The sequence below is a fragment of the Bradyrhizobium jicamae genome (genome assembly GCF_018130215.1).
Taxonomy (GTDB): Bacteria; Pseudomonadota; Alphaproteobacteria; order Rhizobiales; family Xanthobacteraceae; genus Bradyrhizobium; species Bradyrhizobium jicamae_A.
The window spans coordinates 1-56,721 of record NZ_JAFCKQ010000035.1; the positions used below are offsets into that span (position 1 = coordinate 1).

The 56,721-nt window shown below is 64.3% G+C and carries 51 protein-coding genes, 1 tRNA gene and 2 riboswitches (1 of these 54 only partly in view); of the genes, 26 read left to right on the forward strand and 26 right to left on the reverse strand.

What is annotated here, in order from left to right:
- Positions 1 to 552: 552 nt before the first annotated feature.
- On the reverse strand, positions 553 to 774 hold the full coding sequence (locus JQ586_RS28635) for a dodecin (protein WP_212397976.1): 222 nt from the start codon (positions 772 to 774) through the stop codon (positions 553 to 555).
- Between the two features lie 256 nt (positions 775 to 1,030).
- Between JQ586_RS28635 and JQ586_RS28640 the strand changes: the two genes are divergently transcribed.
- From JQ586_RS28640 to JQ586_RS28650, 3 genes are all read left to right on the forward strand, one after another.
- Positions 1,031 to 1,603 carry an HdeD family acid-resistance protein gene (locus JQ586_RS28640; protein WP_212398042.1) on the forward strand — a complete coding sequence of 191 codons (573 nt, stop codon included), beginning with the start codon at positions 1,031 to 1,033 and terminating at the stop codon, positions 1,601 to 1,603.
- A 174-nt stretch (positions 1,604 to 1,777) separates the two neighbouring features.
- Entirely contained in the window at positions 1,778 to 2,122 is a 345-nt protein-coding gene (locus JQ586_RS28645) for a hypothetical protein (RefSeq protein WP_212398049.1), read from the forward strand.
- Positions 2,123 to 2,287: 165 nt separating this feature from the next.
- A complete protein-coding gene (locus JQ586_RS28650) occupies positions 2,288 to 3,232 on the forward strand; it encodes an ornithine cyclodeaminase family protein (RefSeq protein WP_212397977.1) in 945 nt (314 codons plus the stop codon).
- Between the two features lie 21 nt (positions 3,233 to 3,253).
- Here the strand turns inward: JQ586_RS28650 and JQ586_RS28655 are convergent, their stop codons facing one another.
- The 3 genes from JQ586_RS28655 to JQ586_RS28665 are packed head-to-tail and all read right to left on the reverse strand — an operon-like array spanning position 3,254 to position 6,868.
- The gene (locus tag JQ586_RS28655) at positions 3,254 to 5,512 is read right to left on the reverse strand and encodes a xanthine dehydrogenase family protein molybdopterin-binding subunit (protein WP_212397978.1); all 2,259 of its coding nucleotides are present in this window, start codon (positions 5,510 to 5,512) and stop codon (positions 3,254 to 3,256) included.
- Complete coding sequence (locus JQ586_RS28660) at positions 5,509 to 6,003, reverse strand: (2Fe-2S)-binding protein (protein ID WP_212397979.1); 495 nt, start codon at positions 6,001 to 6,003, stop codon at positions 5,509 to 5,511. Before JQ586_RS28660 ends, JQ586_RS28655 begins: the two co-directional genes overlap by 4 nt.
- Before the next feature lie 4 nt (positions 6,004 to 6,007).
- The gene (locus tag JQ586_RS28665; protein WP_212398043.1) at positions 6,008 to 6,868 is read right to left on the reverse strand and encodes a xanthine dehydrogenase family protein subunit M; all 861 of its coding nucleotides are present in this window, start codon (positions 6,866 to 6,868) and stop codon (positions 6,008 to 6,010) included.
- Between the two features lie 377 nt (positions 6,869 to 7,245).
- Here JQ586_RS28665 and JQ586_RS28670 point away from each other — a divergent pair, with 377 nt between their 5' ends.
- A complete protein-coding gene (locus tag JQ586_RS28670) occupies positions 7,246 to 8,853 on the forward strand; it encodes an ABC transporter substrate-binding protein (RefSeq protein ID WP_212397980.1) in 1,608 nt (535 codons plus the stop codon).
- A gap of 72 nt (positions 8,854 to 8,925) precedes the next feature.
- On the opposite strand, the gene JQ586_RS28675 is transcribed toward JQ586_RS28670, so the two are convergent.
- Positions 8,926 to 10,935, reverse strand: coding sequence for an SPFH domain-containing protein (locus JQ586_RS28675; protein WP_212397981.1), 2,010 nt, complete (start codon positions 10,933 to 10,935; stop codon positions 8,926 to 8,928).
- Positions 10,936 to 11,626: 691 nt separating this feature from the next.
- Between JQ586_RS28675 and JQ586_RS40670 the strand changes: the two genes are divergently transcribed.
- Complete coding sequence (locus JQ586_RS40670; protein WP_249148270.1) at positions 11,627 to 11,923, forward strand: hypothetical protein; 297 nt, start codon at positions 11,627 to 11,629, stop codon at positions 11,921 to 11,923.
- A gap of 1,001 nt (positions 11,924 to 12,924) precedes the next feature.
- Here the strand turns inward: JQ586_RS40670 and JQ586_RS28685 are convergent.
- Positions 12,925 to 13,506: a VOC family protein gene (locus JQ586_RS28685; RefSeq protein WP_212397984.1), complete on the reverse strand. Its 582-nt coding sequence runs from the start codon at positions 13,504 to 13,506 to the stop codon at positions 12,925 to 12,927.
- Between the two features lie 153 nt (positions 13,507 to 13,659).
- On the opposite strand from JQ586_RS28685, the gene JQ586_RS28690 reads away from it, so the two are divergent.
- Both JQ586_RS28690 and JQ586_RS28695 read left to right on the forward strand, forming a co-directional pair.
- Complete coding sequence (locus tag JQ586_RS28690) at positions 13,660 to 14,640, forward strand: AraC family transcriptional regulator (RefSeq protein WP_212397986.1); 981 nt, start codon at positions 13,660 to 13,662, stop codon at positions 14,638 to 14,640.
- Between the two features lie 160 nt (positions 14,641 to 14,800).
- Positions 14,801 to 15,655, forward strand: coding sequence for a transglutaminase-like domain-containing protein (locus JQ586_RS28695; protein ID WP_212397987.1), 855 nt, complete (start codon positions 14,801 to 14,803; stop codon positions 15,653 to 15,655).
- Positions 15,656 to 15,677: 22 nt separating this feature from the next.
- Here the strand turns inward: JQ586_RS28695 and JQ586_RS28700 are convergent, their stop codons facing one another.
- From JQ586_RS28700 to JQ586_RS28715, 4 genes are all read right to left on the reverse strand, one after another.
- A complete protein-coding gene (locus tag JQ586_RS28700; RefSeq protein ID WP_212397988.1) occupies positions 15,678 to 16,817 on the reverse strand; it encodes an amidohydrolase/deacetylase family metallohydrolase in 1,140 nt (379 codons plus the stop codon).
- Between the two features lie 105 nt (positions 16,818 to 16,922).
- Positions 16,923 to 18,845 (reverse strand): patatin-like phospholipase family protein, encoded by a 1,923-nt coding sequence (locus tag JQ586_RS28705; protein ID WP_212397989.1) that lies wholly within the window; start codon positions 18,843 to 18,845, stop codon positions 16,923 to 16,925.
- 92 nt (positions 18,846 to 18,937) lie between these two features.
- Complete coding sequence (locus JQ586_RS28710; protein ID WP_212397990.1) at positions 18,938 to 20,089, reverse strand: zinc-binding dehydrogenase; 1,152 nt, start codon at positions 20,087 to 20,089, stop codon at positions 18,938 to 18,940.
- A 38-nt stretch (positions 20,090 to 20,127) separates the two neighbouring features.
- Positions 20,128 to 21,108: an MBL fold metallo-hydrolase gene (locus JQ586_RS28715; RefSeq protein WP_249148272.1), complete on the reverse strand. Its 981-nt coding sequence runs from the start codon at positions 21,106 to 21,108 to the stop codon at positions 20,128 to 20,130.
- 255 nt (positions 21,109 to 21,363) lie between these two features.
- Between JQ586_RS28715 and JQ586_RS28720 the strand changes: the two genes are divergently transcribed.
- The 3 genes from JQ586_RS28720 to JQ586_RS28730 all read left to right on the forward strand — a co-directional run bounded on the left by JQ586_RS28720 (position 21,364) and on the right by JQ586_RS28730 (position 23,594).
- Complete coding sequence (locus JQ586_RS28720; RefSeq protein WP_212397991.1) at positions 21,364 to 21,981, forward strand: PilZ domain-containing protein; 618 nt, start codon at positions 21,364 to 21,366, stop codon at positions 21,979 to 21,981.
- A gap of 334 nt (positions 21,982 to 22,315) precedes the next feature.
- Entirely contained in the window at positions 22,316 to 22,930 is a 615-nt protein-coding gene (locus JQ586_RS28725; RefSeq protein WP_212397992.1) for a transglutaminase-like cysteine peptidase, read from the forward strand.
- A 202-nt stretch (positions 22,931 to 23,132) separates the two neighbouring features.
- Positions 23,133 to 23,594 (forward strand): GNAT family N-acetyltransferase, encoded by a 462-nt coding sequence (locus tag JQ586_RS28730; protein ID WP_212397993.1) that lies wholly within the window; start codon positions 23,133 to 23,135, stop codon positions 23,592 to 23,594.
- A 781-nt stretch (positions 23,595 to 24,375) separates the two neighbouring features.
- On the opposite strand, the gene JQ586_RS41355 is transcribed toward JQ586_RS28730, so the two are convergent.
- Positions 24,376 to 25,779, reverse strand: a complete 1,404-nt coding sequence (locus JQ586_RS41355) for an adenylate/guanylate cyclase domain-containing protein (RefSeq protein ID WP_212397994.1) — start codon at positions 25,777 to 25,779, stop codon at positions 24,376 to 24,378.
- 236 nt (positions 25,780 to 26,015) lie between these two features.
- Between JQ586_RS41355 and JQ586_RS28740 the strand changes: the two genes are divergently transcribed.
- Positions 26,016 to 26,693, forward strand: a complete 678-nt coding sequence (locus JQ586_RS28740) for a hypothetical protein (RefSeq protein ID WP_212397995.1) — start codon at positions 26,016 to 26,018, stop codon at positions 26,691 to 26,693.
- A 107-nt stretch (positions 26,694 to 26,800) separates the two neighbouring features.
- On the opposite strand, the gene JQ586_RS28745 is transcribed toward JQ586_RS28740, so the two are convergent.
- Entirely contained in the window at positions 26,801 to 29,995 is a 3,195-nt protein-coding gene (locus JQ586_RS28745; RefSeq protein WP_212397996.1) for an efflux RND transporter permease subunit, read from the reverse strand.
- 383 nt (positions 29,996 to 30,378) lie between these two features.
- Entirely contained in the window at positions 30,379 to 30,789 is a 411-nt protein-coding gene (locus JQ586_RS28750; RefSeq protein ID WP_212397997.1) for a hypothetical protein, read from the reverse strand.
- A 234-nt stretch (positions 30,790 to 31,023) separates the two neighbouring features.
- Here JQ586_RS28750 and JQ586_RS28755 point away from each other — a divergent pair, with 234 nt between their 5' ends.
- Together JQ586_RS28755 and JQ586_RS28760 are read left to right on the forward strand one after the other, a co-directional pair.
- Positions 31,024 to 31,515, forward strand: a complete 492-nt coding sequence (locus JQ586_RS28755; protein ID WP_212398045.1) for a hypothetical protein — start codon at positions 31,024 to 31,026, stop codon at positions 31,513 to 31,515.
- 442 nt (positions 31,516 to 31,957) lie between these two features.
- Positions 31,958 to 32,752: a dienelactone hydrolase family protein gene (locus JQ586_RS28760; RefSeq protein ID WP_249148274.1), complete on the forward strand. Its 795-nt coding sequence runs from the start codon at positions 31,958 to 31,960 to the stop codon at positions 32,750 to 32,752.
- Between the two features lie 150 nt (positions 32,753 to 32,902).
- Here JQ586_RS28760 and JQ586_RS28765 read toward each other — a convergent pair whose 3' ends face one another.
- Together JQ586_RS28765 and JQ586_RS28770 are read right to left on the reverse strand one after the other, a co-directional pair.
- A complete protein-coding gene (locus tag JQ586_RS28765) occupies positions 32,903 to 33,409 on the reverse strand; it encodes a hypothetical protein (protein ID WP_212397998.1) in 507 nt (168 codons plus the stop codon).
- Between the two features lie 142 nt (positions 33,410 to 33,551).
- Complete coding sequence (locus JQ586_RS28770; protein WP_212398050.1) at positions 33,552 to 33,857, reverse strand: hypothetical protein; 306 nt, start codon at positions 33,855 to 33,857, stop codon at positions 33,552 to 33,554.
- Here JQ586_RS28770 and JQ586_RS28775 point away from each other — a divergent pair.
- The gene (locus tag JQ586_RS28775; protein ID WP_409411025.1) at positions 33,850 to 34,164 is read left to right on the forward strand and encodes a hypothetical protein; all 315 of its coding nucleotides are present in this window, start codon (positions 33,850 to 33,852) and stop codon (positions 34,162 to 34,164) included. The two genes, JQ586_RS28770 and JQ586_RS28775, sit on opposite strands and share 8 nt — an antisense overlap.
- A gap of 6 nt (positions 34,165 to 34,170) precedes the next feature.
- Here the strand turns inward: JQ586_RS28775 and JQ586_RS28780 are convergent, their stop codons facing one another.
- Complete coding sequence (locus JQ586_RS28780; RefSeq protein ID WP_212397999.1) at positions 34,171 to 34,701, reverse strand: gamma carbonic anhydrase family protein; 531 nt, start codon at positions 34,699 to 34,701, stop codon at positions 34,171 to 34,173.
- Positions 34,702 to 34,772: 71 nt separating this feature from the next.
- On the reverse strand, positions 34,773 to 35,102 hold the full coding sequence (locus JQ586_RS28785; protein WP_212398000.1) for a DUF6949 family protein: 330 nt from the start codon (positions 35,100 to 35,102) through the stop codon (positions 34,773 to 34,775).
- Positions 35,103 to 35,319: 217 nt separating this feature from the next.
- Between JQ586_RS28785 and JQ586_RS28790 the strand changes: the two genes are divergently transcribed.
- Entirely contained in the window at positions 35,320 to 36,030 is a 711-nt protein-coding gene (locus JQ586_RS28790) for a hypothetical protein (protein ID WP_212398001.1), read from the forward strand.
- Positions 36,031 to 36,062: 32 nt separating this feature from the next.
- On the opposite strand, the gene JQ586_RS28795 is transcribed toward JQ586_RS28790, so the two are convergent.
- Positions 36,063 to 36,275, reverse strand: a complete 213-nt coding sequence (locus JQ586_RS28795) for a DUF3126 family protein (protein WP_212398002.1) — start codon at positions 36,273 to 36,275, stop codon at positions 36,063 to 36,065.
- A 130-nt stretch (positions 36,276 to 36,405) separates the two neighbouring features.
- The gene (gene cysE, locus JQ586_RS28800; RefSeq protein ID WP_212398003.1) at positions 36,406 to 37,233 is read right to left on the reverse strand and encodes a serine O-acetyltransferase; all 828 of its coding nucleotides are present in this window, start codon (positions 37,231 to 37,233) and stop codon (positions 36,406 to 36,408) included.
- Between the two features lie 223 nt (positions 37,234 to 37,456).
- On the opposite strand from cysE, the gene JQ586_RS28805 reads away from it, so the two are divergent.
- Positions 37,457 to 38,824, forward strand: a complete 1,368-nt coding sequence (locus JQ586_RS28805; protein WP_409411026.1) for a hypothetical protein — start codon at positions 37,457 to 37,459, stop codon at positions 38,822 to 38,824.
- On the opposite strand, the gene JQ586_RS28810 is transcribed toward JQ586_RS28805, so the two are convergent.
- Together JQ586_RS28810 and JQ586_RS28815 are read right to left on the reverse strand one after the other, a co-directional pair.
- On the reverse strand, positions 38,810 to 39,562 hold the full coding sequence (locus JQ586_RS28810) for an alpha/beta fold hydrolase (RefSeq protein WP_212398004.1): 753 nt from the start codon (positions 39,560 to 39,562) through the stop codon (positions 38,810 to 38,812). The genes JQ586_RS28805 and JQ586_RS28810 overlap by 15 nt on opposite strands.
- 59 nt (positions 39,563 to 39,621) lie before the next feature.
- Positions 39,622 to 40,755, reverse strand: coding sequence for a hypothetical protein (locus JQ586_RS28815; protein WP_212398005.1), 1,134 nt, complete (start codon positions 40,753 to 40,755; stop codon positions 39,622 to 39,624).
- Between the two features lie 248 nt (positions 40,756 to 41,003).
- On the opposite strand from JQ586_RS28815, the gene JQ586_RS28820 reads away from it, so the two are divergent.
- Positions 41,004 to 41,249, forward strand: coding sequence for a zinc-finger domain-containing protein (locus JQ586_RS28820; RefSeq protein ID WP_212398006.1), 246 nt, complete (start codon positions 41,004 to 41,006; stop codon positions 41,247 to 41,249).
- 7 nt (positions 41,250 to 41,256) lie between these two features.
- Positions 41,257 to 42,459 (forward strand): FAD-dependent monooxygenase, encoded by a 1,203-nt coding sequence (locus JQ586_RS28825; protein WP_212398007.1) that lies wholly within the window; start codon positions 41,257 to 41,259, stop codon positions 42,457 to 42,459.
- Positions 42,460 to 42,515: 56 nt separating this feature from the next.
- Here the strand turns inward: JQ586_RS28825 and JQ586_RS28830 are convergent, their stop codons facing one another.
- Positions 42,516 to 42,950 (reverse strand): twin-arginine translocation pathway signal, encoded by a 435-nt coding sequence (locus JQ586_RS28830; protein ID WP_212398008.1) that lies wholly within the window; start codon positions 42,948 to 42,950, stop codon positions 42,516 to 42,518.
- A 226-nt stretch (positions 42,951 to 43,176) separates the two neighbouring features.
- On the opposite strand from JQ586_RS28830, the gene JQ586_RS28835 reads away from it, so the two are divergent.
- Positions 43,177 to 43,263, forward strand: a tRNA-Leu gene (locus tag JQ586_RS28835).
- A gap of 75 nt (positions 43,264 to 43,338) precedes the next feature.
- Here JQ586_RS28835 and JQ586_RS28840 read toward each other — a convergent pair.
- The 3 genes from JQ586_RS28840 to JQ586_RS28850 all read right to left on the reverse strand — a co-directional run bounded on the left by JQ586_RS28840 (position 43,339) and on the right by JQ586_RS28850 (position 47,215).
- A complete protein-coding gene (locus JQ586_RS28840; RefSeq protein WP_212398009.1) occupies positions 43,339 to 45,213 on the reverse strand; it encodes a phospholipase D-like domain-containing protein in 1,875 nt (624 codons plus the stop codon).
- A 249-nt stretch (positions 45,214 to 45,462) separates the two neighbouring features.
- Complete coding sequence (locus JQ586_RS28845) at positions 45,463 to 46,689, reverse strand: metallophosphoesterase (RefSeq protein WP_212398010.1); 1,227 nt, start codon at positions 46,687 to 46,689, stop codon at positions 45,463 to 45,465.
- 241 nt (positions 46,690 to 46,930) lie between these two features.
- On the reverse strand, positions 46,931 to 47,215 hold the full coding sequence (locus tag JQ586_RS28850) for a PilZ domain-containing protein (protein WP_212398011.1): 285 nt from the start codon (positions 47,213 to 47,215) through the stop codon (positions 46,931 to 46,933).
- A gap of 312 nt (positions 47,216 to 47,527) precedes the next feature.
- Here JQ586_RS28850 and JQ586_RS28855 point away from each other — a divergent pair, with 312 nt between their 5' ends.
- Together JQ586_RS28855 and JQ586_RS28860 are read left to right on the forward strand one after the other, a co-directional pair.
- Positions 47,528 to 47,701, forward strand: coding sequence for a hypothetical protein (locus JQ586_RS28855; protein ID WP_212398012.1), 174 nt, complete (start codon positions 47,528 to 47,530; stop codon positions 47,699 to 47,701).
- A gap of 29 nt (positions 47,702 to 47,730) precedes the next feature.
- The gene (locus JQ586_RS28860) at positions 47,731 to 47,991 is read left to right on the forward strand and encodes a hypothetical protein (RefSeq protein WP_212398013.1); all 261 of its coding nucleotides are present in this window, start codon (positions 47,731 to 47,733) and stop codon (positions 47,989 to 47,991) included.
- Positions 47,992 to 48,108: 117 nt separating this feature from the next.
- Here JQ586_RS28860 and JQ586_RS28865 read toward each other — a convergent pair whose 3' ends face one another.
- Positions 48,109 to 49,728 (reverse strand): ABC transporter substrate-binding protein, encoded by a 1,620-nt coding sequence (locus JQ586_RS28865; RefSeq protein ID WP_212398014.1) that lies wholly within the window; start codon positions 49,726 to 49,728, stop codon positions 48,109 to 48,111.
- Between the two features lie 265 nt (positions 49,729 to 49,993).
- On the opposite strand from JQ586_RS28865, the gene JQ586_RS28870 reads away from it, so the two are divergent.
- The 5 genes from JQ586_RS28870 to JQ586_RS28890 form a co-directional block, all read left to right on the forward strand.
- Complete coding sequence (locus JQ586_RS28870; protein WP_212398015.1) at positions 49,994 to 51,124, forward strand: M20/M25/M40 family metallo-hydrolase; 1,131 nt, start codon at positions 49,994 to 49,996, stop codon at positions 51,122 to 51,124.
- 92 nt (positions 51,125 to 51,216) lie between these two features.
- Positions 51,217 to 51,321: riboswitch (glycine riboswitch) on the forward strand.
- 3 nt (positions 51,322 to 51,324) lie between these two features.
- A riboswitch (glycine riboswitch) is annotated at positions 51,325 to 51,438 on the forward strand.
- Between the two features lie 65 nt (positions 51,439 to 51,503).
- Positions 51,504 to 52,814 carry a D-amino acid dehydrogenase gene (locus JQ586_RS28875; protein WP_212398016.1) on the forward strand — a complete coding sequence of 437 codons (1,311 nt, stop codon included), beginning with the start codon at positions 51,504 to 51,506 and terminating at the stop codon, positions 52,812 to 52,814.
- Between the two features lie 443 nt (positions 52,815 to 53,257).
- On the forward strand, positions 53,258 to 54,199 hold the full coding sequence (locus JQ586_RS28880; RefSeq protein WP_212398017.1) for an ABC transporter permease: 942 nt from the start codon (positions 53,258 to 53,260) through the stop codon (positions 54,197 to 54,199).
- Between the two features lie 3 nt (positions 54,200 to 54,202).
- Entirely contained in the window at positions 54,203 to 55,090 is an 888-nt protein-coding gene (locus tag JQ586_RS28885; protein WP_212398018.1) for an ABC transporter permease, read from the forward strand.
- 43 nt (positions 55,091 to 55,133) lie between these two features.
- Positions 55,134 to 56,721 carry the 5' portion of an ABC transporter ATP-binding protein gene (locus JQ586_RS28890; protein ID WP_212398019.1) on the forward strand. 53 nt of this gene lie beyond the right edge of the window, so 1,588 of the gene's 1,641 nt are visible here — the first part of the coding sequence; its start codon is at positions 55,134 to 55,136; its stop codon lies beyond the right edge, outside the window.

Below are 56,721 nucleotides of genomic sequence, written 5' to 3' on the forward strand. Positions count from 1 at the left end.
CCCCGGCGAGACTGGGCTTTTTTGTCACCGCCGTCAGCAAGAGACCTTGGTCTCTTGCTGAGAGGACACCTGCCACCAGGGCGTCAGGTCTGCACGATTTCGCCGTCCGCTGCATGCGCTCTCGTCAGTTACACACGCAGCGTCCACCGCATCCCACCACAACGTTCGTGACGATCGCGAGCGCCCCTCGAGCGGGTGAGACGGGAAATTCTATACACTGATTTGTCATTACGATAAACCGAAATATTTTTACTCAGCGGGCTTGCGCCGTCGGGCAAATCAATGATTGGGGGTGTGAGGGAAGCACCGGCGGATGGGCTCCCTCCCCCTTGTGGGTCCTTGCGGGGGAGGGTTGGGGAGAGGGGTACCACACGATGCATACTCTCCGCATGCGTCGCGACGACGAGCCTTCAAAGATTGCGCAGCGACGCACTCATCAAGCATGACGCCGCGGCCAACCCTCTCCCCACCCCCTCCTGCAAGGGGAGAGGGAGCCCGACGAACTCGGTCACCTCACGAATGACGGAGAGTGAGAGATAAGCGCGAAGCGCCCTATTCCAGCGTGAACCCCACCCGCAACGTTACCTGATAGTGGCGCACCTTGCCCTCTTCGATATGGCCTCGCGTCTGCACGACTTCGAACCATTTCATTTCCCGAATCGTCTTCGACGCACGGCTGACGGCATTCTCGATCGCGGCTTCGACGCTCTTGTCCGATGATCCGACCAGTTCCAGAATCTTGTAGACGTGATCCTTGTCGTGAGTGGCAGGCATATCGACCTCCTTGGGTGGATGGACGTGACGACGATTTGTCCTTCGCTATCCGGACAGGCTATCCCTTGACGCGAACCTGGCGTGTCGAACGGCGATGCTGCGCAGCAACACGCGCGACGAATTGAATCAACGTATCATCGCGCCACTCGTGCCGCCGCGCACCCATTTTTGTCCGCTATACACCCGCCTTGTCCGCGCACCCGCCTATGCTAGCATGCTTCAGGCCAAAACATCCGGGAGCGATACCATGTCGACCATGTCAAGCTCACCCGCCACCCCACCCCACAGCCTCGGATCCGGGGTTGCCCATCTTCGCGCAAAGTGGGGCTGGATCGTCGCGCTCGGCGTGATCTATCTGATCGCGGGCGTGCTCGCCTTCGGCAGCGTGTTGTTTGCGACCGTCGTCAGCGTGCTGTTCGTCGGCGCCATGATGATCGTCGCCGGCGCCGCCGAGATCATCAACGCATTCCAGTTCAAGTCGTGGGGCAAATTCCTGTTCTGGCTGCTGCTCGGCGCGCTCTATGTCGTCGCCGGCTTCATCACCTTCGAGAATCCGCTGCTCGCCGCGGCAACGCTGACGCTGTTCCTTGGCGTCGCACTCGTTGTCTCGGGCATCGTGCGCATTTTCCTCGCCTTCGGCATGAACTCGGCGTCGCCCTGGGGATTCGTCGCGATCTCCGGCGCGATCACGCTGCTGCTCGGCGCCATGATCCTGGCCCACTGGCCGGTCTCGAGCCTCTACGTGCTCGGCATCTTCCTCAGCGTCGACCTGATCTGCGCCGGCGTGAGCTGGATCACCATGGGGATGGCGCTGAAGCGCCGGACCTGAATCGACACGAGCAGCGGTTTGCCGCGCGGCCCGGCAGGCGGGCCGCCGCGCATCACGTTGTCGTGTGCGCGCCGCCAAATCGCGGCCGTCACGTCGAACGCGATTCCATCAGGCTCCGTCCAATCTGGCGAGCGGGCCATTCCGGTTTCGCCGAGCCGAAGGATGGAAATTCCCATGTCGATACGATCACGGTTATCTTCAGCAGCCATCCTCGCTGCCGCGACCACGACCACGTTGGCCGCAACCGCAATCCTGGTCACGTCGGTCGCCACCACGGCACTGACGAACACGGCCGCCTACGCGTTTCAGCCGCGCGTCGCTCCGCCCTGCACGTTCTTCCTCTACCGGGACGGATGCGGCCAGCCCACCCCGACGGCGGATCTGGGTCGTCCGCGAGGCCGCGACATCTCGCCGGCCTACATGCAGCAATCCGATCCGCGCTACAATCAGAGCATGCTCAGTGCCGGCGGCGGTGGCGGAGGCGGAGGTGGTGGCGGCGGAGGTGGTGGCGGCCGCTGACCCCCGGCGATCGCCTGGCCCGCAAACGTGCGGCGATTGTGCCGCACGCATCGGGCGACACATGACGGCTTGCCGGTTGACTACCCTTCCCCGCGCGCTATCCATCTCCGACGATTTTTGCGCATGGAGGCCCATCGGGTCATACGCGCCTTCGGAGAGACCAGCGTGCATATTGTCGACGACAGCGAGGTCAACCGCGTCCTGACCTTTCCGATCCTGATCGAGGCGATCGAGGCCGCGCACCGGCGGCCGAAGATCGCGGTGCACGACAGCTATCTCGGCGACGACAAGGGCCAGCAGCTGGTGACGCGCAGCGCGGTGGACGCCGGCCGTTTCATGATGACCAAGCTGTACACCAGCTTTCCGGCCAATCTCGCGCAGGGCAAGCTGCCCGCCGTGCAGGCGGTCTGCGTGCTGTTCGACGGCAGCAACGGTCAGCCGCTCGCGGTGATGGACGCCTCCGAGATCACCCACTGGAAGACGGCGGCGGACTCCGCGCTCGGCGCCAAGCACCTTGCACGGCCGGATGCGGAGACGCTCCTGGTGGTCGGCGCCGGCGAGATGGCGGAATGGCTGGTGCGCGGGCACCGCACGGTGCGGCCGTCGCTGCGGCGGGTGCGGATCTGGAATCGCACCATGGATCGGGCGGAGGAACTCGCCACGTCCCTGGAGAAGGAAGGAATCTTCGCCGAGGCCGTCACCGATCTCGACGCCGCAACCCGCGCGGCCGACATCATCACCACCTGCACCCGCTCGCGCGAGCCGCTGGTCAAGGGCGCGAATTTGCGGCCCGGCACCCATCTCGACCTGGTCGGCGGCTTCACGCCTGATACCCGCGAGGCGGACGACGAGGCGGCGCGACGCTCGCGCGTGTTCGTCGACCGCCGCGAATCCGCGTTCGACGGTGTCGGCGACATCCTGGCGCCGATCAAGAGCGGTGCGATCAGCGAGAGCGACGTGCTCGGCGATCATTACGACCTCGCCGGCGGCAAGGTCGCCGGCCGGCTGTCGGCCGACGACATCACCTTCTTCAAGAATGCCGGCGGCGGGCATCTCGACCTGATGACCTGCGAGACGGTGTTTGCGCAACTGGGGAAAGAGCTGCGCTGAGCGCCCCGGCTACCGTATGCCCTACTCCGCCGCCTGCTGCACCGGCGCATCCAGCTCCGCCGAGACTTTCGGCGGCGACATCGGCAGGCTGTAGAACCTGTGGCCGAGCGCGTTGTGGACGGCGTTGGCGACCGCGGCCATGACAGGCACCAGCGGCACCTCGCCGACGCCCTTGACGCCTTGCGGATGCTTCGGGTTCGGCACCTCGACCAGCGCGCAGTCGATCATCGGCAGGTCGGAGCAAACCGGCATGCGGTAGTCGAGGAAACCGGGATTATCGACCTTGCCGTCCTTGTTGTAGATGTATTCCTCGTTCAGCGCCCAGCCGATGCCCTGCGCGACGCCGCCCTGGAGCTGGCCCTCGACATAGCTCGGATGCACGGCGCGGCCGACATCCTGCACAGCGGTATAGCGGATCACCCTGACGATGCCGAGTTCGACATCGACCTCGACGTCGCAGATATGAGTGCCGAAGCCGCCTTCCGCGCCCTGCGTGTTGAGCTGCACGCTGGCGCCGATGGGGCCGCCCTGCGAGGGTGCCTTCTCGGCGAGATCGGCGAGCGTCAGCGGCTTGAACTCGCCGGCATTCGGGCTCACCGGATGCGCGGCGCCGTTCTCCCACTTCACGGCTTCGGGATCGATCTCCCAGACCTTCGCCGCGCGCTCGCGCAGGGTCGCGATCACCTTGTCGGCGGCCTGCGTCACCACCATCGAGGAGGCGAACAGCACGCGGCTGCCGCCGGTGAGATTGGAGAAGCCGACCGTCTGGGTGTCGCCGATGATGACGGAGACGCGATTGTAGTCGATGCCCAGCAACTCGGCGCAGATGTTGGCGATGCCCGCGCGCGAGCCGCCGATGTCTGGGTGTCCCGTGGTGACGACGACGTTGCCGTCCTCGGTGATGTTGACTTGCGCCGAGGATTCGCCGCCGGCGTTGAACCAGAAGCCGGACGCGACGCCGCGGCCCTGCAGCTTGCCGAGCGGCGCCGAATAATGCGGATGGTTCTTCGCAACCTCCAGCGTCTCGATATAACCGATGCGCGGGAACACCGGGCCGTGCGCGGCCTTGGTGCCCTGCCTGGCGGCATTCTTCAACCGCAGCTCCAGCGGATCCATCTTGAGCCGCTCCGCCAGTTCGTCGAGCACGCACTCCACGGCATAGGCGCCGATCGGCGCGCCGGGCGCGCGATAGGCCGCGACCTTGGAACGGTTGCAGCAGACGTCGAAACCTTCCGACAGCACATGCGGGATGTCGTAGGGCGCGAAGCTGCAGCCGACGGCGCCGCGGATCGGCGAGCCCGGGAAGGCGCCGGCCTGCAGATAGAACGCGCCGTGGGCGGCAACGATGGTGCCGTCCTTCTTCGCCCCGATCCTCACCGTGCTCTTCGAGCCCGAGGTCGGCCCCGTCGCGCGCATCACCTCCTCGCGCGTCATCACCATCTTCACCGGGCGGCCGGACTTCCTGGCGAGCAGGGTCGCGAGCGGCTCGAGATAGACGATGGTCTTGCCGCCGAAGCCGCCGCCGATCTCGGCGGGGATGGCGCGGATGTCGCTCTGCGGGATGCCCGTCAGCATCGAGGTCATCGCACGCACCATGAACTGGCCCTGGCTCGACGACCAGATCGTGGTCTTTCCGTCGGCGGCAACCGAGATCAGGCAGGCATGCGGCTCGATATAGCCCTGATGCACCGGGCGCGTCGTGAACGAGCGCTCGATCACGATCTCGGCGTCCTTGAAGCCCTGGGCGATATCGCCCTTCTTGGATTCGATCCTGGCCATGATGTTCGAGGGCTTGCCGTCGACCTTGTGCCACTCGTGCAGGATCGGCGCGCCGTCCTTCAGCGCATCGTCGATCTCGATCGCCCAGGGCAGCACCTCATAATCGACCTCGATCAGCCTGCAGGCCTCGGCCGCGATCGCCTCCGTGGTCGCGGCGACCGCCGCAACGGGGTGACCGGGGAACAGCGCCTTGTCGCGCGCCATCACGTTGCGGCACATCCAGCGCATGTCCTGGATGCCGAGCATGACCGCGCCCTTCTCGATCGTGAAATCGACCACGTCGCGCGAGGTGACCACCGCCTTGACGCCGGGCAGCGCCTCGGCCTTCGCGGTGTTGATCGATCTGATGCGGGCATGCGGATGCGGGCTGCGCAGCACCTTGCCCCAGATCATGCCGGGCATCGTGGTATCGGCGGCGAAGGCCGCGCGGCCCGTCACCTTGTCGACGCCGTCGGGCCTGATGGTGCGCTGGCCGATCCATTTGTTGTCGACGACGTTCATGGCCGTGCCTCCAGGATTACTTGCCTCATCTCGGCGGCGGTTTCCATCACCGCGCGGACGATCTTGTCGTATCCGGTGCACCGGCAGAGATTGCCGGCGAGCCAGAAGCGGACTTCCTCTTCGGTCGGATTTGAATTGCGCGCCAGCAGCGCCTCGGAGGCGACCAGCATCCCCGAGGTGCAGATGCCGCATTGAAGCGCGGCGTGCTCGAGGAACTTCTGCTGCAACGGGTGCAGCCGGCCGCCCTTGGCCATGCCCTCGATGGTCCTGATCTCATGGCCTTCGGCCTCGACCGCGAGCATCAGGCAGGAGCAGACCAGGCGGCCGTCGACCGTGATCGAGCAGGCGCCGCAATCGCCCGAGGAACATCCCTCCTTGGAGCCGGTGAGGCCGAGCTGGCCGCGCAGGGCGTCGAGCATGGTCTCGTAGGGTTCGCAGAGGAACTCCATCGGCTCGCCGTTGACAATGGTGGAGACGTGCAGTTTCGCCATGGTTTCAATTTCCTCCGGCGCGCCGGGCTGCGATCGCAGCGGTGCGCTTCAGCAGCACGCCTGCAGTCTTGGTGCGATAGGCGATGGTGCCGCGCTTGTCGTCGATCGGACGGCAGGCGGCGCGGCACGCGGCGGCTGCGGCCTCGAGCGCGTCATCATCGAGCTTCGAACCTATCAAGGCTTTCCCCGCCGGCTCGACCAGCAGCGCGGTCGGCGCCACCGCGCCGAGGCCGACGCGGGCCGCGGTGCAGGTACCGCCGTCGAGCGTCAGGCTGACGCCGAGGCCGACGACGGCGATGTCCATCTCGGTGCGCGGGATCATCCGCAAATAGGCATCCCCGGATCCCGCAGGCCTGGGCGGCAACGCGAAGCTGACGAGGATCTCGCCCGGCTCGAGGTTGGTGCGGCCGGGTCCGGCCGGCACGTCCTCGACCTTGATCTCGCGGCGGCCGTTCGGGCCCTGAACCGTGACCACGGCGCCGGCCGCGATCATCGCCGGCACGCTGTCGCCGGCGGGCGAGCCGTTGCAGAGATTGCCGCCGGCGGATGCCCGGCCCTGCACCTGCTTGGAGCCGATCAAATTGACCGCCTCGAGCACGCCGGGCCACGCCTTGCCGAAGCGCGGATGCTCCAATAGCGCCATGCCGGAGACGGCAGCGCCAATGCGGAAGCCGCCATCGGCGGTCTCCGCGATCTCGGTCATCTCGCCGATCTTCTTGATGTCGACGATCAATCCCGGCCGCACCAGGCCGGAGCGCATTTGCACCAATAAATCGGTGCCGCCTGCCATGATGCGGGCTGCACTCCCGGCGGCAGCAAATGCGCCAATCGCTTCATCAAGCGTGCGCGGTGCCACGTATCGGATATCGGTCATGGTTGTTCTTTGATTCTCCCTCGCCTGCCCCGTTCCCTTGTGACGGTGATACGCCTTTTGGCGTAGTCGGCAGGAGTCGGAGCCTACACGGCGGAGCGCTGCTGGAACAGCCTCCGAGGTGCGGTGGAAAGCGCAGGCTCCCATGCAGGATGCGGGCTTGTGCGGGCCCCGCGACGGGAACGCAGCGCGGTCACCGATCTTTCACATCGTGAAAATCGGGAGCCCAGCCCCGGTGGCCACCGCCCTCGCTTGCCTGGGACGCCGGATTGGGGAAACATGTCGATCGCTGCAGCGCGTGTGCCTGATGGAACGACACACGGATCGATCGCCACCACCGATCCAGCCTGCGCCACATCGGGAGACAGTGCATGCCCCACGTTTCGCGCCGGACCCTCCTCAAGCTTGCGGCCGCCGCGCCGCCGGCGATCGCCTTCCCGGCGACATTCTCGTCGCGGGCCGCCGCGGCCGGCCGCAAGACCATCACCGCGGTGATGCATTCGGACCTGCGCATCATCGATCCCGGCATCACGACGGCCTACATCACCCGCGATCACGGCTACATGGTCTACGACACGCTTCTCGGCATCGATTCCAGCTTCAAGGTCCACCCGCAGATGGCGGACTGGACCATCTCCGACGACAAGCTGACCTACACCTTCACGCTGCGCGACGGGTTGAAATGGCACGACGGCGCGCCCGTCACCGCGGAGGACTGCGTCGCCTCGCTGAAACGCTGGAGCGCGGTCGACGGCATGGCGCAGAAGCTCGCCGAGTTCACCGCGACCCTGGAGGCCTCCGGACCGAAGACGATCGTGCTGAAGCTGAAGGAGCCGTATGGCCTCGTGCTGGAGTCCATCGCCAAGCCCTCCTCCTATGTGGCGTTCATGATGCCGAAGCGGCTCGCCGAGACGCCGCCGGGCAAGCAGATCACCGAGCAGATCGGCTCTGGCCCGTTCAAGTTCGTTGCCAGCGAATTCCAGCCCGGCGTCAAGACCGTCTATGAGAAGAATGCCGATTACGTGCCGCGCACCGAGAAGCCGGAATGGACCTCGGGCGGCAAGGTCGCGAAGGTCGATCGCGTCGAATGGATCACGATGCCCGATGCACAGACCGCGATCAACGCGCTGCAGTCCGGCGATATCGATTTCCTGGAGCTGCCGCCGATTGACCTGCTGCCGGTGCTCGAGAGCAATCCCGACCTGACGGTTGCCGTGCTGAACAAGTTCGGCTTCCAGATCGAGGGCAGGATGAATTTCGTGCAGCCGCCGTTCGACAACCCTAAAGTCCGCCGTGCCGCGTTCCTGGCGCTGAACCAGAAGGACGTGCTCGACGCCACCGTCGGCAACCCCAAATATTACGAGATCTGCGGCGCGGCCTTCGCCTGCGACACGCCGCTCGCCAGCGACGTCGGCGCGGAGACGCTGATCAAGGGCAACGGCCTGGCCGAGGCCAAGAAGGCGCTCGCTGAATCGGGCTATGACGGCACGCCTGTCGTGATCATGATTCCCGCCGACAATGCGCTGCTGAAATCGCCGCCGGTGGTCGTGGCGCAGCGGCTGCGCGAGGCGGGCTTCAACGTCGATGCGCAGACGACCGACTGGCAAACCCTGGTCAGCCGCCGCGCCAGCCAGAAGCCGACCAAGGAAGGCGGCTGGAACATGTTCTTCACCTTCACGGGCGCGACCGAAGTGATGAATCCGATCGCCAACAACCAGATCGTCGCCAACGGCAAACGGGCCTGGTTCGGCTGGCCGGAGGACGAAAAGCTCGAGGCCATGCGCGACGCGTTCGCGCGCTCGACATCGCCCGAGGAGCAGAAGAAGCTCGCGATCGACATCCAGAAGGAAGCCTACGAGCAGGTGATCTTCATTCCGCTCGGCCAGTTCCGCTCGCCGAGCGCCTGGCGCAAATCGCTGACCGGCGTGCTGGAGGGACCCGCGCCGCCGGTGTTCTGGAACGTCGACAAGACCGAATAGGCGAGGTCCGACAGGAGATCGGCGGCGCGATTGCTCGCGCCGCCGATTTGCTCTCACCCCATCCGCAGTTCGTCACTGGCCGTTGGTCCGGCGCGCCGCCTTGGGTGCCTCTTCCTTCAGCTTCTCGAGCGCGCCGGGCATCATCTGCCCGAACATCGAGCTCAGCATCGCGGTCGGAATCAGGCCCGCGCCGGAGCCCTCCTGCCCTTGCGCACCGGACATCAGGAATTGCGGCACCAGGGGCTGGTTGATCCGCGTCAGCGCATCGGCGAATTTCGCGAAGTTCTGCTCGGCGAGCCTGAACTCCGGGCCGCCATAAGCGTCGACCGACAGTTTGGTGGCCTGCGCATTGGCGGCACCGACCGCGAGCACCCGGTCGGCTTCGCCCTGGCCTTCGAGCCGCGACTGCTCGCCGACCGCAGCCGCCGTGACCTTGCGGGTCTCGGCGTCCTTCTGGGCACGCGCCAGCGCCGCCGAGCCCTCGTTCTCGTTGACCTTGACCTGGATCAGCGATTGCGTGAGCGCGGTCTGCGCCGCTGCCGTCGCCTTGGCCTCGTTGAGCGCGCGCTCCTGCACCGCGGCCTTCTCCTGCTCCTGATAGGTCTCGATCTGCTCGCGCGCGATCTGGCGCGAGCGGAGCTGGATCAGGATGTTCTCGATGGTATGGTCACCTGCGGCCGCCCGCGGCGTGCCGATCAGGACCTCCTGGAGGTCGAGCGAATAGCTCTCGAACTTGGCCTTCATCTCGCCCGCCGCCTCGGCCTGGACCGACGCGCGGTTCTGCAACAGCTCGATCAGCGTCATCTTCTGCGCGATGTTCTTGAAAAACGCGCTGACCATCGGGTCGAGCGTCTGCTCGACCAGCTTCTTCACGTCGCCGAAGCGCTGGATGATCATCGGCGCCTTCTTGTAGTCGATATGCATCACCACCGAGAGCGGCAGCGTCGGCTCGAACGCGTCCTTGGTGATCAGCGAGATTTCCGACAGGTTCTCGTCGAGCTTCATCGCGCCGACCTCGCCCCGCACCCATTTCAGGATGAAGTTGACGGTCGGGATGATCTCGATCTTGCCGGCATAGGTGTTGAAGGCGTACTTGCCGGGCAGAAGCGGGTCCTTCCAGACGCCGCGGCTGCCGTTGAGCACGAGCTCGCCGTGGCGATACTGCTCGCCCGACACGTCATCGGTGCGCGGGCCGGTGTAGAAGATGACGACACCGACATTGCCGACCGGGATCACCGTCTTCGGCACCGCCTCGACGGTCGCGAACAGGCGGTTGATGTACCAGGTGCCTTCGACGATGATCTGGAGCTGCCGGCCGCGATAGCCGCCGCCGGTCAGGAATTTCTCCGGTTCCTGGAAGTTGTTGTGGAACGTCGTCGCGTCGCGCAGGTCGGTGCCGACCTCTGGCGCGATGATCTCGCCCGGAGGCAGCGACGGGCCGTCATGCACGGTGACGATGCCGACCAGATCATGGTCGGCCGCCAGCACGACAGGTGCGAAGCCCCAGCGTTCGGAGATCGTGAGCTGCATGCCTGCGAGCACGGTTCGCTCCTGTGCGCTCAATGCATGACCGTAGACCCGATCGTCGGTGATCACGGCGAACTGCGTCGTGTTGATCGCATAGGTGCCCTCGCGCAGGATCTTGCGCTGCGGGCCCTTCTGGCCGCCGCCGAGCAGGAAACGCCGCGCGTCCTGGAAGTCCGACTTGTCCTCGGTGTCGTTGGCACCGAGCACCTGCGAAGGCTCGAGCACCGCACCGTCGCGCGCGAACACATAGGCGATCTTGCCCTGGCCGACGGTGACGAGATCCGAGCGGTGGATCCGGTACATGAACGGAAACAATACGTGCAGGCCGCCGCGCAGCACTTCGGGCTCATAGCCGGCCTCGCCGTTCAGCGCGATGAAGCCGCCATCGATCGAGCCTTTCAGCGCCCACAGTTTCTCGACGATGCCGACCTGGTTGTTCGGAATGTAGCGAAATACGTTTGAAACCCGCAGCAGGATCACGATCGCGACCAGAGCTGCGATCCAAATGGCCGGCTGTCCATAACCGGAGCCATTAAGAAAATCGAGCAAGTCCATAGTCCATCTCCACAATTCGCAACTGGGCGGTCTGGGAGCCCAAACCTGCACCCAAGAATTGCGGTGCGGAAATGTGGTGCGCGGCCCTGTCCGCGCAAGCGGGTGGACACGGTTTGCCGCGCCAATCTTTTTTTGCAGTCGAGATGAACCGCCCGACGAATCCCGCGACGCTGATCGGCGCGATCGGGCCGCTGCGGCACCCGCGCGTCTTTCGCAGAATGGGGCGCGTGCTTACAAAAGCGGCGCCTCCACGCCTCTCAAAAAAGCAGTCGGTGTTCTCGCTGGCCCCGCCAATGGCGTTCATCCGTAGAATCTTCCTGACCCTCGGTGGCCAAGTTTGGAAATTTCGGATAATTGATTGGAGGTTGTATCTCGAAATACGGTGGGACGGCACGTCCGTCCTTGGAAGGACATGGTCATGAGATTGTCGTCAAGCTCTGTCGCGCCCTCAGCCGTCGCTTTCTTGTCAGTCGCTGTCTCGGCAACCGTCTTGCTGTGCAGCCCGGCATCGTCGCAAATCACAACAGGCCCCACCCAGCTCCCCAATATCACGGTCGATGCGCCGAAGCCGGTGGCACGGCCGAGCAAGCCCGAGCGGACGGCACACACGGTGGTGTCTCACCGCAGATCGTTAGCCCGTCAAACGTCATCGGACCACGCTGACACGCCCACGGGTGGATCAGGTCCACCATTGGCCAGAATTGCCGCGCTGGAGAAGGTCGCCAGCAATTGCAACGGTGGCTGCGAGTCGAGCCTCCCGCACGGCAACCTGCCCTGGGTCGGGTGCAGCTTCTCGGCCGGGGACGATGCACTCGGCCCGTTCTCGACGACGTGCAGAGACAACCTCACCTATAAGAGCTACGTGGACTGCGTCGAGACCAAAGTGTTCCTGGGCGAGTACCAAAATAAAGCCCGCTGGACTTGCAGCAGCCTGCAAGCGTCCGGGAAATATCAACAAGTCGCCGAGCGAGCCAAGCATCCGCACTAGCGCGTTTTCGATTCCGGTGGAATCGGAACGGTGTTCTCAAGTCTTGCTTTGATACGTCTTCTTCGCGGCAGCTACGCAGGTCGTCGAACTTGGCTCGGCGGCAAGCGCAAGAAATTTCGACAATTGACTGAAGATTGTAACCTGCAATGGGACGGCGTGCCCGTCCTCGGAAGGATCTGGTCATGAGAATGTCGTCACGCTCTGTCACGCCCTCGGCCTTCGCTTTCGTCTCCGTCGCCATGGTATCAACTGTCGTGCTGAGCAGCCCGGCAGTCTCGCAAATCGAAACAGGCCCCGGCAGTTCACTCCCCTCCATCACGGTCGATGCGCCGAAGCAGGTGGCAAGGCCAAGCCGACCGGAGCGGGTGGCGCACACGGTGGTGTCTCACCGCAGATTGTCAGCCCGTCAAACGTGGGAGGACGACCCCAACGCGCCCACGGGTGGGAGAGGTACACCATTGCAGAGGATCGCCGCGCTGCAGAAGGTCGCGAGCAATTGCAACGGTGGCTGTGAGTCGAGCCTCCCGCACGGCGGCCTGCCCTGGGTTGGGTGCAGCGAGTCGGCTGGAGGGTCGATTGGACTTGGACCCTTCTCGATAACCTGCAGAGACAACCTCACCTACAAGAACTACACGGACTGCGTCGAGACCAAAGTGTTCCTGGGCGAGTACCAAAATAAAGCCCGCTGGACTTGCAGCAGCCTGCAAATTGCCGGGAAGTTCAAAGTCGCCGAACTCAGGCGATCCAAGCGTCCGCAGTAGAGCCGGATGAGTTTGGGTTGAATAGATTCGCCGCGGGCTCCGTTCACCTCTCCCCGATGGGGGGAGGTGAACTTTTGGTGCCGCTGCACCGGTCATACCCGCCGAGGGCCCGCTGATCCATCAGCGTATTGCCTCCACCTGCGGCGTTACGCTCAATCCTGTCCAGCACGCCCAGTCGTTTCTGCCAACAGCGAACTCCGCGAGCTTGGCTAACATCGAAACCGTCGGCTGAATTCGGGGCTAGCTCGGTCGACCAAATCTCGGAACGTCCGTACGATCGATGAGAGCCTCGGCCCCCTCGTTCGGTCGAAGCTCGGCAAAGTTCAGCGCGGCGTCGATGTCGTTTTCCCAAACTTCGCGCGGAAGATCGTAGACGAGTTCGACGCCATACCCATTGGGATCATGAAGATAAAGGCTATGCGTCATCCCATGATCGATCCGCCGGTCGAATTTCACGCCTCTGGCCTGAAGGTAGGCGAGTCGATTGAGCCATGCCTCTCGGCTCGGGAACGTAATCGCGATGTGGTTGACCGCGATCGGCATATCCCACATTTTCCACTCTGCGGGCGGCGCCGGAAGGTGGGGATTTTCGACCAGCGCAAGGTCATGATGATGGACACCGGCGGTCCCGCTGCCGTTGTAGAACCGCATTCTCGGGGTCGGCGGCCGGCCAGGCCGCTGTCGGTATTCTCCCACCAACCGCAGCCCGACGACGTCGGTCCAGAACTGATGGCTTTCATCCATGTTGCGGACATTGAGTACGACGTGATTCACGCCGACCGGAATAGCCGGTTCGTGACCTACCGCTTCCGTTGATTCCATTGCAGCGCCTCCTTGTCTTGATGCGAGCCAGCACAGCCGGATGCTTTGGCGCGCCTGATAGCGCCGCTATTTGTACGGTACGTGCAAGTGTGCTGGTATGCTCCCCGGTCTGGATTTCTTGCTCGATCGTCCGAGACAACGGGGCGCGCGGCAATGGACGTTCTTTCGGATGTGCTGGAAACAGTGCGCCTGACCGGCGCCATCTTCTTCGAGCGACACCTGCACGCACCCTGGGTGGGTGAGTCACCGCCGTCGGCTGCTATCGCCTCCATGGTCATGCCGAACGCACAGCATGTGATCAGCTTCCACGCCATCCTGTCGGGCTCCTGCTGGGCCGGACTGGCCGACAGCTCTACCTCAAGCATGCGGTTCAAGGCGGGTGACATCGTCATCTACCCGATGGGAGACGCCAACGTCCTCAGCTCCGCACCGGGCATGCGGGGTCTTCCCGATCTCCAGGATTACGCTCGGCCCAAGGACCGGCCCCTGCCGATCGTGACCCGCCTGGATAATGACAGCGGCGACTACTGCCACCTTGTTTGCGGTTATTTCGGCTGCGATGCTCGCCCCTTTAACCCGCTCCTGCAGGCGCTGCCTTCCATGCTCCTCAGCCAGATGTCTGCAACGGCGCAGAGCTGGTTATCCAACATGCTTCGGCTCGCCGCCGAAGAGGCCGGACGCAGCAGTGCCGGAAGCGAAAGCTTGCTGGCACGGCTTGCCGAGCTGATGTTTGTCGAAGTGGTGCGCCAGTACATCGCCAATCTGCCGGACGATTCGAAAGGCTGGCTGTCCGGACTCAAGCACCGACATGTTGGGCAGGCGCTACAGCTCATCCACGGTCGACCGGGCAAACCGTGGACGCTCGCTGAACTTGCTCGCGAAGTCGGCCTCTCGCGGTCCGTCCTCGCCGATCGTTTCACCCACTACGTCGGTGTTTCACCGATGCACTACCTCGGTCGGTGGCGCATGCAACTTGCGATCCGGCATCTGACGACCCCCGGGGTCAGCGTTGCGCAGGTTGGCGCGGAGGTCGGATACGAATCTGAGGCCGCATTCAACCGTGCCTTCAAAAAGTATGTTGGCGTGCCGCCTGGTTCCTGGCGAAGAGGCAAGTCATCTCGGGTTCCGGAATGACTCTGCACCTCGACCATATCTGAATTGGGTGAAAAGCTGCCGATTGAGGCAAGACCTATCAAGCGGAGGGACGGCGGGACACTTAACGTGCGATCAGCCTGCACAGCAGAGCAACCTGCTCTGCAAGGTGACGGACAATGGTTCGTAGGAGACGCTTCGCATGAACCTCGATCAATACCGGAAGCCGGTCGCCATGAGCGACGTCGGACAACACGCCACGCGGCTTGCAGGCTTGCCGCCCGAGCCCGGCGCGCTCGCAAAGACCGTGCAGGGTCTGATGATCCATCAGCACATTGCGCCGACCTACGGGGTGACGCTGGGTCCCGACCAGCGCGCCCAGTCGCATCTGCGGCCGGTCGACGCGATCCTCGATGAGATCACGGCGCGCGACGCGCGGCCGCTATCCGCGGCACGCGCGCCCGGCGAGCGGCAGGTCGGGGTCTGCCGACATTTCACGCTGCTCCATGTCGCGATGTTGCGCACGCACGGCATCCCTGCCCGCGCCCGTTGCGGCTTCGGCGCCTATTTCGAGAAGGGCCGATACATCGACCATTGGGTGACGGAATATTGGAGCGAGCAGCATCAACGCTGGCAGTTGTTCGACGCGCAGCTCGACGAGCATCAACGCGAGCTCTTCAAGATCTCATTCGATCCGGCGAACGTCCCGCGCGATCAGTTCGTGATCGCCGGCGATGCCTGGCAGCTCTGCCGGAGCGGAAATAATGACCCTGATAGTTTCGGCATTCTCCACATGCACGGGCTCTGGTTCATCGCCGGCAACCTCATCCGCGACATCGCCGCGCTGAACAATCGCGAGATGCTGCCGTGGGACATCTGGGGCGCGATGCGCCGGAAGGACAGCGAGCTCGATCTCGCCTTGTTCGACCGGCTGGCCGCCGTCAGCCGCGAGCCCGATGCCCACGCCGGCGAACTCGGCGCGTTGTTCGCCGATGAGCGTGTCAGCGTGCCGAAGGTGGTGTTCAACGCCGAGCTCGATCGGATGCAGGAGCTGTAAGCGCCGGTCAGAGCCGCGACGCTTAATTCGGATGCCACCAGCGTCCGCCGATCACGACGCCTTCGGACACGATCTTGCGGTCGCCGGTCAGGTGTTCGCCGACGACATCGACATAGTCGAACTGCCCTTCCCTGACCGAGATCAGCGTGGCGTCGCCGACGCTGCCCGGCTTGAGGCTGCCGAGCTCCGGGCGGCGCAGCGCCATCGCGGCGTTGACGGTGGATGCCGCGATCACGTCGGGCAGTGACATCCCCATGCAGAGGAATTTCGACATCGTGGTCACCTGGTCGAAGGCCGGGCCGTCGATGCAGAGCTGATGGATGTCGGAGGAGATGGTGTCGGGATAGAAGCCGTTGGCGAGCATCGCGCGCGCGGTCTTGAAGGCGAACGAGCCCTTGCCGTGGCCGATGTCGAACAGCACGCCGCGCTCGCGCGCCTCCAGCACCACCTTCTTCACCGTGCCCTGCGCGGTCGCCGGCGTGTTGGGGAACGGGCGGAAGGCGTGGGTCAGCACGTCGCCCGGACGCAAGCGCGCCAGCACCTCCTCATAGCTCGGCGGCGGATGGTCGATATGCGCCATCAGGGGCATGCCCACCTCTTCGGCGACCTCGAGCGCGATGTCGAGCGGCACGACCCCAGAGGTGCCCGAGGCGAACAGGCCGACCCGCACCTTGATGCCGACGATCAGGTCGCGGTTCTCGTCGGCGACGCGGGCGGCCTCGATCGGGTTCATCAACCGCAGCTCCTCGCTCTCGCCGACCATCACCCGGTCGGAGAAGCCGAAGATGCCGGCATGCGAGACGTGCAGATAGGCGAGGATGCGGACCTGGCTCGGCTCGATGACATGCTTGCGGAAGCCGGCGAAATTGCCCGGACCCGCGCTGCCGGTGTCGACGGACGTGGTGACGCCGGACTTGCGGCAGAATTCCTCCGCGTCGATGCCGAGCGAGGTGCCGCCCCAGTACACATGCGTGTGCAGGTCGATGATTCCCGGCGTCACGATCAGTCCGGACACATCGCGAACCACGGTCGCGGGATCGGCTTTCAGCCCTCGTCCGACCGCGGCCACCTTGCCGCCCGCAAAGCCCACATCGGTCAACGCATCGAGCTTCTGCGACGGGTCGACCACCCGTCCGCCACGCAGGATCAAGTCAAGAGGCATTCCCTACTCCGAGTCGGTTCATCAGGTCCGGTCGCGGCACGATGATCAAGTTCACCGGCGTGCGCAACCGGGGATGCGGCCCGGCCAACCAGGATGCGGCTCCGCTCAGCTGAACAGCGCCTCGCGGGAGGTGGTGGCGATCGCGGTTGCTGCGCTGTCTGCGCCATTGATGGACCCGATGATGGCCGCGATGGCGGGATCATTTGCCGCCTCAAGGGCAGCGATGGCTTCCCCCGCCCAGAGATAGGACGATTGGAAAATCTCCCGATGGCGGTCGAAATCCGTCACATCGATTCCATCAGGCGTCGGCGGCCGCATCACCACGTCGAGCGGCGTGGTCGGCAGCGTGTCATAGCGTTGATGCGCGACCAGGCTTCGCCACAACACGTTGACGGCGCTCGGCGCGGCCGGGAGCACTTTCTTGCCGAACGGCAGCAGCATGGTCGCAAGCAGTTCGAGACGACCGGGCAGTGCGGCATAGTCGACGTCGAACATCTCGGTTGCCGGCTCGCCGAAATGGACCACCAGATTGGGACCGCTCTTGAGCTGCTGCATCGGCGCCAGCGGCACATTGTCGACGAGGCATCCGTCGACCAGCATCACGCCGTCCCTGGTATAGAACGGCGGCAGCAGGCCGGGGATCGCGCTCGATGCGCGCACCGCCTGCCAGAGCAGGCCCGTGCGGATCACTTCGAGGCTGTGGGTGGAGAGATTGGTCGCGACCGCCGCGAACGGCCGCCAGCAATCCTCGATCCGGCAGTTGCGACCGTATTGATCGGCGAGCGCGGCATCGAACGCCTTGTGATCCAGCAGCGCATAGCGCGGCCAGGTCGGCCGGCGAAAGCTGCGGCTGGAGACGAAGATCTCGTGGGTGCCGCGCTCGAGATGCTCCGCATCGTAGTTCTTGGCAAAGCCGGCCGCCATCGCCGAGCCGACGCTGGTGCCGACGAAGATGTCGAACATCGCGCCGCGCTCGCGGAACGCCTTGTAGATCCCGACATGGGAGGTGCCGAGGCTGCCGCCGCCACCGGCGACAAAGCCGACCGCGCGACCGCAGAGAAAGCGCACCAGGCTATCGATGTCGATCTGGTCCTCGAGCGCGACGTGGTGGTGCATGAAGCAGGGCAGCCGCGCCAGCCACGCCGCGGTGCCGCTGACCTCGTTGCAACGCCGGTCATGAACGCGGACCAGGCGCCGCGCCGAGACGGGATGGACGCCACAGGCGAAGCTTTCGACTTCGGACAGCACCGGCGCGGGAGCATCGCCGCGGCAGACGAACACGACGAGGTCGGCCTGCCGGATCGCCTTGCGCGCCCATTCCGATGCGTCGCGACCGCCGAAATAGACCACCAGCGGCGCGTTGTATTCGAGCTGGTTGAGCCAGTCGGAAATCTCGGAGGCGTCAAGGGTGCGCCCGGGGAACATGGCCTGAAGCCGTGCGAGGTCGACGATCTCGGCTTCCGCGGCGGCCAGCGCCCGGCGCAGCCGCTGCTCGAATCCGGCCGGCACCGGCTCGCGGCCGCCATCGATCAGGGCGACGGTGCGCGCCTTTGGCGACGCGCGGCTCGGTATCAGGCGCGCGGTTTGGCGGGCAAAGCGCTGCGCAAGCGCGGCGAGCAGCGCCTCGATGATCGCCGGCGCTTCCTGCGCCAGCGCTTCATAGGCCGCACGCGTCAACACCAGCACGCTGGTGTCCCTGATGGCAATCACATTGGCCGTGCGCGGGATGTTGGCGAAGAAGCCGATCTCGCCCACCAGCTCGCCGGCGCGCAGTTCGGCAATCGGCTCGGAATGATCGATCCTCTGCACGGCGAGCGCACCGTGCAGCACCAGAAACAGTGAGTCCGATGATCCGCCCTGCTCGACCAAAAGCTCACCGCGCACGAGATCCTGCCGGGTCATTGCGCCAATGGCCCTCAATCGCTGTTCCGCGCTGAGCGTTCTGAACAGCGCGAACTCCTCCGACACGTCTTTCCACGCAAGTGTCGCGCTGGTCGCCTGCGTGGGCGGCACCCCGTTCGATTGCATGTCGGGATGTTAGCGCCGGGTAGCTGTCCCCGCGAGCAATATCGCGGGGACACGCACGAGACCGCACTGCAACACAACTTGCCCCGGGGGGATCACTGCACCAGTTCGGGCCACGGCACGATGGTCGACTTCACCGTCTTCATCGCCATCGCGTCCGCGACCGCCTGCCCGACCCCCTCCTCCGTGAACGGATAGATCGTCTGCGTGTCGAGCCAGGGATATTTGCTCCGCGTTCGGTAGAGCATGTCGACGCCGAGCGGCAGGTCGTTGCCGGTGAAGCCCCAGGAGCCGAGCACATTGAGGTCCTTGGTGCAGATGCGATGCCACGACGTGTCGATCGAGCCGGCGTCGGTGAACTGGCCCATCTCGACATAGGTGCCGCCGTCGCGCAGCATCTCGATTCCTTCCGGCCCCGCGGTCGGATGTCCCGAGCAGTCCATCACCAGATCGGCACCGAAGCCGCCGACGATGTCGCGCACCGTTCTTATGCGTTCCTCGGGCGTCTTGAGCCGCTCGATGTCGACGGTCGCCTCCGCGCCGAACTTGCGGGCGAGCGCAAGCCGCGGGGTTTCCGGCGCGCCGACGCAGATCACGCGTCCGGCGCCCATCTCCTGCGCGGCGGCGACCGCGAGGATGCCGATCGGGCCCGAGCCCTGGATCACGACGGTGTCGCCCCAGGTGAAGCCGCCGGCGCGGGTGGCGCGGTTGAAGGCGCGGATGCACGAGGTCAGCGGTTCCGACAGCGCGCCCAACCTGAGCGACATGTCATCAGGCAATTTGTAGATCTTGGTGCCCGGCAGCATGTCGAGATCGACGTAGACATATTCGGCCCACCCGCCCCACATGTGCGGCGGCTTGTCGAAGCCGAGATAGCGGCCGTAATAGACCGGCGTCAGGCACTTGTTGGCGCTCTGCGGATAATGGATGCAATAATAGCAGCGGCCGCATGGCATCAAGGGCGGGATCATCACCCTGGAGCCGACCTGAAGCGGCTTGCTCATGAAGTCCTCGGAGAATTCGGGACCGCATTCGACGATCACGCCGCCGAGCTCGTGGCCGAGCGTGAACGGCCATGGCAGCGGCTTCGGCCAGTGCCCCTTGAGGATGTGCAGATCGGTGCCGCAGACGCCGCAGGCCCCGACCTTGATCAGCGCCGCCTTCTTGCCGACCTTGGGCCACGGCACGGTGCGGATCACGGGCTTTGCGCCGGGCCCCTCATGGGTGCATACGCGGATCTGCTGCATTGCCTGTTCTCCCTCGTTCTTCTCGTTGAAAGCTCCGGTCACTTGTCCGTGGTGAGCGGCTTCATCGGGCTGCCGTCGGGCGCAAAGCTCTCGACGTGATCGGAGATCACGAACGACATCAGGTCGCGCCCGATCACGAGCGGTCCCTGATAGGTCGTGCGCGTGCGCTGGAGCAGCGCATCCTCCGGCACGTCCTGGGTCGGCGGTTGGCTGGCGAACACGATGTGCGAATAGACCGCAAGCTTCGGCTTCGCCTGTGTGAAGATCTTGCCGGCCTCCTCGGGCGAGGTGTGGTGGTTCTCGATCGCGCGATAGTTCGGATAGGCCTTGAAGAGGTCCGGATCGATCACCGCGACTTCGTGGATCAGCAGGTCGGCGCCATCAGCTGCCTTCACCACGCGCTCGTCGGGCTTGGTGTCTCCCGACAGCACCACCTTCTTCCCGTCATATTCGACGACGTATCCGAACGACGGCTTGATCTTCTCTCCATGATTGACCTCGATCGCGCTGACCTTGACGCCGTTCTTCTCGTAGACCGGACCGGGCTCGACGTCCTTCGCATCGAACGCGACACCTGCCGGCGAATAGCCCTCGTCGGCGATGCGGATGCGGATGTCCTCGGAGAACGCCCTGGTGAGGTTCTCCGTCATCGCGACCGTGCCCTTCGGCCCGAAGATCACCATCGGCGTCTTGCGCGAGCCGAACGGCGTGCCGATCCATCCCGTGAGCCACATGTCCGGCAGGCCCACCACATGGTCGGAGTGCAGATGGGTGATGAAATGCGCGGTGATCGTGCCGATCGGGATCTTCTTCTGGAACAGGCGGATGGTCGAGCCGCGGCCGAAATCGAAGATCAGCTTCTCCGGCCCCGCTTCCACCAGGGTCGAGGCGCTGAACGCAGATAGCCGAGGCGTCGGCGTGCCGGTACCGAGCAGCGTCACCCGCATCTCGGCAGCGCGAGCGCTCGCGGCGCAAACAAGCGTTGCGATCAGCAACGCGACCGGCTTGAGACCCACCATTTCGTCCTCCCGCCTTCAGCCTTTGTTAATCATCAGCCGTTTGGCGCCGCCGAACTTAGGAGAATGCCGCCGTGATGTCATGGTCTTCAGACGATATGTCAGGGATGGCGATCCCCGGTGGCAGTCACGTGATCTTCAACCCTGCGTCGCTCAACCGCAGGACTCTGCCCACTCTTCTTGCAGCCCCCGGTAACGCCTCGTTAACCCTATCAGCCGTAGGGTCGTTCGGCGAAGGCCGGTGCTCGGGTTGCGGTGATGTCGTTTGCACAGAAGAAAACTTCCGTTATCCCCGTTGCCGAGGAGCGACGGCGCTTCCAGCGCGTGAAAGTCCACCTGCTCGGCCGCTACATGCTGCCCGACCGGCGCGAATTTCCTTGCCAGATTATTAACATGTCGCCTGGCGGCCTCGCCCTGCTGGCGCCGGGCATCGGCAATGTCGGCGACCGCGTGATCGCCTATCTCGACCATATCGGCCGGGTCGAGGGCCGCATCACCCGCATCATCGACAACGGCTTTGCGATGACGATCGGCGCCACCGCGCGCAAGCGCGACAAGCTCGCCGCCCAGCTGACCTGGCTCGCCAATCGCGACATCCTCAATCTGCCGGAAGATCGCCGCCACGACCGTATCGTGCCGCGCAACCCGATCGCCCTGTTGACCCAGGAGGACGGCACGCGGATGACCTGCCGGATCATCGACCTTTCGCTTTCGGGCGCCGCCATCGCTGCCGAGAACCGCCCGCCGCTGAAATCGCTGGTCATGCTCGGCAAGGTGCAGGCTCGCGTGGTGCGAAACCTCGAGGAAGGCTTCGCGCTCGAGTTCGTCCACGAGCAGGCCGCGGAAACGCTCGAAGAGAGCGTTACCGCCAGGTAAAGCGTCCGGCGGCGCAAAACCCCTGAATTTCGGCCCCAGAAGGCGGCTTCCGGCATTCCGGACGCCGCCTTCGCCGCGTTTGGCGCCGCCGCTTCGCGGTTAACGGCGGGACGCCTGGCTGCGGCAAACCGTACTGCCACAGTGCTTTCGCACGTTAATTCCTAAAATTTGAATCAACTGCAGTCGTTTCAAATTTTACGCGAATTTGAGTCAAGTATAGTTCGAATTCGCGGCAGCTTTTACCAGTATTCGCGTCAAATCAACTTTACATACTTAGCGGCGGCGCAAATCCTTTGTGCGAGACATGGTCCCAACAAGAAGAACGGGGGCCACGATGTCTGGTTTCAGGGGACAGGGGAAGGGACTGGCGGTAGCCGCCATCCTGCTTGCGACTTGCGTGTCGGCGAAGGCCGGCGACGTGCTCTACGCCAGCCTGGGTGACGTGACGCGTTCACCGATCGGCTGGGTCGAATTCTGCGCCGAGAATGCGAGCCAGTGCCGCGGCGGCCCGACGCAACCACGCGACATCGTGCTGTCGCAGACCGCCTGGCGCGATCTGGTGCGGGTCAACAAGTGGGTCAACGAGACCATCAAGCCGATGACCGACATGGATCATTGGGGCGTGGTCGAGAAATGGTCGTTGCCGACCGACGGCTACGGCGACTGCGAGGACTACGTGCTCCTGAAGCGCAAGATGCTGATGGATGCCGGCTGGCCGCGCGAGGCGCTGTTGATCACGGTCGTCCGCGACAAGAAGGGCGAAGGCCACGCGGTGCTGACGGTGAAGACCGACAAGGGCGAGTTCGTGCTCGATAACCAGAACGAGAACGTCGTCGCCTGGACGGACACCGGCTACCGCTTCGTCAAGCGGCAGTCGCAGAGCGATCCCAATGTGTGGGTCTCGCTCGGTGACAACCGCCCGGCCGTTGCAACTGCAAGCTCGCGCTGAGCCGAGAGGAATTATCGAAAACGCGACCCGGTCACATCCCCACCCCTCCCCGTCCCAGACCGGTTCGCGTGCGGCCAGGCTTCCCCCAAAGCCTGGCCGCAACCCTTTTGGGGGCATGCAAGTGCCGGACCTTTGAGCTTTTCGGCTTCGCCCTTGGCGATATCGTAGACTTGGTGTGAATGCTGAACGTCGGAGAGAGCTAATGCAGTGCATGATCCGCCGTGCGATTGAAGCTGACGCGAACCAAATAAGCGCGGTGATTTTGCGCACGCTGCGCGAAACGAACGCGAAGGACTATACAGACGAGATTATCGAAAGGGTCGAGCGTAGTTTTAGTCCCAGCGCCGTTCTGCAACTGATCGATAAACGCACGGTCTTTGTCGCCACTGTTGGCGGTAGCATCATCGGAACGGCAAGCCTCGATGGGAGCGTGATCCGTACGGTCTTCGTGGCTCCCAATGCACAGGCCCAGGGGATCGGCAAACTGCTGATGGCCGAACTTGAGCGCACTGCGCGTGACCGAAATATCCCTTCTTTGACCGTCCCGTCTTCCGTCACCGCCGAAAGCTTCTACGCGCGGCTCGGGTTCAGCGTCGTGCGCAACAGTTACTATGGTGACGAACGTACGATCATCATGGAGCGATCGCTCATTGATCCCTTGTAGGTCCGCTCAGGGTCATTCGCGTCGATTTAGCGGACTCGCGGCTACCCCCAAGGGCCGACACTGCGCATGTCGGCCGTGACGTGCAACGAACTTGGAGCGACACTGCCTTCCATCCCCTCGCCTCGCCCTCAAACGAAGAGAAGACCGCCGGCGCGCGCCGGAGTGGCATGAACCGACTTCGACGTGTCGCGGCTCGAGGCTCTGCCGACCGCCATCGCGTTGCAACGGTACCATCGATGCGGTCGCGTGATTTCCTTTTGTGGAAACTGATGTTCCCGGCTTTGTCGCGTTCGGCGGCAACGTTTTCGAATTGCTGTCCGAGCCCGAAAAACCCAAGAGGCAAAGCTCGGCCGCAACCATTTTGGGGCGATAGCATCGGGAGCGTACGGAGTTCGTCCGCGCTTCTCCGTCCGCGACGGTGTAACCGGTCAGCTCACCGGACAGACCTTCGACAGCCGCTTCTCCTTGAGGCGCCTCGTGCAATAGAAGCTGCATTGCCCACCGCCGCTGACCTTGGTGCAGTAGGCTATGCACTTATCGTATGAGCAGCCCCAAGCATCGGCCGCAGCAGCGCGGTTCGGACTTAGAACGACCGAGCCGATTGAAACCGCGACGGAGAGACCTAACAATACCTTGGACATCAAGTTGCCTCCGTTCGAAAAACGCGAAAACCCAATCACGCAGGCAGACAAGTTTCCAGCCGGCTATCCGTCGGCCGGATCGCTTCGAACTCACGCGGCCTCCTCGAACGCGCCGAGGCCGTTGCGATCACTGCGATCCATCACCCCTCCGCCCGTGCCTGCGTCCAGACCGCGATCGGCTGCTCGAGCCCGCGGATGGCCTGCGGGGTCCGGGCCATCAGGGGGCCAAATACCGCTTCCGCACCGTCGAGTTCGGCTCTGGCCTGGCTGACGAGATCGTCGCTTACCACCAGCGCGCAGTCGAGCACGCGGGTCAACGCTTCGAGCCGGCTTGCGGCGTTCACGGTCGAACCGATCACCGCAAATTCGAGACAGGTCAGCCCGATGTCACCGAGTACGACGGGCCCATAATGCAAGCCAAAACTGACGCGGAGCGGCGTCTCGTCTGCAGCTTTGCGCCGGTCGTTCCATCGATCCGCCGCCGTCATCATCGCCTGCGCACAGCGTAGCGCGTTGATGGCGTCAGTTGTTCCGACGAACGGCGTCCCGAAGGTCGCCATCAATCCGTCGCCGAGATATTTGTCCAGCGTGCCGCTATGACGGAAAACCTCCTCCTCCATCAGCGCGTGGAATTCGCGCAAGGTGCGCACGACCTCGTCCGGCGTGCGCGCATCGGCAAAAGCCGTGAAGCCGACGATGTCGACGAACAGCACCGCGACGTTCTGCGTGCGCACCTGCTTCAGCGGCTCGTCATGCCTTGATAATTCCTCGACCACATTCGGCGAAAAGTAGCGTGCAAGATTGCCGCGTTCACGCTCCACCGCGGCATGGCTGATCAGGAGATCGTTGCTGCGTCGCACCGCCACCGCGAGTGTCACCGCGGCGATCATGAAGACGACGATCTCCTGAATGCGCTCGCCGAACACGATCGAGTTGGGCGAGATCAGTTGCAGCAGCCTGTGATCGCTGCCGATCGCTGCTGCGACGCGGGCGGTCAGCGCGGGATCGCGATCGGGCTGCCACCACACCCAGGCAACCCCGATGATCCAGAGGGCGGAGGTCCACGTTCCGACCGCGATGACCGTGCGCCAGGAATAGGCCAGGGTCGCGCTCGACAGCAGCACAAAGAAATAGATGAAGTTTCCGAAATGGAGTTGCATCGCCGCCGGCCAGTGCCCCGAGCCGATGGGATTCGGTCCCACAAGGACCACCGTCAGCAGCGCAAGGTCGCAGAACAGCAGCGCAAGCTCCGGCCTCGACACGCCGACCCGCCCGACCCTGGCCTGAGCCCAGCCGATCAGCGCGAACAGGCCCAGCATCGCCACGTAGTAGAGCTGTTCCCAGGCCGGGTTGATAATCGGCAACAGGCAGGCGATTACGGCAAGCGCGACATAGCGGGCCCGCACCGCCAGCTGCAGGCCCTCCTGCTTCGCCGCGGCAAGCGTGGCCTGCGCAAACTGAACAGTGTCAGTCTCTGTGTCACGCCGGCTGCGCGCACGCCGCAAGGCGGCGGGGAAGTCGAGGCGCTCGACAAGCGTGGTCACGGGCAGTCTCCTCGGGTGGATGGCTGCATCACAGTAGCGGACATCGGCTGTCGCAACCAACGATCAGTCTAGTGACAGGTGCGTTTCAGGTCATCAGCCCGGGCCGAAGGCTTCAGGCACTGGTTCACCGGTACCCGTAAGACCACGGCACCTCAATGGCCGTCTTGCGCGCGCCCCCTTGTTGCGGAAGGATGCCCGCATAGCAACTTCTCGACTTGAGTTGTGGAGTGCTCCAGATGCGCAAAACCCTGCAGTTCGCCGCGCTCTGTGCCGGCACCTTCCTGGCTGCATCGCCCTGCTTCGCGCGCGCCGCGGGCGGCATCCATTCCGCACCGGCCAGGGCTGCCCCGGTCAACCGGTCGGCGCCGGTCGCTCGCTCGATGCCGTCGCGTGTCCCCGTGCCCCAGCACGTTGCCCGGCCCGGCGCGCCGACCGTGCACCAGCCCGTGCATCGCGAGCTCCTTGGCGCCAATCCGGTCCGCCACGCGCCGGAACGGTTCGTGAGGTTTCATGGCGGCATGATCGGAATCCCGCCGCTGATCGCACTGCCCGAGCCTGTCTTTCTGGATGTGCCCGATCTCGGCGAAGTCATTGTCCCGCACGAAACCTACGTCGCCGTGTATCCATTGCTGACCTCGGACAGCGAGGCCGATCATGAGAAGGCGTTCTCGCTCCTCAAGGAGCAGGTCGAGCGCGATCCTCAAAGTCTCCAGCGCTCGAACCCGGTCGTTGTGGCGGCGCCTCAGGCGCGGCGGCCTTATACGTGTCCAGATTGCAAGGATGGTGCTCAGATCCTGCTGGCATGCAGGCCGGTTGGCAACTGCGACCAATCCGAGCTGCTCGTCGGCAGTGCACAGAAGCCGGCGCACCTCGCGCCGGCACGCCCGGCCGATCCCCAGAAGCCCGTCAACTAGCTCTCAACGCGACGATATCAGCCCCACTCGGCGCGGTCCGCAGGACGTCCGGACCGCGCCGTTGTCGGCTGTCTGGACGCCCGCCGTATCGCCAAACATCGGCTTGCCTACTCCGCGGCCTGCGCCAGGCGCTTGTCCAGCGGCACGATCTCGGCAGACGACCCATCCTGCTTGCGGTGCACGAGGCTGAAGACGACGGGCACGAACATCAAGGTCGCGATCGTGGAGAACATCAGGCCTCCGATCACGGCGCGCCCGAGCGGGGCGTTCTGCTCGCCGCCTTCGCCGAGGCCGAGCGCCATCGGCAGCATGCCGATGATCATCGCGAGCGCCGTCATCACGACGGGGCGGATACGGACGAAGCCGGCTTCCAGTGCCGCCGCGCGCGGGTCGCCGAGCTCGGCATAGCGCTCGCGCGCAAAGCTGATCACGAGCACGCTGTTGGCGGTCGCGACACCCATGCACATGATGGCGCCGGTCAGGGCCGGCACCGACAGCGTGGTCTCGGTCATGAACAGCACCCAGACGATGCCGGCCAGTGCCGCCGGCAACGCGGTGACGATCACGAAGGGATCCGACCACGACTGGAAGTTCACCACGATCAACAGATAGATCAGGACGATGGCGCCGAGCAGTCCGAACAGCAGGCCGGAGAACGAGCTCTCCATGGTCTGCACCTGGCCGACCAGCGACACCGTGCTGCCCTTGGGCAGGCTCTTCGCGTTGTCCGCGATCAGCTTGCGAATATCGGCTGCAACCGCCCCCAGGTCGCGCCCCTGCGGCGTGGCGTAGATCTGCACCATCGACTGGATGTCGTATTGCGACACCACGGCATTCGAGCTGGCACGCGTGATGTTCGCGATGCCGCCGAGCAGCACCGGCTGCTGCACGCCGGGCGCGGTCATCGGCAGCGCCTCCAGCGAGCCGAGCGTGTCGAGCTGATATTGCGGCGTCTGCATCACGATGGAATAGGACACTCCGTTGTTCGGATCGAGGTAATAGGTCGGCGCCACCTGGGAGCTGCCGGCGAGATTCACCACCATGCTGTTGGCGATGTCGCGCTCGGTCAGGCCGACATATTGCGCGCGCGTGCGGTCGACATCGACGTTGAAGGTCGGGTTGCGGGCCGATTGCTGGATGCGGGCATCGGCAACGCCGGGGATGTGGCGCAGCTTCTCCAGCAGATTGCTGGCATAGGTGAAATTGCCGTCGAGATTGGCGCCGCGGATTTCGATGTCGATCGGCGCCGGCGCGCCGAAGTTCAGGATCTGGTTGACGATGTCGGCCGGCAGGAACGCGAACGTCGTGCCGGGGAACAGTCGCGGCAGCTGTTCGCGCAAGGCCCTGATGTAGCCGTCGGTCGGCGCGTGCCCTTCCCGCAGCTTGATCTGGATGTCGCCGTCCTGCGAACCGATCAGGCCGGTGTTGTTGTAGGTCATGTTGATGCCGGAGATCGGCACGCCGATATTGTCGGTCATGGTCTCGATCTCGCCGGACGGAATCACCGTTCGGATCACCTTCTGGATCCTTGCGAACTGGTCGGCGGAATCCTCGACGCGGGTGCCGACCTGGGTCCTCACGTGCATCAGGATCTGGCCGGCATCGACAGAGGGAAAGAAGTTTCGCCCGAGATAGGGCACCAGCAGGAACGACAGCGCGACGATGCTGACGAAGCCCGCGACGAAGGTTGGCCGATGATCGAGCGCAAGCGCGAGCAGATCGCGGTAGCCGGCGCGCATGCGCTCGAATCCGGCTTCGAAGCCGCGCTGGAACCGGACCAACGGGTTGCGTGAGGGCGGCGCTCCGTCGTGATGATGCACATGCGGATGCAGCAGGTATTTCGCCATCGTCGGCACCAGCGTGCGCGACAGGATGAACGACCACATCATCGCGAACATCACGGCTTCCGCCATCGGCACGAACAGGAAGCGCGCCACGCCCTGCAGGAAGAACATCGGCACGAACACGATGCAGATGCAGAGCAGCGAGACGAAGGCCGGCACCACGATCTGGTTGGCGCCGTCGAGGATGGCTCGCTCGACCTGCTTGCCCTGCTCGAGATGGTAATTGATGTTCTCGATCGTGACCGTCGCCTCGTCGACGAGAATGCCGACCGCGAGCGCAAGACCACCCAGCGTCATGATGTTGAGCGTCTCGCCGATGGCGGACAGCATGATGATCGAGCCGAGCACGGCAAGCGGGATCGAGGTGGCGATGATGATGGTCGAGCGCCAGCTGCCCAGGAACAGCAGGATCATCACGCTGGTCAGGAGCGCGGCGATGACGCCCTCGCGGGCGACGCCGGTGATGGCGCCGCGGACGAAGATCGACTGGTCGCCGACGAAATCGATCTTCAGCGCCGAAGGCAGCGACGACTTGAAGTCCTCGACCTTCTTCTTGATGCCGTCGATGATGTCGAGCGTCGAGATCGAGCCCGCCTTCAGCACCATCATCAGCACCGAACGGTTGCCGTTGACATGGACGATGTTGGTCTGCGGCGGGTTGCCGTCGCGGATCGTGGCGACGTCGCGGACATAGACCATCGCACCGTTGACGGCCTTGATCGGCAGGTCGCCGAAGTCCTGGATCTTCAGCGGCGAGTTGTTGAGCTGCAGGGTGTATTCGAACTGGCCGATCTTCTCGGTGCCGACAGGCGTGATCAGGTTCTGCGCCGCCAGCGTGTTGGCGACATCCTGGCCGGACAGGCCGCGCGCCTGCAATGCGGTCGGATCGAGGTCGATCTGGATCTGCCGCTGCTTGCCGCCATAAGGATACGGGATCGCAGCCCCGGGCACCGTGACCAGCGGCGTGCGCAGCTGGTTGATGCCGATGTCGGCGAGGTTCTGCTCGGTGAGACCCTCGCCCGACAGCGCGAGCTGGATGATCGGAACGGTGGAAGCGTTGTAGTTCAGGACCAGCGGCGGGGTGGCGCCGGGTGGCAATTGCTTCAGCAGCGTCTGCGAGATCGCCGTGACCTGGGCGTTCGCGGTACGGATGTCGACATTCGGCTGGAAGAAGATCTTGACGATGCCGATGCCGTTATAGGAATTCGCGACGATGTGTTCGATGTCGTTGACCGTGGTCGTGAGCGCCCGCTCGAACGGCGTCGTGATGCGGCCGGACATCTGGTCCGGCGGCAATCCGGTGTACTGCCAGACCACGCCGATCACGGGAATGCGAATTTCCGGGAAGATGTCGGTCGGCGTCCGCATCGCCGCCAGCGGACCGATGATCAGAATGAGCAGGGCCAGCACCACGAAGGTGTATGGCCGCCGCAGCGCTATGCCGACAATCTCGTTCATTCACACGCATCTCGATCGATCGCGCTTGCAAAGCAAACCTCGCGCCACGCGCTTCTGGCATTGCGGAAACCGATTTTCCAATCACTAAAGTCTCATCCGACAGTTGATCGTCATCACTTTCCGGCAATGTTTCCGCAGGGAAATAACGGGCACGGCGTTTCGCGCGCGGAGTGATCGCGATCGCGCATTTTGCCCATTTCTTCGTCACGATATCTGTCGTGGAGATCACGCAAACGTGGTCGTTGCCAGCGCAAGTATCTGCAGTCGGCGCGGCGAAGGCCTGCGACCATGCCGCAGATCAGACGTCCGGAGCTCCGTCCGATCGAAACGGAACGCAGCTCTGCCGGTGATGATCCTGTTCATCTGTTGCTCCCCTGAGCGCTCTAGAAAAAGCCGTCGAGGAATGCGGCCGTCGCGTCCGAGAGGCCGACGATCTTGTTGGTCGCCTGGCGATAGAATTTGAAGTTGAGTTCGGTCTCGGGCTTTCCGTCCTTCCAGTCCTTGAAGCGCTTCAACTCGTTACGTCCCAATGGCTGCCTTGCCGACGCGACGCATCTGACTGCGATGCTCACACGCGGGGTTTGCCTGGCGACGCCGGGCTTGCGCGGGACCGGTTCGGCCGAGGTGACGACGGCGCGCCCAACCAGGCCTTGGCCACCCTCGTTCTCGCTCGCGAACACGAAGACGACGTCGCCGGGGGCGATATGCTTGCCGCCATACATCGTCTTCTGCATCGGGAAGGCGAAGGTCATCGCCTTGGGATCGCATATCTCGGTTTTGATTGCATAAGCCATGGCATGCCCGTGAGCGGGATCGGGTGGCCCTTGGCGTCAACACGGTCGTGGCCACCCACCGGATTTGACCGCCGGCCGCACATAGAGCACTGCAAACCGTCCCGGTTTGGGGCGGAAACCGGCATTTTCTGGTGATTTTGGCCTCGCGCTCCCTGTCCGCTTGATTCGGCGGGTTTTTCCCCCGTCGAGGTTGTGCTATGCGGAACCTTTCAAATGATGTCCGGTTTTGGTCGCATGGTCGAACTTGCTCCCCGGAATGCCCAAACGATCGGCGGCCTCGGCGTGCAGCCAATCGCGATCGGCGCCGTCGCATTGGTGCTCGTGCTGTTCGGCATCGGCTCGATCGCGCTGTGGCGCAGCTTTCCCGGCAACGCACCGGAGACCGATCGCGCAGTCGCCGCCCGCCAGTTGCAGGCAAAGACAGCGCAGGTTTCCGAGGCTCTGGTGGAAAAGACCAAGGGGCTTGAGGCCACCCAGCAGGAATCGATCGACCAGTTGCAGACGGCGCAGGACGAGCTTCAGACCATGCGCCGGCAGCTCGCCGCGCAGCAGGCCGAGACCAAGAAGCTCTCCGACCAGGTCACGGCCCTCAGCGAGGCAGTCGAAAGCCTGCGTCAGTCCTTTGCCAGCACCCAGACCAGCGACCAGAGTGCGGAGGACGCGCCGCGCAAGCGGTCCAACGCGACCCGGACCTCTCGCCACCGGCGAGGCAGGTCGCACGGCTGACATCCCGAGCGGTGCCGCAGTATGTCCGAACGACTGCCGCGCTCGGGAGCGCAGATCTTCGCAAAAACACGGGCTTCGGGGTGTCTTGTCGAACGCGGGCGGCGATCCCCGAGCCCCTAAGCCCAGCAACGTGAATTAATCCGAACTTTGTGAACTGCTTCACACGCCCGCAAAAGAAACCGGGTCATGGTGCAAGCACCGGATGGCGTGAGCCGATTTCAATATCCGGGGCTGGCAAGGTCGTTGACGGTATACTGCGTCGACGGCCTTGTTTTTTTGGTCCCGCTCGGTCGCGAGGTCGGTACGCCCGGCCTCAAGCTGGACGCCGGGCACATGAAAAATGACGCGCAGCCTGCGCGGGCCCCGGCACCGGGTTGAAGGCCTAGCGCAGGAATCCGTGGTATGCCAATGTAGTGCTGTGCCAAACCCGCCGGAGGACAGCATGCGAACGAACATAGTGGGAGCACTTTGCGCCATCGCGATGGTCGCGAGCGCACACGCGGCAGTCAAGGAAGAGCCGGTCACCTACACGGACGGCCAGACCACGATGAAGGGCTTCGTCGTCTACGACGACGCGACCCAGGCCAAGCGGCCCGGGATCGTCATGGTGCACGAATGGTGGGGCATCACCCCGCATATCCACAATGAAGCGCGGAAATTCGCGGAGCAGGGCTACGTCGCCTTCATTGCGGACATGTACGGCGACGCCAAGACCGCCGACAATCCGAAGGACGCCGGCGCGCTTTCGGGGTCCGTGATGAAGGACCCGAAGGCGATGGAGTCGCGTTTCAACGCAGCGCGGGAGCAACTCACCAAGCAGGCCTCGGTCAATCCCCAGCGGATCGGCGCCGTCGGCTACTGCTTCGGCGGCGCGGTGGTGCTGAACATGGCGCGCGCCGGCGCCGATCTCCGCGCCGTCGCCGGCTTCCACGCAACACTTGGTCTGAACACGCCCGCGCCGGCGCCAGGAGCCGTCAAAGCGAAAATCCTCATTCTGAACGGCGCGGACGACCCGTTCGTGAAGCGCGAACAGTATGACGCGCTCAAGAAGGATTTCGACGCCGCGAAAGCCGACTATCGGATCATCGAGTATCCCGGCGCCGTGCATGCGTTCACGAACCCCGAGGCCACCGAGCTCGGCAAGAAATTCAACTTGCCCCTCAGATACGACGCCAAGGCTGATCAGGAATCAAAGGCCGAAGCAGCCAAATTGTTTGCCGCAACCCTGAAGCAATAGGCAAAAAGGCCACCTGACGGTGGCCTTTTCGTTCTGTGGCTGGCCTGGCCGCGGGACAGGCAGGACCACGTTTCACGCCGGCAATTTGCCGCGCACGAGATGATCGGCGCGGACGCCTTGCAGCGCACCCGGCCGTCCTGCACCGTCAGTTCAGTTGCAAACCTGCACGTTCCGGATACGCCAGCCATAGGGCGTCATCACCCGATGGTGGACGATGTAGCATCCGCCTTCACCGTAACCGTAACCGTACCCGTCGTCGTAGCCGTAGCCGTAACCGGCGTAGTAGGGATCGCCGTAGTAACCGTCATAATAGCCGTAGGGATAACCCACGGCGGCGTAGCCCAATCCGAAGCCGATCGCAGCGGCCGCATACGGGAAGCCGCGGCGATAGTAGCCGCCATGCCATCCGTGGCCGCCCCACGCACCACCCACGCCCGCAGCCCGGATGCCCGGAGCGCCGACAAAGCCGCCGCGGAAGCCCCCGACACCGCCGTGGAAGCCGCCACCGCCAAACCCGCCGCCGTGGAAACCACCGCCGCCAAACCCGCCGCCATGGAAGCCGCCGCCACCAAATCCGCCCCGAGCGGAAGCGGTATCGACCGAGAGCAAGCCAGCCGCGGCAGTCGCCATCAAGGCAATCATCGTCTTACGCAACATCACTCGTCACTCCTCTTTAAACCTCCGACGCGTCATCGCGTCCAATATGCTAACCCAATGTAAGATCATGCCTTACCGGACGTTGGGAGGTCGCGCTCACTTCTGCGCGACCCCCGTTCATCAAACCACAGGCCCGGCCATCCTAACAGCCGCGGCAAATGCCCTTCAGCCGGCGGTCGACCGACGTGTTCTCGTTGGTGATGGCCTGGTCGACGCTCTTCGGGTGCGCCGAGCCTGTGGTGACGCCCTCACCCGTGTTCAGCTTGTTGCCGGAGGACTGCGCGGTACCGGCGCTGTTGGTGCCGCGCGGCGGCGCAGCTTGCGGAGACGTCGTACTGTTTGTCGAAGGGGTGCCCGTACCCGATCCGGTGCCTTGAGCGAAGGCGGCCGGAAGCGCCAGCAGGATTGCGATTGTGGCGAGCGTGGCGGTGGCGGATAATTTGCGCATCGGAATTCTCCTTGCCGGGATCAACAATCCCGCAACAAGGCAGTTCCTGAAGGCACTGGAGCAAGGCGATTTGCGCAAGATGATCGAGTTCGACGACGACACGTTCGACAAGCTGAAGCAGCTTGGACGCGACCGGATGGCCACCCTGCAGGAGCTGGCCGACGAGGCCTTCGCAGATCTCCTGAAGAAGCATGGCATCCCGATCGACCTGAAGGATGCGCTGCGCAAAAGCGCCAGGCTCGGGGATGCGTCGAAGCAAGAGAGCGCGCCACCGAGACGCGCGCCCAAGCGCACCAGGAAAATGTAAGAAGGTTCAGCCGATCTTCTTCAGGCCGGTTTTATATTGCGGCCCCCGGATCACGTAGGACTTGGCCGGCCGCGTCATCGCCTCGATCTGTTCGGCATTGAGCGTGCGGACCACGCGCGCGGGCGCGCCGATGATCATCGAGTATTCCGGAAACTCCTTGCCCTCCGTTATCACCGAGCCGGCACCGACGACGCTGCCGCGCCGGATGCGCGCGCCGTTCATCACGATCGATCCCATCCCGATCAGCACGCCGTCTTCCAGCGTGCAGCCGTGTACGATCGCATTGTGGCCGATGGTCACATTGTTGCCGATGACCAGCGGAAAGCCGGGGTCGACGTGCAGGGTCGAATTGTCCTGGACGTTGGAGCCCTCGCCGACCTCGATCCACTCATTGTCGCCGCGGAGCACGGCGTTGAACCAGACGCTCGCCCGCGGCTTGAGGCGCACCTTGCCGATCACAACGGCGTTGTCGGCGATGAAGTAGTTGCCGTCACCTGGAAGATCGGGGCCCTGCCCGTCGAGCTCGTAGATCGCCATGAAAGTCTCCTTAAATCATGAAGACCTTGGCACAGCGGCCCGCTTGCTTTCAAGCGAGGTGGATGATCCGCTCAGGCGAGCAGGCCGGCGGCGCGCAGCGTAATCACGAAGAAGGTGCCGGACATCAGGCTCCAGAAACCCGCGATGATCGTCGCCATCATCACGAATTCGAAGCGGCGGCGCTCGATGCGGGTGCCGCGCAGCGTGTTGCGCATGATGATGAAGGGCGCGGCGAAGACCAGAAACGGCACCGCGGCGAAGGTCTTCGGTGCGACGCCTTCGTGCAGCAGCCCGAAGCCGGCGGGGCGCTCGGCCATCGCCTGGTAACCGCTGGCGAGCGCACCGGCGAGGGCAAAACCAATGCAGAGCGAGAACAGGGAATTCAGGGCTTCGGGCGACATTGGAACTTCCGCTACGCAACAGACAGCCACCCTGCTTCGCAAAAATCCCGGCCCGCCGCCACATCATCCTTAAGAAAGGGTTAATCGGCAGGTTCCGCCGGCGTGCCGACGCATGGCTGGTTCGGTCCGGATTCCATTGGAATCATACGGAATTGCGTCGATGCGTGGCATATTCCGGAGATGATTCGGCCTCATCTGACGTGACCCGACACATCCCATGACGCTTCTCTCGACGGCCCAGCATCTGGCGCGTGACACCCGGCGCAATCCGCGCGCGCATCTGGTCCCGATCATCCTGTCGGCACTGCTCGCCGCCGGCGCGATTGCGCTCGTCGCCTATCTGCTGTGGCCGACATACGCCACCGTCCCGCCCAGTGACCCATCGCGGCTGCCGGTCAGCGTCGGCGGCACGCTGTTCAACGTGCCGACCATGGCCGTGCGCATGAAGATCCAGCGCCATTCCGGGCCGCAGGAACGCGTCGATCTCGATTTCCTCTATCCTTCGCTCGAGGCGCCCGGAGCGCCCAGGCACTACAGCGCCGACACCATCGAGGACAAGGTGCAGCCGATCGACCGCATCTTCGTGTCGATCGCGGCGCATCACGATTCCCTCGCGCCCGAGATGCGCCTGCGCACGATCTATCCGCGCTATCTCGACGACGCCGCCAACACCGACGACGGCCTGACGACGCGCGCATTTCGCGGCGGCTCACCCTATGCCGGCGAGGACCTGTTCACCGCAAGCGAGCCGGCGCTCGTCGCACGCTGCTCGCGCGACACCACAACGCCCGGCATGTGCCTCAGCGAGCGGCGCATCGAGGGCGCCGACCTGACTTTCCGCTTCCCGCGAAGCTGGCTCGCGCAATGGCGCGACATCGCGACTGCGATGGACCGCCTCTCCGCGCAGATGCACAGCGCGAAGGGCTAGCAAGTTTGGCAGCTGGCGCGGCCAATTCTGCGCTATTCGGCCAGATCCTCTTCCAGGATCGCCATCTGGAACTGGAACGAGCGATCATCGTCCTCGTCGTCGACGAACAGCACGCCGATGAACTCTTCGCCGATATAGACCTCGGCCGAGTCGTCCTTCTTCGGCCGCGGTACCACGCGGATCTTGGGATTGCCGAACACGCGTTTAAGGTACGCGTCGAGCTTCCTTACTTCCTGAACGTCCACGGTCGTCTCCAATCGGGTCGATGATTTCCGGGGCGTTTTTAGGACGGGATGACAAAGACCGCCAGAGCCTTTTCAGGCTCCGGCGGCACGATATTTGTCAGGGCACGCCGCGGTCAGAAAGCGAATGAAATCAAAGCCCGATGGCGTTGAGCATCTGGTCCATGGTGCGTGACGGCTCGGCGCAGCCGGCCTCGCCGACGATTTTCGCGGGCACGCCCGCCACCGTGACGTTGTGCGGCACCGGCTTCACCACGACGGAGCCCGCGGCGATGCGCGCGCAATGGCCGATCTCGATATTGCCGAGAATCTTGGCACCGGCACCGATCAGGACACCATGGCGGATCTTTGGATGGCGATCCTCATTCTCCTTGCCCGTGCCGCCGAGCGTAACACCGTGCAGGATCGAGACGTCGTCCTCGATGACGGCAGTCTCGCCGCAGACGAAGCCGGTGGCGTGATCGAGGAAGATGCCGCGGCCGATCCTGGCGGCCGGGTTGATGTCGGTCTGGAACACCGCCGAGGAGCGGCTCTGCAGGTAAAAGGCGAAATCCTTGCGGCCCTTCAGATGGAGCCAGTGCGCGAGACGATGGGTCTGCAGCGCGTGAAAACCCTTGAAGTAGAGCAAGGGGTCGATGAAGCGCGCGGTCGCGGGGTCGCGGTCATAGACTGCGACGAGGTCGGCGCGGAACGCGTTGCCGATATCTGGCTCGTCGCGCAGCGCCTCGCCATAAGCCTGGCGGATCAGGTCGCCGGACAGCGCGGCGTGGTCGAGACGCTCGACAATGCGATGCACCACCGCGTCTTCCAGACGATCATGATGCAGCACGGTGGCATAGATGAAGGACGCCAGTTCCGGCTCGCGGCGGACGATGTCCTCCGCCTCGCTGCGGATTCGATCCCAGATCGGATCGAGCGCCGCGAGCTTCCCTCCCTGCGGACTGACCTGATGAACTGCCATTGGCTGCTCTCGCAATTCGGTTGTTCGGTTATGCGTTATAGCACGATGGATCGAGCGCGTCCCCGACGGCGCGGGACGGTAAACCCTGCCCGAACGCTCCCCCGCAGACGTCTAGGGCAAGTGGTCCGGATTTCGCCGAAATCAAGCCGTGGCTCTGCAACTATTGGCGGATTTCATTCCCAGAGGGGATTTGGGCATGGTCGACCCCAATACGGGGGGATAAATCATCAATACGCAGATTCTACGCGCACGCCTGACCGATACACGGTCGGTTTGGGCCGCCACGATAGCCATTCCCCTCCTGCTGCTCGCGCCCGCCTTCTGGAACGGCTACCCGCTGCTCCAGTGGGATACCGGCGGCTATCTGGCCCGCTGGTACGAGGGATATCTGGTGCCGAGCCGGTCCACCGTATTCGGCATCTACCTGCATGTCGGCGAGGATTCGAGCTTCTGGCTCAACCTCGGCATCCAGGCGCTGGCAACGCTGTGGATCCTGCAGCTGACGCTGCGCGTCCTCGATCTCGCCCGCCCGGCGCGGCTGGTTGCGATCAGCCTCGCGCTGATCGCGACCACCGCCCTGCCCTGGATTGCGAGCATGCTGCTGACCGACATCTTTGCCGGCCTGTCGGTGCTCGCCCTGTTCGTCCTCGTCATGTGCGGGGCGAAGATCTCGACGCTAGAGAAGTGGATCCTGTTCGTGTTCACGGCGTTCTCGGCGGCCACCCACAGTGCGACCCTTGCCGTGCTGCTCGGCCTGTGCTGCGTCGGCTGGGCCGTGCGTCCGTGGCTCGGCCGGCCGATCCCGTTCGCGGGGCTGGCGCTGGGCAGCCTGACCATCGTCGCGGGCGCGGCAATGCTGCTGGCCGCGAATTTCGCGCTGTCGGGGCAGCTCGCCTGGACGCCCGGCGGCTACGGTGTCGCTTTCGGCCGCATGCTCCAGGACGGCATCGTCACGCAATACCTGCGGGACCACTGCGCCAGCCAAAACCTGAAGCTCTGTCCCTACCGCGACGAGCTGCCGCCGACGGCCGATGACTTCCTGTGGGGCCACAGCATGTTCGACACGCTCGGCCGCTTCCAGGGACTGAACGACGAGATGGGCTTCATCGCGGTGCGCGCGCTCGCCGAATATCCGGCGTGGCAGGCCGAGGCCGCGCTGGCCGCGACCGCGCGCCAGCTCTCGTCGGTCGCGACCGGCGAAGGCAGCAGCGGCTGGCTTCCGCATACCTACGGCATCATCGAGCGTTACATCCCCGCGCAGGCCGCAAGGATGCACGCAGCGCGCCAGCAGCGCTGGCGTCTCGACTTCACCGCGGTCAACCGCATCCATGTCCCGGTCGCATTCGCCTCCATGGTGCTGGTCGTGATGCTGTTCAGCCGCGGCCTGTGGCAGCGGCGGCGCGACGACATCACGCTGCTGGCAGGCACGGTGACGCTGGCGCTGCTCGGCAACGCCGCCATCTGCGGCGTGATCTCCGGCCCGCATGATCGCTACGGCGCGCGCATCGTGTGGATCGCGACCTTCGTGGTGCTGCTAGCGGCGGCGAAAGCTCTCAGCGCGCGCGATGCGGACGAGCTAGGCGCGCCGTGACAGGAAGTCGATAACCCCCGTCTTGTACACCTTGTCGCCGACCGCGCGCATGTGATCGCGGTTCGGGATGTCGAGCACCTGCGAACCCGGAATGACCTTGCCCAGCGCGGCGGCCGAGCCGGCGATCTCGTCCTTGCTGCCGACCGCAATCAGCACCGGCACGCGGATGCCGGCCGCCTCCCCGCGCGTCATCAGGCGCCGCGAGCCGCGCAGGCAGGCGGCGAGCGCGCGGCGGTCCGAGCGGGTCTGGTCGGCGAAGGCGCGAAAGGTGCGGCCGACCGGATCGGTGACGTCGTCGAGCGAGGCCGCCTCCAGCGCCGTGGCGACGTTCTCGCCGGGACCGCCGCCCTCGATCAGCCCGATGCCGATGCCGCCCAGGATCGCCGAGCGCAGCCGCTCGGGATGCTCGCGGGCCAGGATCGCGGTCATCCGCGAGCCGAGCGAATAGCCCATGATGTCGGCGCGCGGAATCGCAAGGTGATCCATCAGCGCGATGACGTCATCAGCCATCGTTGCGATCTCGTATTGCCCGGGATCATAGAGCTTGGCGGACTCGCCATGGCCGCGATTGTCCAGCGCGATGACGCGACGGCCGGCCTTGACCAGCTCGGAGACCCAGGTCGGATAGACCCAGTTGACGTTCTTGCTCGAGGCGAAGCCATGCACGAGCACGATCGGCTCGCCCTCGCCTTCGTCGAGATAGGCAATTTCAACATCGCCGTGGTGAAAGCTCGGCATCAACAATTCCATCTTGATTGGGGAGGATCGGGATTGGCGATCGGCAGGCGATCGCGAGTTCAGCCCTGTGCGGGGGCCCCCGCCAGCGCGACCTGGGCCGCCATCTGCGCCTTGAGGCGTCGCGCCTTGCTGCGCTGAAGCCACGACGACGTCGCCCGTTCAGCGGTCGCCTTGATCGACGACAGGAAGCCGAACAGTGTGAGCAGCGCGCCGAACAGCCACATCGACAGATTGAATGCGCCCACAGTGAGCAGCAACGCGCCGCGTCCAAGCAGTTTTATGATCGCGCGCGTCTGGCCGCCCTTCGCCTCCGCAATGCGCGCCGCGCGCGCGATCTCCTGCGGATTCTCCGCGACCTTCAGCGTATCCCGCGCGGCGCGCAGGCCGGCCGCTTCGCCCACGCGTCCGACATCCTTGGCGAGGCGAACCAGACCGCCCGCCTTGTCGGGGCGGAACGCAGCGCGGATCGCGCTTGCAGTCTCCACCGGCCGCCACACCGAGCCCGACGCAACCGCCTGCTCGAGCACTGGTCCGTCGACGACGTCGCGCGTCGAACGACCGGCCCATTCGATCAGGCCCTCGCTCAAGCGGCCGGCCTTGCGCGTATCCTTGACCAGCGTCAATCCGGCGCGCAGCGGCGCGGCGCTGCCCACCGAGACATAGGCCGCGGCCGTCACGGCGAGCCCCGCGGCGGCAAGCCCGAGCACGAGACGATCGGTCTCCTCGCCCATGGCCAGATGCTTGCCCTCGCGCACCACGTCCCTGATGTCACCGAACACGAACAGATCACCCGCCACCGTGCCGGAGAGGCTCGCGACATCCTCGGCATTGCCGGTGACGAGGCCGGTCGCAAATCCCTTGGCGAAATGCGTCGTCGAGGCCTCGTCGGCCGTCGCGTCGTCGACGCGCTTGGTGAGGTCGTCTGCGAGCGGGATATTGCTTTCGCGCGCGAGCGCCACGAAGCTAGCCGCGAGATCGGAATCACCGGAGGCCAGCGCCGCCTCGATATTCTCCGAGACCAGCGCCGGATTGCTGCGCAGAGTGGAACTCAGCCTGATATCGGTGAGTGCAACCGGATCGTCCTGCGCCGCCAGCACGGTGCCGGCATCGTGGGCATGCGGCCAAACCGCCGTGCCCACGGCGGCGCTTGCTGCCATGCCCGCCACCGCGAGGCTGAGCCACACCCGGTTCATTCGCGAAAACCTCTGGTTTATCTCGCTGTTTTAATTCGCCTTGGAAATAGTGTGCCGTTTTTGCGACACAACGGCTCCGACCAAAGAAGGGCTTCTCTGGGACGACAAGATTGTGTCGAATTTGCAAGAGCAAATCCGCGGCCGGGGCTACTTGGAATCAATTGTTCCCGCCAGTATGGTGCGCGGCATTTCGCAATGCCGCGCGATGCTGACTGCCTCCGCCCGCCGTTGCCATCCAAGGTGAGAATATGTCCGACCACGTCGTCCCGCACTTCCATAACGATGCCGGTGTCTCAGTGATCGAGATCGGCTCGCAGGAGTTCATGTGCGTGGGCGCCAACCCGCCCTTCGATCATCCGCACGTGTTCCTCGACCTCGGCAACGACAGCGAGATCATCTGCCCGTATTGCTCGACGCTCTATCGCTTCGCGCCCGACCTCAAGCCCGGCGAAGCACGCCCGCCGGAATGCGTCCTGAAGGACAGGGTCGCCTGACCGCCCCGTGGCGCTGACGCGAACCGTCATCGTTGCAGGCGCCGGGATCGGAGGACTGACAGCGTCGCTGACGCTGGCGGCTCAAGGCTTTCGCGTCGTGGTGCTGGAGAAGGCCGACCGGCTCGAGGAGGCCGGTGCCGGCATCCAGCTCTCCCCCAATGCCAGCCGGATCCTGGTCGAGCTTGGCCTGGAGCAACGGCTTGCGCCGCGCGCGGTGACCCCGGAAGCGGTCAGCATCATGAGCGCACGGGCCGGCGGCGAGATCGCCCTCATGCCGCTCGGCGAAGCCGCTGCGTTCCGTGCCGGCGCGCCCTACTGGGTGATCCACCGCGCCGATCTGCAGGCCGCGCTGGTGGCCGCGGTCAGCGATCATCCCGACATCGACCTGCGCCTCGGCTGCCAGTTCGAGGATGTCACCAAACACGCCAAGGGGCTGACGGTGGTCCAGCGCCGCGGCAATGTGAGGCAGCAGGAACTGGCCGTGGCGCTGATCGGCGCCGACGGCATCTGGTCGTCGGTGCGCGGGCATCTGTTCCCGGACGTGCAGCCGAAATTCTCGGGCCTGATCGCCTGGCGCGGCACGCTCGAGGCCAATGCGCTGCCGCGCGAATACACCGCACCGCGGGTACAGCTGTGGATGGGGCCGAACGCGCATCTCGTGGCCTACCCGATCTCGGCCGGGCGCCAGATCAACGTGGTGGCGATCGTCTCCGGCACCTGGAACCGACCCGGCTGGAGCGAACCCGGCGACCTCAACGAGATCAAGGACGCCTTCGCCGCATCGCGTTGGCCTTCGGCGGCGCGGATGCTGCTCGGCGCCGTCGACGGCTGGCGCAAATGGGCGCTGTTTACGCTGCCCGATATCGGCGACTGGAATGCGGGTTCGGTCGCGCTGCTCGGTGACGCCGCGCACGCAATGCTGCCCTTCGCCGCACAGGGCGCCGGCATGGCGGTCGAAGACGCCGCGGTACTTGCCAAGTCGCTGAGCGACTTTACCGGCGAGAACACATCAGGCATTCCCGAAGCGTTGAAGCGCTACGCGCGAATGCGGCGCGCGCGCGTGCTGAGGGTGCAGCGGACCGCGCGTCAGCAGGGACGCATCTATCATCTGACCGGGCCGGCCGCGATCGCGCGCGATCTCGCAATTCGCGCGATCGGACCGGAGCGCATGCTGGCGCGACAGGACTGGATCTACGACTGGCGGGTGTGAGAACCGCGGACCGGAGCCTTTTCGGGCGAAGTGGCCATCGGTTCGCTCGAAAACGCTTAATGGATCAGCGGACGCGGCGGCCTCGTGCTCTTCGCGTTCGGGGCGGGCGTTGCCGCCGGCGCAGGCGTGGCGCTTGCCGGCGACGTCTCATGGCACTTGCCCTTGCGCCAGGCTTCTTCGGCGTTCTTCTGCTGGCCGCGGATCGCAATGAGCTCGTTGCGATAGGCCATTTCGGCAACCACGGTGCCGCCCACGCCGGTCTCCGCCTTGGCCATCAGGCCCTCCTGCTCGGCGGCACGGCCGGCCAAGGCCTTGCGCTCGGCCTCGAGCTGCGTGCAGTCATAGAGCTCGTACTTGGCGGGATCGGCAAAGGCGGGCGAAATGGTGTCGCCGACCTGCGCACAGCCGGACGCGCCGACGGCCAACGCGAGCAGCGCAACCGAAAGCGCCCCGCGCGACAGGCTCGGGCGGCGAGAAAAGCGAACGAACATCCAGCCTTCTTAAGCAGACAGTGTTGAGATTGCCTAAAGCAGCCGCCGGTGTCCGGATTGAGGCTTCATCACGGCAGCGCGTTGCCCTTATCCTGCAAACCACGGGTAATGCAAATGGTATTGCCGGCCGCTGCGCTAAACCATTGAAACCGCGTCTGTTCACGGCGGATATTGCCAATTCCGTTTCCGCGCCAAACGCGCTAGATATCGGCGCGCCTGGCGCAATGCGGACGTGGCGGAACTGGTAGACGCAAGGGACTTAAAATCCCTCGATGGCAACGTCGTGTGGGTTCGACTCCCACCGCCCGCACCACGCTTCGCCCTGTTGGCTGCGCGTGGCGCAGCCGCGATGTGAGCTGCTTGCATTCGCCGCGTGCGGCCTGTCGCGCTAGCGCTTCGACTTCCTGGCTTTTGCCTTCGATTTCCTTGCCGTCGTCGTGGCCGTTGCCCTTGCGGCTTTGGCCGACTTCTTTGCTTTTGCCTGTTTCGGCGATTTCTTTGCTGGCTTGCTGGCAGATGTCTTCACTGCCTTTTTCCTTTTCGCAGCCGCTCTGGCAGGGCTGGATTGTGGTGCCGCTCCGCGGTGGGCGCGCGGCGGCACCGGCTCTTCCATCCAGAAATCCAGCTCCTGCTCCTTGCCGCCACCCGGCTTCCAGCCGTCGAGCGAATAGATCTGATCCGGATTGCCGCGGCTGCCGAGATAGCCGCGCCAGGAATAATGGTCGTAGACGCCGTTGATGTGCAGCGCATAGGCCTGCGCCAGCGCCTTGTTGCCGCGCACGATCACGAGGTTCTCGTCGTTCTTCTGCGACGCGGAGACAGAGAAATTGTGCGACCCGGTGATGACGGCGCAATCGTCGGAGAACGGATCGATCACGATGGTCTTGGAATGCACGATCGCGATCATCCCGGCCTTGCGGATCTGCGAGACGCTGAACTCCACGTCGGCCCATGACGGCTCGTTGGTGGCGCTGACGCCGTGCGGCAGCTGGACGTCGTCATGGAAGGATTGCGCCGGCGCGCCCGATTTCACGACCTCGCCGCCGACCGAGACGATGTCACCGTTCTTGCTGGCCATCACGGTCGAAACCACGCCACGAACGTAGATGTCGTTCTGCTGGGCGCGGTCCAGCAACGCCTCCAGCAGTGGCGATTGACCCGGCATGAACATCAGGAAGAGCGCGCCGCTCTTTGCGTTCCCGATCAGGTCCAGCACCGGTTGAAACTCCGCCTCGCCGTTGGTCGCTGCGAAGTAGAGCGAAATGTTGCCGTCAATGGTCGGAGTGGAATTCGAAGCCTTCAGGGCGGGCGGCATGGCGTTGCCGTCCGCCACCAGCTTGCCCCACTGGTCGAGGAAGCGCTCCGCGATAACGGCGTTCTCGATGATCAGCACGTTGTTGAGCTGCGTGCACAACCCGGTGGTCGTCCAATTGGTGCTGCCGGTCAGGACACGGATGGCGTTGCCATCAGCGTCGCTCTCGACGACGAACTTGTTGTGGACGCTGGGCGACGACCTGCCCGCATTCGACAGGTCGCGGTGCTTGACCGTGAGACCCGCTCCGCCGAGCTCTCCCGCGATGTCCGGGTTGGTTGCGCTGCCATTGCCGAGCAGGACATTGCCGCGCGCTCCGAACGGTTTCAGCGCACCGACCAGCTCCTCATCGTTCATCTCGTAGATGGCGGCGTGAATCCGGCTGCCGCGGAGGTCGGCATCGTGCAGAAAGGCCAGGATCTCGTGCCGGGCGTCGCCGGAAAGGTAGCGCCGCGCCTGGTTGGCCGGGTCGGAAAGACCTTTGACGAAATTGCGCAGCGAATCATCCGAGGTATCGCCGTGCACGAAGCGGCTGACGATCTGGGACATCAGGGTGCCACGGTTGAAATAGGCCGACAGGCCGCCCCCCGCGTCGCCCGAGGCGACAACCGGCGCGGTCCAGGCCGACACCGAGGCGGGATCGGGCGTGAACGTCCCGTTCGCACCGTCTTTCATCGCAGTGACCCGGTACGAGACGTTGTCGGTGTCGACGACGCTGTGATCGGTCCAGATGCAGCGCCGGAACGGCGATTGCGTCGACGGGATACCGCCGTCCGCCACGGGTTTCTCGCCGGGCTGCGGCGGGATGCGGTTGGTCAGCACGATCGATTGCTGGGTGATGTTGTTGCGCCGCTCGAGCTGGAAGCCGACCCAGTCGTTCGGCCAGGTGTCCGGCTGCCAGGCGACCAGGACGTCATCGGCGTTCGCATAGGCCTTGACATTGATTGTCATCAGAGTCCCCCGGGAGCCAGGCCAGATATCCTCAAGTGCGAAACAACGGACGTCATCGTCTCACAACTGAAGCGGGCATTGCAGATATGGTACAAATACCGGTCACATCACACAATAGCGCGACAACCCGGGGAGATTTGTGAAATACATGACAACTGGCCGCGCAAATCGGCTCGCGGCGCCAGGCGGGTTCGAGCGCTAATCGAACGCCAGCCCCGGCTCCCTCCCCTTTTTCCACGGCCTGTTCGCTCAGCGCCGCCTGCGACGACCGCCCGCTGAGGGCTGATCGATGCGCCCCTCCCGCGTCACGGTCACCGTGTCTCGAACGATGTCCTCAAAGCCACCGTCGAATGGTACTGTGAACGAGTCGATCGTCAGCTTCTCCGTCGTCACGGTGACACGCAGAAAGCCAGCGCTGTCCTGATCGTAATAGTTGAGATCGAGATCAAGGTTCTCATCGTGTGTCGACACCGTCGTCACCGGCACGGTCGGATACTCTCCATCATCGCTCTTCTGGAGCTTATGAGCGAGACGGTCGGTATTGGCATATCCACCGCGACCGTCGATCACATAGGGGATTTGACGGTTGCTGTACCGTCGCGTGAAGCGCTGCATGTTGTGGACATGACCCGATACCACGGCATGGGGAATCACACCGGTATGCACCATCGCTTGATCGAGCGCCGCTGCGATGTCCGGATAGCCGCCATGCGTCTTGTCCAGCGAATAGGGCGGATGATGCACGGCGACGACGATGAACCGGTCGTCCGATTTGAGGCTGGACAATTGCTCCTCCAGCCAGCGCTGCTGCTCGAATGCTCCACGCGCATCGAGCGTGCCCTCGACATTGGAGTAGAGACCGATAATCGTGACCAACGGCGCGTCTAGCGTCCAGTAAACATAGGGCTGCGTCATCGTCGCGCGGTAAGCGCCGATCTGGTGCGCTTGCGGCGCGCAAAAATTCTCCGTGAAGCCGAACAGTGATGGTTCGGTGTCCGGTGGATCGTCCCTGCGTACCCGCGTGTCACCGTCATGATTGCCAGGAATGGCGAAGATCGGCGCCGGGTAATATTGATATGGCTCGTAGAACTGCGCGCCATAGAGTTCGCTTTGCCCATTGAAATAAACCACGTCGCCGACGTGATAGAGAAAGGAGGGTTGGTCGGCGCCTTTTGCGGACTTGATCTGATCTTCCATCGCCTCGGCGACGGCCACCTGAACATCGTCACCATGAATGCCGCCGGAGTCGCCGATAACGTGAAACACAAGCTTCTTCGCCGTCGCAGCCGCCGCTGCCACGTCCGGCACGACGACCCGTAGAGGAAGCGTCAGATTGACGTTGTTCGTAAACGGCGGCTTTTCGAAATGCGGATTGTTCTTGGGATTCGAAATCGGCTCGAGAAACGGACGCCTTGTCTTCGCGAAACGGCTCGCGGGTGCCGCATTCGGGTTCGGGACGAGGTGATGCATGGCCATGATGACCTCCTTGGACTATCCTTTGTAGTTGTAAAACTACATGATATGTTCTTTATGGTTGTAATCACAAGGAGAATTGCAAGAGACGCAATCGTAGATCCGGCAAGATAGCGCCGACGGAGGCCTCCCCCTTCCTGAGTGCGCTGAAATATCGCAGTTGCGTGAACCTGTTTCCGGTCCTCCCGAAACAGGAAGAGCAAAGACCCAACTCGCCGTCGCAGCGCGGCGATAGCAACCCGGCTTACTCGAACGACAGCCCCAGCCGCCTCTCCTTTTTCCACACGACGTGACAGGCGTGGCGCTCGCCGTCGACGACGAGCACGAAGCGGTCGGGAAACCAGAGCGGCGAGTTGATTTCAACGCCGGCGCCTTGCGGCGAGAGGCTCCGGACGATGCATGGGATCGCTTCGTGGCCGAACTCGATCGTCCCTGATTTGAGGACGCGGCGCCGCGCCGTGGCGCGCCGTTGGTCGGTCGGCACCGGCTGCTGTGCGCCGGACGGCGCGGGCTTCTTGTCTTCGGGCATGGCTCGGTCGCGGTATGCACGGACGCGGCATTCAAATTACGGCGTCAGGCTGACACCGGGCTTACAGGACGTCGACGCCCCCGGGCACCGTCCGACCCAAGGCCCGAATGCCAGCGGGTTGCGCAGCGATGCCTGCGACGTGAGCGCTCCGCTCGGCATCAGGCACTGCGATCACCACGTCGTGTTGTCAGGCTTGTGGCGCACTTCACAACCCGCGATGGAATTTCATCGTATTGTGCGCGGGCCGGAAACTAGGGCCGCAAATTGCGCGGCTGACATATCCCAAGTCCTGTTTCAGTTGGAGATTAGTTCATGGCAATTGTCGATCTTGACCGGACTGCCTATCGCGGCGCGCGCGACCGTGACGGGTGGGCACTGTCACGTTACCTGATCGTGGCCGTCATGTTCTTGCTGGCCCTGTATCTGGCAGCACTGTCACCAGGCACTGCTTCGGGCGATCTCGCGTCGATGACCGTGTTTCCGTGACGCCTTCCACAATCTCCCTGGAGATCGCCATGAGCGACTACGGCGACGACGCCGGCCATTGCAGCAACGGATTGAGCTCGCGGAAATTCCTTGACGCCTCGCCCGAGGAACGCACCGTCTATCGGCGATGGATTCGCGGCGCGGGCGCCGTTTACGGCATCCTGTTCCTGGCGGCAGGCGTGTTGGCCTGGATCGGCAGCGCGCACGTCAACGCGATCGAACTCACCAGCGGCTCGACCAACAGCCCTGTCCGATCGGCGGACGCAAGTTGGGCGGATGCGCACTTCTAGCAATTTCGGTTCTGGTTGAGTCAGGACCGAAGGCGCGGCAAGACTTCCCTGCATACACGAAAATGGCCGGGACTGAGCCCGGCCATTGCGCGTCGATAGTAAGGGTTCGCTTTTGCCCTACTCCGATTTGTCGATGTTCCAGAAGATCGGCGTCGCCGGACCGTCGAGCACGCCGGTGAGCGACTTCCGCCACGCGCTGGGCGCCTGGTACTGGCCGAGCGGAATGTAGATCACCTGGTCGTAGGCTTCCTTCTGGATCTCGGCCGCGATCTTCTTCTGATCATCCAGCGACGTCGCACGAACGAAGCTGTCCTTCAGCTGCTCGATCTTGGGGTCCTCCGCCCAGCCGAACCAGCCGCCATTCTTGCCCTGCCCGCCGATCGAGAGATTGGTGACCGGGTTGGAGACGTCGGCGCTCACCCAGTTGGTGAAGAACATGTTCCAGCCGCCATCCTTGGGAGGCTTCTGGCTGGCGCGACGGCTGACGACGGTCTGCCAGTCGGTCGCCTGCAGGTCGACCTTGAAGCCTGCCTCGCGCAGCTGCTGGGCGACGACGACCGGCTGCGCCTTCAGCGTGATGACGTCGCCTGGCGCCATGATCACGACCGGCGTGCCGTCATAGCCGGATTCGGCGAGCGCCTTCTTGGCCGCGGCCATGTCGCCGCCCTTCAGCAAAGTCTCGCCGCCGACGTCGGTCGCGAACGGCGTGTCGCAGATGAAGAAGGCGACGCAGGTCTTGTAGTATTTGGGATTGCCGACCAGAGCGTCGAGCACGTCCTTCTGATTGATCGCGAGCAGCGCGGCGCGGCGCACCTTGATGTTGTCGAAGGGCGGATGGAGGAAGTTCATCCGTCCCAGCGTCTGGAAGCCGAACTTGTTCAGCGTCTCGACCTTGAGATCCGGGTTGCCTTCAAGGACCGGCAGCAGTTCGAAGGATGGATTTTCCATGAAATCGATGTCGCCCGACTGCAGCGCGTTGATCGCGGTCTGCGCGTCCGGCATCGTCAGCCACTCGACGCGATCGACCTTGACGACCTTGCCGCCGGCGGTCCAGCTCGCCGGCTCCTTGCGCGGCACATAGTCCTTGTTCTTCTCATAGACCGCCTTCACGCCGGGCTGGAATTCGCTGGCCACGAACTTGAAGGGGCCGGAGCCGATCTGCTCCGGGATCGGCTTGTCCGGCGGCGTTTCGGCGAGACGCTTCGGCATCATGAAGGCCACGCGCGATGACGGCTTGCCGATCGAATCGAGCACCAGGCCGTAGGGCTCCTTCAGCTTCAGGGTGATCGTCTTGGCGTCGGTGGCTTCCAGGCTGGCGGTGAAGTCCATCAGCTTCTGGCCCATGCCGTCGACCTTGGCCCAGCGCCTCAGCGAGGCGACGCAGTCTTCCGCAGTAACGGGCGTTCCATCGTGCCACTTCAGGCCGTCGCGCAGCGTGAAGGTGTAGGTGAGCTTGTCGTCGGAGACCTTCCAATCCGCCATCTGCGGCTGGATCTTGAAATTGGAATCGGTCGCGATCAGCGTGTCATAGACCATGTAGCCGTGGTCGCGGGTGATGTACGCCGTGGTCAGGATCGGATCGATGATGCGCAGGTCCGAATGCATCACCGCGGTGATGGTCTTGCCCGCGGCCATGGCCTGCGGCACGAACGACATCTTCTGCGGCGCGAACGACAGCGCGAGCGCCGTCAGCGCGGCCGCTAGCGTGTAACGCTTCCAACGCGAATTTTGGACCATTCAATTCTCTCCTGACGTGTAACTGGTCACAGCCGGCATATTCGTTATGCATGAGGTTCGTTATTTAGGCGAACTAACATGCTGTATGGCTTGTGAAATCGAGACTTGCACCAAGTGCTGTGCGCGTCAATCCGGTTTTGGTCGAGGTCGGACGTACACAAACGAATTGTCCGGCGCGTCGCATTTTGGCTTTACAAAATCGCCGCCTGAGATTTTCGTAGGCGCGCGCGATGCCGGCGCGGTCAAACAACAAGAGAGAAACGTCATGAACCCAGCCAATCTCCCCTTTGATTCCGATGCGATGCTGCAAGGACTCCGCGGCTGGGTGGAATGCGAAAGCCCGACCTGGGATGCGACCGCGGTCGAGCGCATGCTCGACCTCGCCGCACGCGAGATGGCGATCATGGGTGCGACCATCGAGCGCATCGCCGGCCGTCAGGGTTTTGCCGGCTGCGTGCGCGCTCGATTTCCGCATCCGAAGCAGGGCCAGCCCGGCATCCTGATCGCCGGCCATATGGACACCGTGCATCCGGTCGGCACGATCGAGAAGCTGAAATGGCGGCGGGAGGGCAACAAGTGCTTCGGCCCCGGCATCTTCGACATGAAGGGCGGCAACTATCTGTCGCTCGAGGCGATCCGCCAACTGGCGCGCGCCGCGTTCACCACGCCGCTGCCGATCACGGTGCTGTTCACGCCCGACGAGGAGGTCGGCACGCCGTCGACCCGCGACATCATCGAGGCGGAGGCGGCGCGCAACAAATACGTGCTGGTGCCGGAGCCGGGCCGGCCGAACAACGGCGTCGTCACCGGCCGCTACGCGATCGCGCGTTTCAACCTCGAAGCCACCGGCAAGCCGAGCCATGCGGGCGCAACACTCTCCTCGGGACGTTCGGCGATCCGCGAGATGGCGCGGCAAATCCTCGCCATCGACGGCATGACGACCGAGGACTGCACGTACTCGGTCGGCATCGTGCATGGCGGCCAATGGGTCAATTGCGTCGCCACGACCTGCACCGGCGAAGCGCTCAGCATGGCCAAGCGCCAGGCCGATCTCGACCGCGGCGTCGAGCGAGTGCTGGCGCTGTCGGGCACGGCCAACGACGTGACCTTCAAGGTGACGCGCGGCGTCACCCGACCGGTCTGGGAGCCTGACGCCGGCACCATGGCGCTGTATGAGAAAGCAAAAAGCCTCGCGCGCGAGATGGGCCTGGCCCTGCCGCATGGCAGTGCCGGCGGCGGTTCCGACGGCAATTTCACCGGCGCGATGGGCATCCCCACGCTTGATGGACTCGGCGTCCGCGGCGCCGATGCGCATACGCTCAACGAGCATATCGAGGTCGACAGCCTGGCCGAGCGCGGTCGCCTGATGGCGGCGCTGCTGGCGACATTGGATTGAGATCGATTTGCACTGCACAACACATTGGCACAGCCGGATCGAAATTTGGCCTTGTTCAATTTTGAGGCTTCACATACGGTCCGGCCGTCCAATTCGACGATGCGGGAGAGATCGAAGCGAAGGCATCAGGCATTCGCGTCGGCGCCGACGGAGCAACCGCCCCGGAAACTCTCAGGCAAAAGGACTGTATCGTCAGGACGATCTGGAGAGAGACGGCACGGCCCAACATCACAGGCTGTGCGTCCACCGAAGGGGATAGTCCGCTTTTGGGTCTCGGCCCGGTGCGGATCAAGCTCTCAGGTACCGTGACAGATGGGGCGCCGTCGCCGGTTTTGACCGGCGGATCGGCGACTCTAACGCACGGGAGCCTGAGACCATCATGACACATATCGCCATCATCGGCGCCGGCATCACCGGCGTGACGACCGCCCATGCCCTGCTCGAGCGCGGCTACAAGGTGACTGTCCTCGACAGGCATCGCTATGCCGCGATGGAGACCTCGTTCGCCAATGGCGGACAACTCTCCGCCAGCAACGCCGAAGTCTGGAACAGCACCGCGACCATCCTCAAGGGCCTGCGCTGGATGCTCCGGAACGATGCGCCGCTGCTGATGAATCCGAAGCCAAGCTGGCACAAATATTCCTGGATGGGCGAATTCGTCGGCAGCATCGGCCGCTACCGCGCCAACACCATCGAAACCACGCGGCTAGCGATCGAGGCGCGGCGCCATCTGTTCTCGATCGCGGAGCGCGAGAACATCGCCTTCGATCTCGAACGCCGCGGCATTCTCCACGTCTATCACGACAAGACCGGATTCGACGCGGGGATGCGCGTCAACGCGCTGCTGCGGCAAGGCGGCCTCGACCGCCGGCCGGTGACCCCGGAGGAGATCCGCGCCATCGAGCCGGCACTGCAATCGTCCTGCTACGGCGGCTTCTTCACGCCGTCGGATGCGACCGGCGATATCCACAAATTCACCCGCGGACTGGCCGATGCCTGCATCCGCCGCGGTGCGCGCTTCGTGCACGATGCTGCCGTCGACGCGATCGCGCGGATCGACGGCGGCTTCGGCGTCAGTTGGCGTGCGACGGGATCGACCGACGCGGTCGCACCGGCGCGGCATGACCTTCAGGCTGATGGCATCGTGATCTGCGCCGGCGTCGCCAGCCGGCAGTTCGCGGCGATGCTGGGCGAACGCGTCAACGTTTATCCGGTGAAGGGCTATTCAATCACGGTACAGTTCGACGCGCCGCAAAGCCGGCAGGCAGCGCCGACCGTCAGCCTGCTCGATGAGGCCGCCAAGATCGTCACCAGCCGGCTCGGCGCGGACCGCTTCCGGGTCGCCGGAACCGCCGAGTTCAACGGCTTCAACCGCGACATTCGCGCCGATCGCATCCGGCCGCTGGTCGACTGGGTGCGACAGCACTTCCCCGCGATCGACACCTCGAAGGTCGTGCCGTGGGCCGGCCTGCGCCCGATGATGCCGAACATGATGCCGGTCGTTCGCGCCGGACATAGTCCCGGAGTGTTCTACAACACCGGCCACGGCCATCTCGGCTGGACCTTGTCGGCGGCCACGGCGCAGATCGTCGCCGAGGCGATCGACGACTGGAGCGGCCTTGGCGCGCCACCGATGGTGCCGTCGTCACCGGTCGATGCGAGCAAGACCAGCCACGCAGCTTTCCTCTAATTATCCAGGCAAAGAGGAAGAATATGAGCGTGCACGCGTCCGGCCCGGTCCGAATTCGCAGAGATTCGCCGCATGACAGGAACTAGCATCGTGGCGGGACGAAGCGTTTCATCGCGGGGGGGGGGGGAGACAATGCGCATTGGGTCGGCGCTGCGCGCCGCTTGTCGTGCGCGGACAACCAGTCAGCACGAACCGGTCAGCGCCGCATCGGTAGCGGGTATAACATCCCTCGCTTCGAGCCATGCGTTCAACTGCGCAACCTTGCCGTTCGGCCCTTGCGACGGCATCGCCCTTGGCACACTATTTGCCCGCCAAGTCGCGACTTGCGGGCCCGGTTTAGGAATAAAAGACAGGGAAGCGCATGACACAGATCAAGGGGACACCATGAACATGATGCTGCTCAGCGCTGGTTTTGCGCCGACGGGCGGCGGGAGATAGCGGCGATGCTGGGCTATCTCATCCGCCGCATCCTGGCAGCCATTCCCACCATGGGCGTGGTCGCGCTGTTCGTGTTCCTCCTGCTGCGGCTGACGCCGGGTGATCCCGCCGCGATCCTCGCCGGCGACAATGCAACGCCCGCGCAGCTCGAGCGCATCCGCACCTCGCTCGGCCTCAACGAGCCGATCTACATCCAGTTCTACACCTGGATCGTCAAGCTGCTGCACGGCGATCTCGGCGTCTCGCTGATCTCAAACGTACCGGTGCTCAAGATGATCGGCCAGCGCGTCGAGCCGTCGATCTCGGTCGCGCTGACCACCATCGTGCTGTCGATCCTGGTCGCGGTTCCGCTCGGCGTGATCGCGGCATGGAAGCACGGCACCTGGATCGACCGCTTCGTGATGGGCCTGTCGGTGCTCGGCTTCTCGGTGCCGGTGTTCGTGATCGGCTATGTGCTGATCCAGGTCTTCGCGCTCGACCTGCGCTGGGTGCCCGTGCAGGGTTTCAAGAGCATAACCGCCGGTTTCGGCCCGTTCTTCGAGCGCATCATCCTGCCGACCTGCACGCTCTCCTTCATCTATGTGGCGCTGATCGCGCGCATGACGCGTGCATCGATGCTGGACGTGCTCGGAGAGGATTACGTCCGCACCGCGCGCGCAAAGGGCATCGGCGAGACCGGCGTGCTGTTGCGCCACGCGCTGCGCAATGCCGCGGTGCCCGTCATCACCGTGATCGGCTCGGGTTTTGCGCTCCTGATCTCGGGCGTCGTCGTCACCGAGAGCGTGTTCAACCTGCCCGGCATCGGCCGCCTCACCGTCGATGCGGTGCTGGCGCGCGACTATCCCGTGATCCAGGCGATGATCCTCCTGACCTCGTGCATCTATGTCGGGGTCAATCTCCTGATCGACCTGGCCTACACCCTGCTCGATCCTCGTATCCGGTACTGAGCAATGGCGATCGATACCCTTCCCGAGTCGACACTTCCGGTCACCCGGCCGTTCCGGATGAAATTCGGATTCCTGACGGCGACCCCGATCATCGCGGTTGCGACGATCTGCCTCGTCCTCATCATCCTGATGGCGATCTTCGCACCGCTGCTGGCACCGCACGACCCGCTGCTGCTGACGCCGGCGCAGCGGCTGAAGCCATCCAGCGCCCAGTTCCTGCTCGGCACCGACGCCTACGGCCGCGACGTGCTGTCGCGCATCATCTACGGCGCGCGCATCTCGCTCCTGATCGGGCTTGGCGCCGCGGTCTGCTCGATCGTGATCGGGCTCCTGATCGGCCTCGTGTCCGGCTTCTTCCGATGGGTCGATGCCGTCATGATGCGGGTGATGGACGGATTGATGGCGATCCCGGCGATCCTGCTCGCGATCGCCGTGGTGTCGCTGTCGGGCGCCAGCATCTGGACCGTGATGGTCGCGATCACGATCCCCGAAATCCCGCGCGTGGCGCGGCTGGTGCGCTCGGTCGTGCTGACAGCGCGCGAGGAGCCCTATGTGGAGGCCGCGATCTCCGTCGGCTCCAGCCTGCCGAAGATCATGTGGCGGCATTTGATGCCGAACACGATCGCGCCACTGATCGTGCAGGGCACCTATGTCTGCGCCTCGGCGATCCTGACCGAGGCGATCCTGTCGTTCCTCGGCGCCGGCATCTCGCCGGAGACGCCGACCTGGGGCAACATCATGGCCGAGGGCCGCGCCTACTTTCAGGTCAAGCCGTCGCTGATCTTCTGGCCCGGCCTTCTGCTCTCGATCGCCATCCTCAGCGTCAACCTGATCGGCGACGCCGCCCGCGACGCGCTCGATCCCCGCATGAAGCAGCGTGAGGGCAAGTGACGGCTTCGCTCGCACTCCTCACAATGACGATCGGAACAATTCGATGACCAACGCCGTCCTCGATATCAGCAATCTCGTCGTCAGCCTCGGCAAGAAGACGAACGGCCCCCGCATCATCGATGACCTCTCGCTTCAGGTGAGCGAGGGCGAGACGCTGTGCCTCGTCGGCGAAAGTGGCTCGGGCAAGTCGGTGACGTCGCTGACGGTGATGGGCTTGCAGCAGAAAGGCATGCTGGTGCCGACGGCCGGCAGCGTCAAGCTGGTCGGCGAGGAACTGCTCACCGCCACCGACCGGCGCCTCAGGCAATTGCGCGCGACGCGGATGGCGATGATCTTCCAGGAGCCGATGACGGCACTCAACCCGGTGGTGCCGGTCGGCCGCCAGATCGACGAGGTGCTGCGCGCCCACACCGATCTCGACGGCCGCGCGCGGCGCCGGAAGATTTTGGCGATGATGGAGCACGTCCGGCTGCCGGATGTCGAGCGCATCTTCTCCTCCTATCCGCACCGCCTCTCCGGCGGGCAGCGGCAGCGCATCATGATCGCGATGGCGCTGGTGCTGGAGCCGAAACTCCTGATCGCGGACGAGCCGACCACGGCACTCGACGTCACCACCCAGAAGCAGATCCTCAGCCTGATGCGCGACCTGCAGCGCGACCACGGCACCGCGGTGCTGTTCATCACCCATGACATGGGCGTGGTCGCCGAGATCGCCGACCGCGTCGCGGTGATGCGGCACGGCCGGCTGGTCGAGACCGGCCCGCTCGACGACGTGCTGCGCGCGCCGAAGATGGACTACACCCGCAACCTGCTGTCCTCGGTGCCGAGCCTCGTGCCGCGCGCGCCGCGCGAGGAGAGCCAGGAGGCCGTGGTGCTGGAGGCCAACGAGCTCGGCAAGGTCTATCGCGAACGCTCGCTGTTCGGAAAGCCGCGCGAGGTCGCGGCTGCGACCAACGTCACCCTCACCTTGCGCAAGGGCCGCACGCTCGGCATCGTCGGCGAAAGCGGCTCCGGCAAATCGACGGTGGCGCGATGCATCGTCCGCCTGATCGATCCGACCTCCGGCGGCGTGCGCCTCGTTGGCCGCGAGATTTCCGAATTGTCGCGACGGCTGCTGCAGCCGCACCGCAAGAACATCCAGATGATCTTCCAGGATCCCTACCGCTCGCTCAACCCGCGCGTCACGGTCGGAGAGAGCATCGCGGAGGGACCGATCAACTACGGCATGCCGCGCAAGGACGCGCTGGCGCGGGCACGCGAGCTGCTCGAACTGGTGCACCTGCCGCCCGATGCCGTCTCGCGCTATCCGCACCAGTTCTCCGGCGGCCAGCGCCAGCGCATCGCGATCGCGCGCGCCCTGGCGCTCGATCCCGACGTGCTGGTCGCGGACGAGGCCGTGTCCGCGCTCGACGTCTCGGTGCAGGCGCAGGTGCTGGCCCTGCTCGATGAAATCCAGAAGCGGCTCGGCGTTGCGCTGTTGTTCATCACGCATGACCTGCGTGTTGCGGCGCAGATCTGCGACGACGTCGTGGTGATGCAGCATGGCCGCGTCGTGGAACAGGGGCCCGCGGCGGAGGTCTTGACCAACCCGCAGCAGGCCTACACCCGCGCGCTGCTCGAGGCCGCCCCGG

Excerpts from the sequence above, each read along its gene's own strand:
- JQ586_RS28635 (WP_212397976.1), bottom strand. The coding sequence starts at position 774 with ATGCCTGCCACTCACGACAAGGATCACGTCTACAAGATTCTGGAACTG.
- JQ586_RS28700 (WP_212397988.1), bottom strand. The coding sequence starts at position 16,817 with ATGCCTCTTGACTTGATCCTGCGTGGCGGACGGGTGGTCGACCCGTCG.
- JQ586_RS28785 (WP_212398000.1), bottom strand. The coding sequence starts at position 35,102 with ATGTCGCCCGAAGCCCTGAATTCCCTGTTCTCGCTCTGCATTGGTTTT.
- JQ586_RS28720 (WP_212397991.1), top strand. The coding sequence starts at position 21,364 with ATGTCGTTTGCACAGAAGAAAACTTCCGTTATCCCCGTTGCCGAGGAG.
- JQ586_RS28695 (WP_212397987.1), top strand. The coding sequence starts at position 14,801 with ATGAACCTCGATCAATACCGGAAGCCGGTCGCCATGAGCGACGTCGGA.
- JQ586_RS28660 (WP_212397979.1), bottom strand. The coding sequence starts at position 6,003 with ATGGCGAAACTGCACGTCTCCACCATTGTCAACGGCGAGCCGATGGAG.
- JQ586_RS28820 (WP_212398006.1), top strand. The coding sequence starts at position 41,004 with ATGTCCGACCACGTCGTCCCGCACTTCCATAACGATGCCGGTGTCTCA.
- JQ586_RS28725 (WP_212397992.1), top strand. The coding sequence starts at position 22,316 with ATGTCTGGTTTCAGGGGACAGGGGAAGGGACTGGCGGTAGCCGCCATC.
- JQ586_RS28655 (WP_212397978.1), bottom strand. The coding sequence starts at position 5,512 with ATGAACGTCGTCGACAACAAATGGATCGGCCAGCGCACCATCAGGCCC.
- JQ586_RS28810 (WP_212398004.1), bottom strand. The coding sequence starts at position 39,562 with ATGCCGAGCTTTCACCACGGCGATGTTGAAATTGCCTATCTCGACGAA.
- JQ586_RS28715 (WP_249148272.1), bottom strand. The coding sequence starts at position 21,108 with ATGGTGGGTCTCAAGCCGGTCGCGTTGCTGATCGCAACGCTTGTTTGC.
- JQ586_RS28670 (WP_212397980.1), top strand. The coding sequence starts at position 7,246 with ATGCCCCACGTTTCGCGCCGGACCCTCCTCAAGCTTGCGGCCGCCGCG.
- JQ586_RS28690 (WP_212397986.1), top strand. The coding sequence starts at position 13,660 with ATGGACGTTCTTTCGGATGTGCTGGAAACAGTGCGCCTGACCGGCGCC.
- JQ586_RS28685 (WP_212397984.1), bottom strand. The coding sequence starts at position 13,506 with ATGGAATCAACGGAAGCGGTAGGTCACGAACCGGCTATTCCGGTCGGC.
- JQ586_RS28755 (WP_212398045.1), top strand. The coding sequence starts at position 31,024 with ATGGTCGAACTTGCTCCCCGGAATGCCCAAACGATCGGCGGCCTCGGC.
- JQ586_RS28640 (WP_212398042.1), top strand. The coding sequence starts at position 1,031 with ATGTCAAGCTCACCCGCCACCCCACCCCACAGCCTCGGATCCGGGGTT.
- JQ586_RS28875 (WP_212398016.1), top strand. The coding sequence starts at position 51,504 with ATGACACATATCGCCATCATCGGCGCCGGCATCACCGGCGTGACGACC.
- JQ586_RS28860 (WP_212398013.1), top strand. The coding sequence starts at position 47,731 with ATGAGCGACTACGGCGACGACGCCGGCCATTGCAGCAACGGATTGAGC.
- JQ586_RS28870 (WP_212398015.1), top strand. The coding sequence starts at position 49,994 with ATGAACCCAGCCAATCTCCCCTTTGATTCCGATGCGATGCTGCAAGGA.
- JQ586_RS28815 (WP_212398005.1), bottom strand. The coding sequence starts at position 40,755 with ATGAACCGGGTGTGGCTCAGCCTCGCGGTGGCGGGCATGGCAGCAAGC.
- JQ586_RS28790 (WP_212398001.1), top strand. The coding sequence starts at position 35,320 with ATGACGCTTCTCTCGACGGCCCAGCATCTGGCGCGTGACACCCGGCGC.
- JQ586_RS28705 (WP_212397989.1), bottom strand. The coding sequence starts at position 18,845 with ATGCAATCGAACGGGGTGCCGCCCACGCAGGCGACCAGCGCGACACTT.
- cysE (WP_212398003.1), bottom strand. The coding sequence starts at position 37,233 with ATGGCAGTTCATCAGGTCAGTCCGCAGGGAGGGAAGCTCGCGGCGCTC.
- JQ586_RS28760 (WP_249148274.1), top strand. The coding sequence starts at position 31,958 with ATGCGAACGAACATAGTGGGAGCACTTTGCGCCATCGCGATGGTCGCG.
- JQ586_RS28780 (WP_212397999.1), bottom strand. The coding sequence starts at position 34,701 with ATGGCGATCTACGAGCTCGACGGGCAGGGCCCCGATCTTCCAGGTGAC.
- JQ586_RS28880 (WP_212398017.1), top strand. The coding sequence starts at position 53,258 with ATGCTGGGCTATCTCATCCGCCGCATCCTGGCAGCCATTCCCACCATG.
- JQ586_RS28845 (WP_212398010.1), bottom strand. The coding sequence starts at position 46,689 with ATGGCCATGCATCACCTCGTCCCGAACCCGAATGCGGCACCCGCGAGC.
- JQ586_RS28710 (WP_212397990.1), bottom strand. The coding sequence starts at position 20,089 with ATGCAGCAGATCCGCGTATGCACCCATGAGGGGCCCGGCGCAAAGCCC.
- JQ586_RS28745 (WP_212397996.1), bottom strand. The coding sequence starts at position 29,995 with ATGAACGAGATTGTCGGCATAGCGCTGCGGCGGCCATACACCTTCGTG.
- JQ586_RS28850 (WP_212398011.1), bottom strand. The coding sequence starts at position 47,215 with ATGCCCGAAGACAAGAAGCCCGCGCCGTCCGGCGCACAGCAGCCGGTG.
- JQ586_RS28675 (WP_212397981.1), bottom strand. The coding sequence starts at position 10,935 with ATGGACTTGCTCGATTTTCTTAATGGCTCCGGTTATGGACAGCCGGCC.
- JQ586_RS28645 (WP_212398049.1), top strand. The coding sequence starts at position 1,778 with ATGTCGATACGATCACGGTTATCTTCAGCAGCCATCCTCGCTGCCGCG.
- JQ586_RS28840 (WP_212398009.1), bottom strand. The coding sequence starts at position 45,213 with ATGACAATCAATGTCAAGGCCTATGCGAACGCCGATGACGTCCTGGTC.
- JQ586_RS28865 (WP_212398014.1), bottom strand. The coding sequence starts at position 49,728 with ATGGTCCAAAATTCGCGTTGGAAGCGTTACACGCTAGCGGCCGCGCTG.
- JQ586_RS28885 (WP_212398018.1), top strand. The coding sequence starts at position 54,203 with ATGGCGATCGATACCCTTCCCGAGTCGACACTTCCGGTCACCCGGCCG.
- JQ586_RS28770 (WP_212398050.1), bottom strand. The coding sequence starts at position 33,857 with ATGCGCAAATTATCCGCCACCGCCACGCTCGCCACAATCGCAATCCTG.
- JQ586_RS28765 (WP_212397998.1), bottom strand. The coding sequence starts at position 33,409 with ATGTTGCGTAAGACGATGATTGCCTTGATGGCGACTGCCGCGGCTGGC.
- JQ586_RS28855 (WP_212398012.1), top strand. The coding sequence starts at position 47,528 with ATGGCAATTGTCGATCTTGACCGGACTGCCTATCGCGGCGCGCGCGAC.
- JQ586_RS28750 (WP_212397997.1), bottom strand. The coding sequence starts at position 30,789 with ATGGCTTATGCAATCAAAACCGAGATATGCGATCCCAAGGCGATGACC.
- JQ586_RS28830 (WP_212398008.1), bottom strand. The coding sequence starts at position 42,950 with ATGTTCGTTCGCTTTTCTCGCCGCCCGAGCCTGTCGCGCGGGGCGCTT.
- JQ586_RS28740 (WP_212397995.1), top strand. The coding sequence starts at position 26,016 with ATGCGCAAAACCCTGCAGTTCGCCGCGCTCTGTGCCGGCACCTTCCTG.
- JQ586_RS28730 (WP_212397993.1), top strand. The coding sequence starts at position 23,133 with ATGCAGTGCATGATCCGCCGTGCGATTGAAGCTGACGCGAACCAAATA.